We start from the raw sequence: 57,393 nt of genomic DNA on the forward strand, positions 1-57,393 counted from the left end.
CGCAGTGACACCTGAGAGAGTCATTGCGAGCGAGTCGCAGGCGAGCGAAGCAATCTAAGGGCCTAAGCAACTCTCTCGCGAAGCGCCCATGGTCCCATGACGATCAATCTATGTTTTGCAAGGTCTCTTGGTTACAAAAATAAAAAGCGGGCCGGAGGGCCCGCCTAAGGTTATCGTTTGAGGTTGATAAGCTCTTCAAGCATGGCGTCAGTTACGGTGATGGTGCGGGCATCAGCCTGAAAGCCACGCTGAATGGTTATCATCTTTACGAACTGCTCGCCGAGGTCAACGTTTGACTGCTCAAGGCTGTTAGGGGCAATGGAGCCAAGGCCGTTAGTGCCTGGCTTTCCGGTAACCGGGGGCCCTGAGTGGGTAGTTTCTCGGTAGAGGTTTCCTCCGGCCTTATCAAGCATCTCTGGGGCGTTAAAATTAGCCAGCCCTACCATCCAGAGGGGAATAACTCGGCCGTTTGAGTAGTGCCCGGTGAGCACGCCTTCGGTATCAACAGAGATGGACTCAAGGTAGCCTGGGCCGTAGCCGTCCTGGTCGTAAAAAATGGTAGAGTTACTGGTGGCATATTGAGTGGTACGCACAGACTCTGACCGCCAGGCACCATCTTTATAATAATAGCCAAAGTTCAATTCTATTTTTTGAATATCGTTATAAGCGGCGGCTAAGGTCTCATCTGTTTGCGGGGGGTCCTGATCCAGATTAAGACCTAAAAAGTCAGCCGTAACTATAGGATAACCATGAGAACCAATAACATCAAAACCATCGATGGTATCACTTACCGGGTTGCCAGAATCGTTAACAATTTGGACAATATCCCCTGTGTTAGGGTCAACTCTATAAGTATCATAAAAGTTTTTTATATTTCCCTGATTATCAAATTCAACTCTTCCATACATCAATACTCCTTTTTTAACTTGGGTTAGAGTATTTCCAGAGGGAATTTCTCTTTTTACTGTAACTGAGCCTTCGGTGGTAGTCCATTGCATAGGTACGCTATCAAAAGTAAAATCTCTTTGATCTTCGTCAGGGTTACAGGCAACTAAAAATTCATATACATTGTCTCTACTTGTTCTATCATAATAAATCGTTACTTCATGGGGTGTTCCCAAAGAATCGTATATTGTAAGGGTGGTTCTATATGTATAATCAGTACTAGCCAAAGGGGTATCTTTTCTAGCATCCCACTGGTCATAAAGAGTATTTATTTGTTGTAGGCGGAAAAAGTCTTCTCCAGATTCACTTTGGATAGTAGCTAGATTTCCTGCCCCTCCTGTATCAACATTGTCCCAATTAAGGTCTATTTTTTGAGTGGTGCCATCCAGAAAAAAAGAAGCATTTCGTTTAATGTCACTAATATTCGCTCCCCAAGAAAGAAGAGTACCATTTTCATCAGCTGGCAAAGTGGCTCCGGTAGTAGGGGGTTGAAATACTAAATAATGCCAACGCCCATCAGCAAGCTCCGGCAATTTATCTCTTATTTCTGCAGGAAAGTCAGTATTGTTAGGAGGGGTTCCATTTTGAAAATATAAATATATCCTTAAAGAAACATCATTTCCATTAATATCTTTGACAGTTACATCGATAGATTTCCAAGTATTTTCAGGAATAGGAGTATTATTATCGTTGTCTAATTTAATGAGGCCAGCTGGCCCAGGAACGTTTAATCCTTCTTGAAGTCCGTCTTCGTGGGTAACATTTGACCAATTTATTAATATTTTTTCTTTGGTGAGTGGCAACTCAATGGTAGCTTTTGTCGCCGTAGTATCTGCTCCGCTTGCCAATACTTCACCAGTGGTTTCATAAATTATCTGATAACTGTCCCACTTTTGGGTAGTTCCATTCCAGGTAAGCTCTACTTTTATAGGAATATCTTGACCATTTATATCGCGAACCACAAAGTTAGTAGTTATGGTCTCTGGAGGATCCCCTGACGCTACATACACATTCCCTTCTAAAGGGATTTCTATATTTTCCAATTCTTCCCTAGCGTCTAAATTAGTTATTACATCTATTTTGGATGTCTGGACAGGAGGTGAGCTTCTCTGAATCTGGATATCTTGTAAGGCCCCGGTTATATCGCCTGAGACTTCGTCTATCTGCCAGCCCTGCACCCTAAGCCCTGCGGGGTTAACCAGATAGCCCTGTTTTTCCACCAAAAACTGGCCATCTCTGGTGTAAAAGGTATTACCAGCTGATTTTGGATCTTTAAGGATAAAAAAACCATTTCCCGCAATGGCCAAGTCAGTGGGGCTGGCGGTGGACTCAAAAGAACCTTGTTGCATCATGGGATAAAGGGCATTAATAGAAGCTCCGCGGCCCATCTGGCCAGAACCAGAGCTGGTATTAATGCGCTGGGCCATTACGTCTGAAAAGGTTATGCGGGCCCCTTTAAAAGCCGAGGTATTAAGATTAGCTACATTGTCACCCACCACGCTCATGCCGTGGCCTAAACTCCTCAAACCACTGGTACTAGCAAAAAGGGCATCTGTTAAACCCATAACTTACCTCCTGTTTATATTAAAATTTTCGTCCTGTTAGTTACCGAGCATTAATTTTGCTAAACCTGGCGCAAAAAGTCCTCAAGCATCTGGTCCGCCGTAGTAATAATGCGGGCATTGCTTTGAAAGGCCCGCTGTAGAGTTATTAAATGGACCATTTCGTTGGCCACATCAACGTTTGACCCTTCAAGGGCGCCACCAAAAATGGCCCCAGGGCTATCTTTTCCTGGCGGAAAAACTTCTGGCTCTGCTCCGCCAACGGCCTTAAAAAGATTCCCCCCGCTCGCTCAAGTTCATCAGGACTACCAAAAAGGGCAATAGGAATACGAGCCGCGGAAAAGGTCTGGTTATTAGTATAACTTGCCTCAACAATGCCCTTTTCAGAAACCTTCAAGTTTTTAAAAAAGCCTGGAGGATAGCCGTCTATATTCTCGTTAAGCACGGTGAAGGGAGAAGCAAAGGCCGTGCTGGCGTGGTCATCAAGGCGCTGCCAGGTGCCCGTTTGACTGTCAAACTTGATTCCAAAGTCAAGGGCTATATTTTGGCTTTGTGAGCCAAAGTTAACGGTAAATTGGGGAAAACCTTCTTCGGAAAAGTTGTTTAAGGGGGTGCGGGTCCCGTTGGTATCGGTTATTAGTTCCAGGTCTTCAAGGCCTTCTAATTCTCCCATGGCCCCAAAGCGGATTTTTCCTGTAAGCAGGGCCCCGGCATACTGCCCCTGACCGCGAGGGTCAAGTTCAGGGTCCATGGTGATTAAAAATTCAAAAACCCTGGGTTCGGTAGTGGTGTCAACATACAAAGAAAGATTGTGTAAATTACCAAGGCTGTCATAAATTGGTAGTTCAGTTTTAAATTCATAACCGCCTTTATCAATTGGCGGGTCATTGTTAGCATTCCAGTTATCAATAAGATTGTCTTCAATTACTTCGGTAGGTTTGCTGGCGTCAAAATTCATCTGGAGGACGATTTTACTGCTGGCCTGCCCGTCAATGTAGCTTGGGATTTCTATAGGTGTTAGCTCCCCGGTAGTAACAGTTTCAGGGTCAACGCCTTCAGGAATATTCCAGCCAAGCAGATCATAGCCAGTTGGCAAAGAAAGCCTTAAAGCACCAGAGTCCAATTTACGAGGTATAAACTGCCCATCACGGGTAAAAAAAGTGTTCTCACCGTCAGAGACCATAAAAAAGCCTTTACCTGAAATGGCGAGGTCTGAAGGGCTCTCGGTTTGTTTTATTGGGCCTTCGTGATAAAGGACTTCTATATCTTTCACTCTGCTACCAAGGCCTTTTTTGTTATAAGGCGGGGCCTCGGTGTTCACGTTGCCGAACATGTCCTCAAATAACGCCCGGTTAGCTCTGAAGCCTGTGCTTTCTAAATTGGCTAAGTTATCTGCCGTAACGCCTATGCCGTGGCTCATGGTAGAAACACCACTTTTGCCTACGTAAATGCTTCCGAAAAGGCCCATTACTCATCCTCCGCCAAGACTTTTTCAAGGTCAGTGAGAGATATAGTATCCTTGCCGTTAAAAAGAAGTTTGTATTCTCCGTCCTCCAAAAGAGCACCAGTTAAACGACCAATAGTTTTAATTGATAAGTTATCCAGATCTTTGGGATTTTTAGGTTCTAGTACTAAACGATAGGTACCGTCAGCGACTTGATTTCCATTTTTGTCCGTAGCGTCCCAGTCAAGTTCATGTTTTCCGACAGAAAGAGGACCAAGGTCTAGGACTTTGACAAGGTTGCCATTAGCATCATAGATTTTAGCTAAAATATTATCTGTAGCTTCTTTAGCCTCGATTTCTCCTCCTAGAAATTTACCACCTTCAACTCGTAGTAAGTGATTTTTGACTGATGCTTTTTTACCAATCAAACTAGCAATAGTTTGGAGAGTACTTCCCTTAGCTATATCTGCTATTTTTGATAATTTTTCATTTAAGTCGTAAAGTTGGTCAACTTGGTTAAATAGCGCTAATTGAGTAGCCATTTCGTTATTATCCAGAGGTTTTAATGGATCTTGGTATTCTAGTTGTTTGATAAAAAGAACCATAAAGTCGTCACGATCTAGAACTTTTTTGGGAACTCTGGTTTTGGGAGAATTGTCAAGTTCAGTAAAAAGTTTGGGAGCCTGTTCTGTGTTATTTATCATTCTTTTTCTCCTAAACTACTATGTTTATGATGCCGTTATGTCTGTTTTCATAACTTTTATTTTCGTCAGTATGTTCTCTAATTCCCATAGAGTGGGCATAATTTCCTGACTCTTGTTGGTAACTACCTTCAGAATAATCTTGAGCTAAATTTATTTCCGCTCCGCCAAATTGGAGACCAAGATTTTCTAAAGAACTGCTCAATTGATGCAGGTGTTGGTGAAGAGCCTCTGCAGCCTTGGCGTGACCTACGGTAAGGAGAAGTTTAACTTCACCCTTATCTACAGAAACCGTAACGTGAAGTTCTCCTAGCTCAGGTGGATCTAATTTAATACGCGCCTCATGTTTACCCTGTGGGTATGTTTTCAAAACTAGCTCTTTTACGAAGTTTGGTATTTCTTCAGGCTTAAAATTTTGGACCGAATGATGAATTTCTTTATTAATTGTTATATGTTTTGTCGTTTCTATTTCTGTATTAGTTGTTATTTTTGCGTGGGCTATTAAGTTATCTTTTTTTTCGGCAAGATTAGTTAATAATTCTTTATGTTGTTTTGTCTTATGTGTGTTTTCTGTTATTTCAACCCCCTTTTTTACCTTGATATGTTGACCTTCTTTTTCTTTTTTAGTTGTAATTAAGTTATCTGTATTTTTTGTATTATCAATGTTCTCTTTAGAATCTTTTTTTGTTTTACTTGAAAAATTTACTTTCTTAAACAGTACTTCTTTTTGAGGAATATTTCTAGATATCAATATTTGATTCTTGTTGTTTTTCTTTGTGTTTTGATTGATAGCTAAAACTTCCTCTTCTGAAGCGTTATTTTTACGGTTTTGACTTATTTTTTCAAATTGATGATCCTTTCTTGAAAGAGATTTAAAGTTATTTATTATGTTCTCTAGGTTTTTTTTAGTTAACACTATATTTTGTTCTGAAAGGTTCTCTTCCAGTGAATTCAAGTCACTTTTAATTCGGCTCAATATCTTTTCTAGCTTTAAAATATTGCTATCTTTTTTGTTATTCGCTAGGTTCAGTATTTCTTTATTTTCGTTTGAAAAATTTTCTTTCAAAATGTTTATGAGATTCTCTAATTTGTTTTTTAATTCTTTGATTGTATCTCCAAAATTTGTTATTATTTTTTCTCTTTCCTGTATGGAAAAGTTTTCTAAATATTGATTTATTTCTTTTAAAATGTTTCCGATGAGAATTACAATGTTTTCAGGAGATTCTTCCGAATTATCCTTTGTTTTTAAAATCTCTTTTAAATTATCAACCTTTTTTAAAATATTTTTTTCTAAATTTGTCGTCAAAAACATCCCTTGATAGTTTTTATTATCTTCAGGGCTTGCTTGTTGGTTTTGAATTCCTGCTGGCAAATCTAAATTATTTGCTTCCTGGCCTAATAACATCATAAATAGGGCTAGAAAATCTCCAGCCATTATCCCCTGCCCCAGAGATAGATTGCTAACATTTCCATTTGAAACCATTGTTAAGGAGTTTAACTTCATGTTTCACCTCCTGTGATACAACCATGCAATAGGTATGCCAAAAGTAGATGAGTAAAAATTGCTTTGCCGCTGGCTTATTCTCCTTTATTACCGTAAATATTAATCCGAGCGTCTTTTACACGACAAAGTATCGCCGCTGACATAATCGCTAATGCAAAGTAACCTTCGCTGTCACTGCGAGGCCTCGTTAGAGGTCGAAGCAGTCTCAGGGATTGCTTCGCTTCGCTCGCAATGACTCAATTGTCGCCTATTTAGTGACCCCATTAATATCTTCACCTTTTGACACTACGAACCCTAAGTCTCTTGAACAGGGTCTCAGAACAACAAATTTTCCTGGAAAAATTTTCCTACTAGGAAAAATTTTCCTTTCCTTGACACAGGAAGGAGCCATCCTTACCTTCCCAAAACGAAAGGGATAAAAAATTTGAAAAAACAGGAGGTAATAATATGCGATTGGAAAAATTTACCTTTAAATCACAGGACGCCATTCAGGAGGCCCAGAGGCTTGCGGAAACCCGCGGCCATCAAAATATGGAAGTAGAGCATTTACTTAAAGCCCTGGTGGAACAGGAAGGCGGGCTGGTGCCCATGATTCTTGACCGCCTGGGCATAAACAATAAACTTATCGCCTCTGATGTTGACGAAGTGCTAGATAAAATTCCTTCCGTTTCGGGGACGGGATATCAGGTCTATCTCTCGCCTAACCTGAAACAGGTACTTGAGCGCGCTATGCGCATTGCCGCCGAGATGCGCGACGACTATGTTTCTACCGAGCATCTCCTTTTGGCCATCCTTGAAAGCAATACCCCCTCGGCTCAGATTCTTAAAAAGCGGGGTATTACCAAAGAAAACTTAATGGAAGTCATTAATCAGATTCGCAAAGGCCAGCGCGTAACTGACCAGAACCCCGAAGACAAATACCAGGCCCTTGAGAAATTCGGCCGCGATTTAACAGCTCTGGCCAAGGCCGGAAAGCTTGATCCGGTCATCGGTCGTGATGAAGAAATTCGTCGGGTAATCCAGATTCTCTCTCGCCGCACTAAAAACAACCCCGTGCTCGTAGGTGAGCCTGGTGTTGGTAAAACAGCCATTGTAGAAGGCCTGGCCCAGCGAATTGTCTCAGGTGATGTGCCTGAGCCCCTTAAAAACAAACGCATCATCCAGCTTGATGTGGGCGCTCTGTTAGCTGGCGCCAAATACCGTGGTGAGTTTGAAGAAAGGCTTAAGGCCGTCTTAAAAGAAGTCACCGAAAGCGAAGGGGAAATTATCCTTTTTATTGACGAAATTCACACTATCGTAGGCGCCGGAGCGGCTGAAGGGGCCATGGACGCCGCTAACATGTTAAAACCCGCTTTGGCTCGCGGTGAGCTTCACTGCATCGGTGCCACCACCATTGATGAGTACCGCAAATACATTGAAAAAGACCCGGCCCTTGAGCGGCGTTTTCAGCCGGTCTATGTAGAAGAACCTTCTGTAGAAGAGGCCATTGCTATTCTTCGCGGGCTTAAAGAGAAGTTTGAAGTGCACCACGGTGTGCGCATCACTGACAGCGCTATTGTAGCCGCTGTTCAGCTCTCTGCCCGCTATATCACTGATCGTTATCTCCCGGATAAGGCCATTGACCTGATTGACGAAGCAGCGGCTAAGCTTCGTATTGAAATTGAATCAATGCCTACAGAGATTGACGAGATTGAACGCAAGATCAAACAGCTTGAAATTGAACGCATGGCCCTTGAAAGAGAGACTGATCCCCGGGCAGTTGAGCGCCGTGAAAAGATTGAAAAGCAACTTGAGGAGCTTCGTAAGAAGCTCGAAGAAATGAAGGCCCAGTGGCAGAAGGAAAAAGAAATTATTCAGAAAATCAGGGCCATTAAAGAAAAAATAGACCAGCTCCGTATTGAAGCGCAGCAGGCTGAGCGCCAGGGTGACCTTAACAAAGTGGCCGAAATCATTTACGGCCGTATCCCTCAGCTTGAAAAAGAGCTTGAAGAGTGGAACAAGAAGCTTGAGGAGCTTCAAAAAGAGGGCAAAAGCTTCTTAAAAGAAGAGGTTACTGCGGAAGACATTGCCGAAGTAGTGGCCAAGTGGACCGGTATTCCCGTTACGAGACTCCTTGAAAGCGAGCGCGAAAAGCTCCTCAAGATGGAAGAACGCCTGGCCCAGCGTGTGGTTGGTCAGGATCACGCCATTAAGGCCATTGCCAACGCGGTGCGCCGCGCCAGAGCCGGGCTCAAAGATCCGAACCGGCCTATTGGTTCTTTCATGTTCTTAGGGCCAACAGGTGTGGGTAAAACCGAGCTGGCCAAGGCCCTGGCTGAATTTATGTTTGATACCGAGGAGGCCCTTATCCGCTTTGATATGTCTGAATACATGGAAAAACATGCGGTCTCAAAGCTCATCGGTGCGCCTCCTGGTTATGTGGGATATGAAGAAGGCGGCCAGCTTACCGAAGCAGTGCGCAGAAGACCTTATTCGGTCATCCTTTTTGACGAAATAGAAAAAGCGCACCCTGATGTGTTTAATATATTGCTGCAGATTCTTGACGATGGCCGTTTGACTGATAGCAAAGGCCGCACGGTGAACTTCCAGAATACCATCATCATCATGACTTCTAACATCGGTTCTCACTATGTAATGGAGCTTGAGGACCGTAAAGACGCCGAACGGCTGGTAATGGATGCCGTGCGTTCTCACTTTAGGCCTGAATTTCTAAACCGTATTGATGAAATCATCATATTCAATAAGCTCACCAAAGAGCAACTCAAAAAGATTGTGGATATTCAGATTCGCTACTTGCAGCAGCGGCTTGAAGATAAACACATTACTATTGAGCTTACTGATAGAGCCAAGGAGTGGTTGGCTGAAGTGGGCTATGATCCGGTTTACGGCGCACGGCCGCTTAAGCGGGCTATTCAGCGTTATATAGAAGATCCGCTAGCCGTTAAGATACTCGAAGGGACTTTTCAGGAAGGCGATCACATCCTGGTTGATTACGATGAGACCAAAGGCGGCCTTGACTTCAGGAAGCATTTTCGTGAGGAAATACCAGAGGCCCAAGTAGCTTAAACCAACGAAGCCGGGCTTTCCGCCCGGCTTTTCTTATTTGATTTTTAGGCATTAAGAAAGTAGCTCTGGAAATTTGGGCTTAAAGATATCTTCAAGAAACTTTTTGGCAGAAAGGGCTAAATCTTCAGGAATTTCTCCTTCTACTTTGGGCATGAGAAGAACGTGTTCTATTTCGCCCAAGCGCTTTATGTCTTCAAGGCTTTCTCGCGAAATTACATCGTCGCCTGAAAAGTAGAGATTGTATATCAACCCAGCGATGAAAATTCCCTTTTGTTTTAAGGCCTGAATGGAAAGAAGAGTATGGTTTATGGTGCCAAGTCTCGCCGCAGAAACCAGAAAAACCGGGCACATAAGAAGTGAAATAAGATCTAATATGGTTTCTTTCCGGGTAATGGGAACATAAAGCCCCCCTGCCCCTTCCACTAACACCACGTCATAACGCCTATCAAGTTCTTCTGTACATTTTTTTATCTGCAATAAGTCAATTTCTTGGTTTTCAAGACGAGCAGCAAGCTCAGGGGCTGCTGGAAATTTGAACACGTAAGGTGAGGTAAGTTTCAAGAGTTCAGGCGAGTCAAGAGACATACCGGTAAGTTTACGATGTAAGGTCAAATCCTCAGGATAATCAGCTCCGGTCTGGATTGGCTTTTGCGTTATTACCTTTTTGCCAAGTAGCGAAAAACCTTTAGCTAAGACCGCCGTAGCCAGAGTTTTGCCGATGCCCGTGTCTGTTCCAGTAACAAAAAAAATCATAACGTTCTCTCCCAAATCATGATAATCGGTTCAAAAGTTAAAGGATAACCCTCTTCACCGGCAAGTTTTTTATATCTCCTTTCCCAGGAGCGGTAATCTTTGATAGACCAGCTAGACTTTAAGTAGCCAAGGGCTCCTGTTTTTTTTACATGAGCCAAGGCCTCTTTAGGCGAAGCAAAAAACAAAGTTTCCTGCCATTCTTTCTGCAACAAAGGCTTTAGAAAGGGGGGTTTAATAGATTGCCATTCTTGGGCACTAAGTATACCGGGTGGCCTTTTTTCCAGAAAAAATTCTTTCATAGTGGTTGGGCCAAAGGTGCTAAAAGCTAATATCCCTTGAGGTTTAAGGGTTTTAGCTAGTTGAAAAAGAGTCTCTTTTGGCCTGGTAAACCACTGAAAAGTAGCGTTTGAAACGATGAGGTCAAAGCTTCCTGTTTTAAACGGCAAACTCTCTGCATCGGCCCTAAGAACATATAAACAATCCTTGAAGCCATGATTGGCCTCTACCAGGTCAAAGGCAACCATAAAAAAGGGCTGATACCTTTCCAGAAAAAAGCGAGTTAAAAGACCGGTTCCTATACCCACTTCCAGGACGCTTTCAAAATGTTTTTTTATTGAACCGAGCAACGAAACAAGCTCTTTGGCCATACGGGCCTGAACACGGGCCTCCTGGTCATAAGTGGAAAGAGCCTTTTTGAAACGGCTGGCTAGAAGTTTTTTATCAAAAACCACCATGGTCAATCAGGGACAGCAAAAGGAAGACAAAGTTTTTTCCTGGTAAAAAGGAAAATGCCCCCAGGGCTTCTGGCAAAAAGAAAGGCCCATTTGGCTCCAATAGTTTTTCTGGCTCCTGGGAGGGATAATGCGGTCTTTTTCCGTTATGATCACCTGCGCGTTTTTAGTCTTTTCTGAAAAATTTTTATCACTCAAAACCTCAAGTTCTTCTATTAATTCGTTTAGCAGGCGTTGAGGCTTATTTTTCAGGAAAAACTTAAAATCCTCCTCCCGTAAAAACATATTTTTATAAAAAGAATATAGAGCCTTTTCGCCATCTTTTTTGAGGGCTGATAAAGTGGCATCATAAATTTTGGGGGGAATACCCCATCTACGGTGTCGCAAAGCCCCTGTTCCTCCAAGAAAAATAGTCTTTCCGAAGACGGCTTCCTGTTTTGAAAGAGCGCAAAGCACTCCCGCAGACCAGGCCAAAACAGTGGTCTCAGAATGCTCAGGAAGTGCGGGTAGTTTTTCCTCCCGATAGTCGTAAATAAAGGCTACGTCGTATGTCTCATTTTCAAGCAATGGCAAAAATGGAGTTTCATCAAAGCCCCAACCTAAAAAGAAGAGTAAAAGCCCCTCCCCTTGCCTTTTATAAACCTTGAGCTTCATAAAAGCGCACTAGGCTTCAACCCTGGCCGATTTCATGCGGCCAATTACCCGTTCCACTAATTTTTCAACCGGCTGAGTGGTTTCCAGGAGCAAAATTTTATCTTCGGGAATCTCAATAGGAGGTTCAAAAACTTCTTTTTGCTTTACATAGATTTCCCAGCGGCCATCAGAAGGCTCGCCGCCTTTCTTAGCTCGCTCTTCAAAACGGGCCTTTATCACCTCATCAGGAGCCATACACTGGACAAAAAGTATATTCACTTTAAGGTCTTTTACGGCGTCAAAAACGAGTTTCCTTAAATTTTTGGCCCGAAAAGTGGCGTCAAGGATTACATCACGGCCACGGCGGATATCCTGAGCGGCATAGCGAGCCATGGCTTCATAAGTCTTTTGGGTGAATTCTTCGCTGTAAATCCCCTTTCCAAAGGGCTCGTAGTGGTGCTCTTCAGGTTTTATCCCCAGAAGTTTTTTGCGCACAATGTCTGAATTGTAGTAATTAGCTAGAAGCGTTTCTTTAAGGGCACGGGCCAGAGTGCTTTTGCCTGTCCCCGAAAGGCCAAAAATAACGATAAGCCACGGCACCCCTTCAGCGTAAAGATAAGCCAGGTCAAAATAACGCCTGGCGCCCTCTAAGGCCTCTTCACGCACTTTTTCAGGCACTTCAGGAGAGGCCCAGGTAAAACAGCCGATTTTGCCCCGCACGTAAGCCCGATAACACTTATAAAAGTCAAGTAATTTAAGGAGCCCCTTTTCTCCTGAAAGTGAAACATATTCGTCAATAAAGTAACGGGAAAAATCTTCAAGCTCGTGGAAATCAAGGTCCATGGCCAGAAAGGCCAGGTCCTGGGCTACGTCACCACAACGAAAGCGGTCGTTAAACTCTATGCAGTCAAAGATATAGACGTCGCCTTTAGGTTCATCAAAACAGATGTTGGCCGAATACAAGTCTCCGTGGCCATCTCGAATAAAGCCCTGAACAATGCGTTCTTCAAAAAGCCCGGTTTTCTCTTTCATGAAGCGGCGAGACCAGGAAACTATGTGCTGGTAGCGGTAAGAGGCAAGGGCCTTGCCCACAAATTCTTTGGTCTGGCTAAAGTTTTCTTCAACGTTAAAAGAAATGGCCTCCATAGAGCCGTATTTGTTCACTTCTGGCCCGGTCTCGGCCTGCTGGTAGAAAGGTACAAGCTTTTTGACAATTAAATCCAGGTGGTCTTTACGCAAACGGCCCTCTGCTATAAGACGGCCCATCATGCCCTCTTCGGGCATGCGCTTCATCTTAACCGCCCACTCTACGGGCTCACCTTCCTTCTCAAAATAGGCGGTTTCTCCCTCTTCTATTACCGGCACTACTCCCAGGTAGATATCCGGGCAGAGGCGACGGTTTAAGGTTACTTCGCGCTCACAGTAAAACTTACGTTTTTCAAGGGTGGTAAAATCAAGGAAACCGAAATCAACAGGCTTTTTGATCTTGTAAACCAGATCTCCCGCAAGAAAAACGTAGGAAATATGGGTCTGGATAAGTTCTACTTTTTCAGGCCGGTGAGGATAGGCCTGAGAATTGAGCAACTTTTTTATTAAAGGCGGCAGTTCTTTCATAAAAGACTCCTTAGCTTAAAACCACCTAGTGCCAAATAAGGCCTCCTTGGCGGTATCAAGGGTCTCACGCGCCACTTGGCGGGCTTTTTCATTTCCCGAGGCCATTATTTCCTCAAAAAGAGAGGGCTTCTCTTTAAGCTTACGGCGCCTTTCCCAGAGAGGACGCAAGGCCTCTACGATTTTATCAGCCAGTTTTTTCTTGCATTCCACACAGCCCAGGCGCGCCTCTTTACAGCCAGCAATAATCTCCTCTTGTTCCTCGGCGGGAAAGTAAAGTTTTATCAATTGAAAGGCTACGCAGCGGTTTTCTGGGTCTCCCGGGTCACTTTTGCGCGGACGGTTAACGTCTGTCACCATGGTGCTTATTTTCTGACGCACGGTCTTTTCGTCATCTGAAAGGAAAATGGCATTCCCATAGCTTTTGCTCATCTTGCGGCCGTCAAGCCCTGGCACTTTAGGCACATCTGAAAGCAAGGGCTCAGGAAGGGGGAAAACTTCGGTTTCATAAAGGAAATTAAAACGGCGCGCTATCTCACGGGTTAGTTCGAGATGAGGCAATTGATCCACTCCCACCGGCACTTTATGGGCCTTGTATATCAGAATGTCTGCCGCCTGGAGCACCGGGTAGCCCAGAAACCCGTAGGTAGCCAGGTCTTTTTGCTTGAGCTCTTTTATCATGTCTTTGTAAGTGGGATTTCTTTCAAGCCAGGAAACCGGGGTAAACATAGCAAAAAGGAGATAGAGCTCAGCGTGTTCTTTGATGGCACTCTGGATAAATAAAGTCGAACGCGCCGGATCAAGACCAACGGCCAGCCATTCCAGTAATAACTCTCGGGAAAATTCAGGAATACGTTTGGGGTTTTCGTATTCGGTGGTAAGGGCGTGCCAATCCGCTACGAAGTAAAAACACTGGTATTCTTCCTGAAGCTTAAGCCAGTTACTCAATACACCGTGAAGATGGCCTAGATGAAGGGGACCAGTGGGCCTCATTCCGCTTAACACTCTCTTTTGGCTCACAAAAAACCTCCTTTTCATAAAGCTGTTTACTTCATTAAAACAGATTTTTCCTCTTGCCAAGAATTTCTCAAATTCTTCAAGGATTTAGTGAGACTTTTGCAAAATACTTTACTTGAGAGACTGCTTCGCCCTGTCGGGCTCGCAGTGACAAGAAGGAAGGGGCTCGCAGAGCCTAAATGGCAGATGTCCGATGGCCGATAGCGGATGGCTTATGCTAATGCTTTTGAGACTGCTTCGTCGGCACTTCGTGCCTCCTCGCAGTGACAAATATGGAAAAAACTCGCAGTGACAAAGTAAGTAAAGGCTCGCCGTGACACCGGGAACAAGTCATTGCGAGCGAAGCAATCTCTTGCGAGCGAAGCAATCTCTGTCGCGAGGCGAGAGTTTCCCTGTGGCTCACAAGGACTCATTTGTTGTTACTCAGGAAGTATTTTAGTCCCTCGCTCTTATAACCAGCTAGCAAGAAAACTATTGTCAACCAAAACCAGTTATCCTAATACTTAACCATGCCCAGCTGCAAAGCTATACTTTTCGATTTAGACGGTACGCTTTATTACCAGGCCCCTCTTAGGCGGCAAATGTTAAAAGAACTTTTGTTAAATCTCTTGCGACATCCTATCTCTGGTTATCAAGAACTCCGTATTGTTCAAATATTCCGCCAAGAACGGGAAAATCTACGCTATTACACGCCTGAAAAATTCTCTGCACCTCTTGAAGAACTCCAATATATTCTCCCGGCTCAAAAATTAAAAATACCTGAGGAAACGGTTAAAAAAGTAGTCCAGAAATGGATTTATGATAGACCTTTGAAATACCTAAAAGATTACAAAATCTCTGGGTTAGATGAATTTTTAGCTGCGTGTAAGGCTAGAAATATTAAAATAGGAGTGTTTTCAGATTATCCCGCAGAGAAAAAACTAAAGGCCATGAAAATTAATCACTTTATTGATTTAGCACTTTGCGCCACTGACCCAGAAATAAATGCCTTTAAACCATCTCCCAAGGGGCTAGAAGTAGCCATGAAAAAGCTCGGGCTTACCCCTAAAGAACTGCTATACATAGGGGATCACTCAGAAGTAGATGGTCTGTGTGCCCAAAAAGCAGGTGTTACTTTTATTTTGATTTCTCCCAAACCTAAGAAAAACATAAAAATCCCCCAAATCCAGAATTATAAAGATCTTGCTCATTTGGTCTTTGAAGAGAGATAAATAACAAAGTAATCCCTAATTTACTTTAGTTTTAAAAAATATTATTTTGTCTTTTGAATGTTTTAAGTGAGGAGACTTTTATGGCTACGGGGCGGTTAAAAGTCCTTGATCCAGATCGTTGTGTTGGGTGCCAGCTTTGTATGTTTGCCTGTCAGAGGAGGACAGGACAAGCCGGCCTTGCTAAGACGGCTATTCATATAAGATCCCGTGGCGGCCTTTCTCGTGGGCTCACGGTAATTGTCTGCCGGGCCTGTGAAGACCCTCCTTGCCTTTCGGTCTGTCCTACCGGGGCATTGATTAAACGGCGAGGCGGCGGGGTGGTGCTCGCCTCCAAAAAGTGCATTGGCTGTGGTTTCTGTCAAGAAGTTTGCCCACTAAAGGCTATTTTCTGGGACGAGGAAACCCAAAAGCCGGTTATCTGTATGCACTGTGGTTATTGTGCTGAGTATTGTCCTCATCGGGTTATTGTCCTTGAGGAGGCTGCCTGATGCTTAAAAATGATCCTCTAAAAAGAGTTCTTTACATAGATCTTTCTTCAAAAAAATTCTGGATTGAAGAAAGGGAAGACCTTTTTGCCCAAAATATCGGCGGCACCGGCGTAGCCAGCGCCCTTCTTGAGGAAGAATGCCCTAAAGACATTGACCCTCAAGACCCCAAAAATCCTATCATATTTGCGGTAGGACCTTCTACCAGTCTTTTTCCTATTGTCTCAAAAACTGTTTCCATGTTCCTTTCCCCCCATAATAGACTGCTTGGGGAAAGCCACGCTGGGGGTCGTAGTGCCGTAGCGTTAAGACTTGCCGGCTATGGAGCGGTGGTTATTCGCGGCCAGAGTAACTTGCCGGTTTATCTCGTAATTGACTCAAGCGGAGTCAAATTTCGTGATGCCCGCGGCCTCTGGGGGCTTTCAGTCTCAGATACAGGCCGTTTTATTCGTGAGCGAGAAAAGGGAAGCGGGCTTAGAAGTATTCTCCGTATTGGTCGTGCAGGAGAAACAGGAGTTACCTATTCCTGTGTAGTCACCGAAACTTATCGGCATTTTGGTAGGCTAGGGCTCGGAGCTCTCTTTGGTTACAAAAAACTCAAAGCTATCCTTATTGAGGGAGAAAGAAGAATTATTCCTGTAGCTGACAGTAAACTCTACCGAGAAACCTATGACGACATCCTTGCCCGCTTAAGAGAAAACCCTTCCCTCAAAAAATATTACGAACTAGGTACTGCCGTTAATATAATTCCTCTCAATAAACTTGGTGCCTTACCTACCAGAAACTTAAAATACACTCGTTTTGAAAAGGCAAAAGATATCTCGGGAGAAACTTTTGCCGAAAAATTTCTTGGCCGCAGACTGGCCTGTGCCCACTGCCCTATGGCCTGTATCCACATTGCCGCTTTAAGAATACCTTACAAAGATACGCCCTTCTTTTATAAAACTGTTTTTGTTTCGTATGACTACGAACCCATTTACGCCACAGGGAGCATGATAGGGGTTGGTTCTCCTGAGGGAGTTTTGCTGCTTCTTGATGAGATAGAAAACCATGGTTTAGATGTAATAAGCACTGGCGTGGTACTCGCCTGGGCCACCGAGGCCTTTGAAAAAAGCTTGATCACTGAAAAACACACCCTAGGGCTTAAACCGAGTTTTGGCGACGTTGAAACCTATCTTAAAATGCTTGCACACCTAGCCAACCAGAGTAATGAATTTTACGCTGCCCTGGCTCGCGGAGTAGACTACGCCTCTAAAAAATATGGTGGCGACGACTTTGCCCTAGCTTTCGGTGGCAACGAAATGTCAGGCTACCATACGGGTTATGGCATACACGTAACCCATCTCACCGGCTCAAGGCACAGCCACCTTGACTCTGCCGGTTACAGCTACGACCAAAAAACTAAATCCGAAGAGCTTGATATCCATAAGCTCGTAGAAAAGCTCTTTCAGGAAGAAGCCTATCGCCAGATTCTTTCTTCAGCGGTATGTTGTTTCTTTGGTCGCAGTGTATTTGATTTTGAAACCTTAGCCAAAATGTTTTCTCTTTCTGGCTTTAACTACACCGCTGACGACCTTAAAAAACTCGGCCAGGAAATCCTCGCGAGAAAATATCGTTTCAAAAAAGCCAGGAACTTTGCACCGAGCAAGTTAAGGATTCCTAAAAGGATTTTTGAAACCGTTTCGCCACACGGAGAACTTGATGAAAATACTCTAAAGACAGCTGTAAAACTTTATGAAGAATTACTTGAAAAGGGAGGTGGGGTATGAAAATAACACTTTATTACGAAACCGAATGGATAGCCAAAGGTAAAGGGGTTTACGTGACGGCCTCTTCTTTACTGGAACTAAAAGACAAAATAAGAACCTATCTCCTGGCCAAACAAGAGTTGGAAGTGAAAAAAGTAACCCTGGTGTTTGATAGGGCTCGCATTCCTCACTGGATTGTAAGCCATCTTTCGGTAGAAACCACAGAACTTGAACTAGTTTAAAAAGGGGGCGTTAAGCCCCCTTATCTTAAGCCAAGCCCAGTTCTTTTAATTTCTCTTCGGTGGGAATACCTTCTTTCGTCCAGCCACGGATTTCGTAATACTCAGGAAGCATTTCTGGAAGACGATGCACCTTGCCCTTGTTTGGCCCTTCGGGCATAGGTTCTTCTAAAAGGCGTTTTGGTAAAGTATCTTCTTTGGGATCAAGGCCTGCTTTTAAATTGAAGACGCGTTCCAGATTCCAGATGCGCTCACCACACTGCATCATTTCTTCTAAGGTGTAGTCAAAACCTGTAGCCGCGGCCAGAAGGTCTCGGTAATCTTCAGCTCCCAAGGCAAAAGAAGTAAAGAGACAAAGCCCCATGGAATCAATCACCGCGGTTAAATCCTGAAAGATTTTTACCCACTGGGCCTTACCCTCAGTTGCCTGAGGATCAAGCTTTTCCGGGCTACCAAGCACTTCTGGAGCAATGAGGTATGCTCTTACGTGGCAACCTCCACGGTTTGAGGTAGCGTAAGCCAGACCATGGCCCTGCACCCCGCGGGGATCATAAGCGGGTAGCTCCTGCCCTTTAACGGACATGGAAAGCTCTGGAGCTCCATAATGTTCAGCCAGACGCTTAGAACCTTCGGCTAGCTTGTCTCCTAAGCCTTTGCGGTAAGCTAATGCGTGGGTGTAGTAAACAATAGCTTCAGAGCTACCAAATACCGGTTTGGGGCCGGCTGCCAGATCTTCTTTAGGAATATGGCCTTTTTCGAAAAGTTCCATGGCACAGGCAATAGTAGCCCCACAGGATATGGGATCTAAGCCCAGGGTATTACACAAGAAATTGGCCTCAGTAATAGCGATTAAGTCCTTTACACCGCAATCCGCGCCAAAGGCCCAGCCTGTTTCGTACTCAGGGCCTTCACCTTTATTTTTGTTGGGAAGTTCCGTTACCCGGCCACATTTAATCGGGCAGGCATAGCAACCCTTGTTCTTTTTAAGGTAGCCCTTTTCCACCAGGGCTTCACCACAAACTTCGTCGGTTCCTTCAAAGACACCGGTCTGGAAATTTCGTGTTGGATAAAGACCACTTTCGTTGATGATATTATCAAGCACTTTGGTGCCAAGCTTGGGCAACGCTTCACCGGTGACAGGGTTGGTTCTAATTATGTCAAGTTTTTCCCGGAGAAAATTTTTGAAAATTTCGGCTTCGGCGGGTTCCACCCTTTTGGTGCCACGCACTACAATAGCTTTGAGCTTCTTATAACCCATGACCGCCCCTACTCCTGACCGGCCAGCAGCCCGATGTTTGTCGTTCATAATACAGGCAAAACGGACCAGATTTTCTCCAGCCGGGCCAATGCAAGAAACCTTGGCTTTGGTATCACCAAATTCTTCTTGCAGGCGATCGGTGGTTTCATGGGTATCAAGCCCCCAAAGGTGCTCAGCGGATTTAAGTTCTACCTCATCGTCTTTTATGCTGAGATAAACAGGCTTTTCAGCCACTCCTTCAAAGATAATCATGTCGTAGCCAGCGGCTTTAAGCTCAGCGCCAAAAGTTCCACCGGAGTTGGAACAAGCGATAAGCCCCGTAAGGGGAGACTTACAAATCACCATGTAACGGCCACCCGTAGGAGCGGGTGTGCCGGTAAGTGGACCAGTAGCAAAGATGAGCGGGTTTTCAGCAGAAAAGGGCTCAGCCTTGGGATCCATCAGCTTAGAGAGATAATAGCTACCTACACCCCTTCCTCCAATAAATTTGCGTAAAATTTCTTCAGAAAGGTTTTCTTTTCTTATTTCTCCGTTAGATAAGTTAACCCATAAAATACAATTGGTATAAGGTCCAGCCATGAGTGCCTCCTTAATTAATTCTTATTCTCACTACAAGAAAAACAGAAAAACTACTTTAAATCAACTATAAAGTTAGAAGTCATCTAAAGTGAATAAAGGTAATTTAAAGTTATTTTATTAAAGATTTAAGAATTTAATATGTTTGTCTGAAAAATAATCAATTATATTCCTAAAGACTTTTGCAAAATTCAAATAATATAGATAGATCACCACGGTGCCATCGGCGCCTCGCGATAAGGATTGCTTCGCTTCGCTCGGAATGACTCTCTCAGGTGTCACTGCGACCTCCTCTCTTCTTGTCACTGCGAGCCCGTAGGGCGAAGCAGTCTCTCAAATAAAACTTTTTGCAAAAGGTCTATTCTAACTAAACTATTAAGAACAGTATACGAGTAGTGAAAAACGAAATGATATTTATTAGTTTGCTACCAGCTACCAGCCATTAGTCACCAGCCATTAGTCACCAGCCATCAGCCATCAACCATTAGCCATTATCCCTTACGCAGTACTCGTTTATCGCCCACACGAATGGTTACTTTTTGGTGGTCAAGGTATTCAAGAAGCGGAATGGTATATTTGCGGCTGGCACCACCCAGTAATTTTTTAAAGTCTCCCACGGCCATTTCCTGGTTTTCTTTGAGAAACGAAATAACTTTATTTTTTACATCTTCTACAACGTCAGCATGAAATACAAGTCCGTCGCGGAGTTTTACCAGTTTCCCCTCCTGGAGCAGCAAAGAGAATATCTCCTGGGCTACCGGAGCATTTTCTTTAAAACTTACGATAACTTCATCTTTATCTGGAGGAGTGACTCCGGCTTTAAGGAATATATCTTCAAGTTTCCGCTTTATGGCCTCTTGCTCTTCGGCAAGTACGATTTTGTGGCTTGAAAGTCTTATAAACTTTTCTTCCTGGACGACTTTTCCTTTGGCAATAAGCTCTTCAAGCATCTTTTCAAAGGCCCTAGCATCAAGGCCTGAAGGAAGCCGCTGCCTAAGTTCTTCTTTTGTTAATCCAGGCTTTAAAGGAAATTTCTCATGAAATTTCTTCAAGCGATTAAGAATTTCTTTTTTTATTTGATCATAGATCTCGCGAGCCATATAAAGCTTTTTGTTTTCAAAAGAAATCTCTTTAACCTGGCCTTTTTCTATTAGCCGCTCCATAATTTTTGCCAGATCATCACTAAAAAGAGAGACTCTTAGGGCAATTTCTTCTTCAGGGAGCCCCATTTCTTCGGCCTGGCGCAGATGATAGAGAATAACATCTTCTATAGAGGCCTCACGAAGTAGTTTTAACTCCTCAACCTGCCGTCTTTGAGAGCGCTTGCGACGGCCGGCCACCGGGTTAAGCACCACTCCGCCACCGATAGTCACCATAGGCGAATAGCTTCTTAGAACAAAATGATCCCCTCGCCAGCAGACCACCGGTTCTTCAAGGCGAAGCTGGGCGAAAGCCTCTTCGCCTGGTTCTATTTTATCTTTCCCAAAGATAAAGACTCGACCTAAAACTTCACTTGTGCCAATATGCAGGCGCACTCGGGTATTGTGTTTAAAAGGCCTTGGTGCACTTGATAAATAACGAATGGAAACATCAAGTATGAGACTTGGCCGTAAAGTACCAGGTTTTGCTACCACATCTCCTCGTTCAACTTCTTCTTTCTCTATACCTTGAAGATTCAAGGCTGTGCGTTGGCCGGCTAAGGCCTCGTCTCTGTCCTCACCGTGGACCTGAATACGCCTTATGCGGGAGACATGCTCACGAGGATAAATTATGACTTCGTCGCCTATTTTCAGTTTACCCGAAAGGGCCGTACCAGTAACTACCGTGCCAAAGCCCTTAATGGTAAAAACTCTATCCACTGGTAGCCTGAAAGGCCCTTTGGCCGGGCGAGCAGGTACTTTTTTAACTAACCCGTCAAGAAGGGAGATAAGCTCGTCAAGGCCTTCGCCAGTAGTAGCGGAGACCGCCACCATGGGAGCCCCTTCAAGAAAAGTGCCTTTAAGCGCCTCGGCAATGTCTTCTTTCACTAATTCAAGCCAATCTTCTTCTACCAGATCCTTTTTAGTAACTACCACCAGGCCAGCTTTTACTCCTAAAAGTTCACATATTTCCAGGTGTTCTCTGGTTTGGGGCATAACGCCCTCGTCAGCAGCTACCACCAGAGCCACTAAATCAATACCACTGGCTCCAGCCACCATGTTTTTTACAAAACGCTCGTGCCCTGGCACGTCGATGATGCCGAGACGAACGCCACTTGGCAGGGTCAGATGAGCAAAACCAAGTTCTATAGTTATGCCCCGTTCTTTTTCTTCTTTTAGGCGGTCAGTATCTATGCCTGTAAGAGCTTTTACTAAAGTGGTTTTTCCATGATCAATGTGGCCCGCTGTACCTAAAATTACGCGTTTTTCCAATTTTTCCGCCATGGTTCACCTCTATTGAAAAGTGCGTCCAAGAAGCATATTAAGTTTTCGCCAGCATTCCGGGCAAAATTTAGCTGGTTTTACATCTACTTCCATCACGCTGTTAGAATAATGCATAACGCAGGGAGCTTCACAGTGCTCAAGACCTATGGCATGGCCAAGTTCATGCAGAGCTTCTTTTTGAGCCCTTTCATAAAGCAAGCGGTCATTTGGCGGAAGATTGTAAAATTTGTTATCCAAGCGTTTATAAGAAAGCAAAGATGTGCCCTGTTTTAAAATAGAGATACCAAATACGAAGTTCAAATCCCAGGCGTAGAGGTCAACCTCACAGACGCCTAGCTTGAGGCGAGAACGGGTCTCTACGTTTTGTTGAAAAAAATTAACCAGGTCATCGGCCTTAAACTGGCCCCTTGCCGGATCAAAAAACTCTTGCGGAAGAGGGACAGGCTCTTCGAAAAAGACCTCAAGATTTAAATTTTCATAAATTCCTCCGGCAATGGCGTCAACTACGTCCTGGCGCACACTCCCTAAAGGGACTAAAGAAACCGCTTTGAACATTTCCTACCTCCTCTTAAAAACTCACTAAAGAGTTAGCAAATCTTTACCAAAGAACAACCTAAACCCTATAAAAATAAATGGGGTCTTCCACCTTTAAAACTTTATATGGATTAAAACCTGGCAGAGGGAAATTAGCGCTTATGATAATGGTTCCTGGTTTGGCCTCTTTTCGCAATTTGGGAGCTAGATCAAGTAGTAAGTCGGGAAAAAGATAAAAAAAGATGACATCATAAGTTGAAAGGTCAGCTTTAAAAAAATTTTTACGATAGACTTTAACCGGTGCTCCATTTAAACGATTTTTAAGACAAGCCAAAAAATATGCCCAGGGATTTATTTCATAACCCTCGCCAGCAATGCCAAAACGCTGATAAACCGCTCTTAAAAAACGGCCGTCTCCACAACCCAGATCCACCAGACGAAAGTTTGCCTGTCCCTCGAGTTCGTCAAGAATAGCTTTGATTTTGGCCCTGGATGTGGAAACAAAAAGGGCGCCTTTGGTTCGCCTTATCACGGAAATAGTCCCCAGGGCATAACACAGCTTTAAAAAGGCCAGGGGAAGAAGAACGGCTAAAATACCCAGAAGCAAAAATTTCATCTTTTTATGACTTCTACTTCAGCTAGAGGTTCAGATTGAATAAGGATAATAGCCCCTCTTTGGGCTAACTCAAGTAGAGCCAGAAAGATGGTGATGGCTTCTTCACGGTCTGTCGCCTTTTCAAAAAATTCTTTGAGGCGAATCCGGGGATAACTCGTAAGAACTTGCTCAATCTCAGCCATCTTTTCCTGAATCAGGTATCTCGCTCGTGTTACTTCGAGAGGAGTGGGAGGTTTTCGCCCTAGAGCCTCTTTTAACGCTGAAAGTAGTTCAAAAAGGGAAACAGAGACTTCATCATGAGGCGCTACCTCTTGAGATGGGGGAACAAAGATGTCTCTTCCAAGGATAGGCCTTTCCCAGAGTATTTCGGCAGCCTTTTGGTATTTGGCAAGCGCAAGCAACGGTTCTACGATTTCCTGCCGCGGGTCTTCAAGGGCGTTTTCTTCGCTATGTTCTTCTGCCGGCCTTGGTAAAAGCATCTGGCTTTTTATGTAAAGCAAGGTAGCCGCCATGAGTAAATATTCTCCCGCAATGTCTAAATCAAGGGCCTTCATCATCTCCAGATAAGCAAGATACTGTTCAGTGATAAGGGAAATGGGAAGGTCAAATATATCAAGCTTGTTTTTACGAACAAGATGTAAAAGTAAATCTAAGGGACCTTCAAAAACAGGTACTTTGACAATGCATTCTTCAGGCATAAAAAAGCAAAAGGGCCCGTTATGGGCCCAATTAATTTTTTAGAATCTAATCTTTGCTCCCACTAAAAGGCAGCTCTCGTCCCAGCTAGGGTCTCCTGGCTTATCTATGTTTACATCATAAATATCGTAGCGAACCCCAACAGAGGCCATGGGGTTAACCTTATAAAAAGCACCTATGCTCCAGCTGAAAATCCGTTCGGTATCAGCAAAACTTAAAATAGGGGGAGCGTAAAAAAGAGAGGTTTCAATTTCTACAGGGAGTTTAGAGGTAGTGTGTTCCAAGTTAACTACCCCGACAAAAAGAAAGCCTATTCCAAACACATCGTAGCTCAAATTAGGCTTAACTTTTCCAGCCGTAGCCTGAAAACCAAGGCCTAAGTTTATAGCTTTTGGTTGATACAAGTCTTTTACTTTTAAATTGGCACTAATGAGCCAGTTATCGCGATCATGCTTTTCACTATAAAAGAGACTTCCCCCGAGAAATACAGGATTTCCAGAATAGGTGTAAACTTCCTGTTCACCTTGAACGAGAAGGTTTGCATCACTAATAAAAAGGCCTAGCTCAGCAGCTTTAAGAGAAGATACCCATAACACCCCCAAAAGACCTACCAACATAAACAAAATTCTTTTTTTCATCTCTATCCTCCTCTGGTATTTTTTAGAGACCTTGGCAAAATGTCTTATCAAGAGACTGCCTCGCCCATACGGGCTCACAGTGACAAATTGGTAGATGGTCGATGGTAGATGGCTCTAAGTAACTTCTCACTTTTCACTTCTCACTTAACTTGCGAGGCTGCGTTAGCAGCCGAAGCAATCCCAAGCTATATTTTTGAATTTTGCCAAAGTCTCTTTTAAGATAAATAATAATTTACTTCAGGAGAAAAATTTTTCATGAAGAAAATTTCCCAAAAAAAATTTTGCTTTGAACCTATCGGCTGGGTACATACTGAGGCCAAGGAGGTACCACGTTTTTACTCTATCTCCCGTGTAAAAGGTGAACTCCATATTTTGCCCAAATATAAGGTAGGCTTAAAAGATATAAAACCAGGTGATTATCTATGGGTTCTTTTTGCCTTTCATAAAAGCCCACCTTTTGACCCTGAAAAACATATGGTTCAGGAACCCCCTCATCGGCCAGGAGAAAAACGCGGTGTCTTTAGCACCTGTTCGCCGGTAAGGCCTAATCCAATCGGCCTTTCACGAGTCAAAGTTTTAAAAGTGCGTGAAAATATAATTGAAGTTGAAGGTCTTGATATGCTTGATGGCACGCCTATCTTTGACTTAAAACCTTACAAAGAAGATAAACATTAATGCGCTGGCCAAATACTTTAAAAATAGTCATACCCGGAAAGTTAAAGTTTCCGTTCATAAAAGACGGGGTTTGTTTTTACGAAATGCGGCTCAAAAATTATGTAAGTTTTTCTTTAGAAGAACGGAAAGTCGCTAAGGCTAAAGATCCCGAAATTATGAAACAAAACGAAGGAAAGGCCTTACTAAGGGGCCAGGAAAAAGCCTTTATCATTGCCCTTGATGAAAGAGGGAAAGAATTTACCTCTAAGGAATGGGCAGAGTATCTGGAAGATTTACTTCAACGGGAAAAAGAAATTTCTTTTTTAATAGGCGGGGCCTACGGGCTTTCTCAGGAAGTTTTAAACGAGGCCCATCTGAAACTTTCTCTTTCTAGGTTTACCTTAGGCCACGAAATTGCCGTTTTGGTACTTTGTGAACAGCTTTACAGAGCTTTCACTATTATTGCTGGTGAGCCCTATCACAAATGAAACCGCTGGTTTCAGTTATAATCCCCACTTACAACCGGGAAAAATTTTTAAAAGAGGCCATTGAATCAGTTCTAGCTCAAACCTTTCGGAGTTTTGAACTAATTGTGGTAGATGACGCCTCAACAGATAAAACGCCATATCTGGTTTCCCGTTATCCCTTACGCTATGTCCGCAAAGTCAAAAGGCAAGGAGTTTCAGCGGCCAGAAACACCGGAATAAGGCTGGCTCAGGGAGAATTTATAGCCTTTCTTGATAGCGACGACCTCTGGCTTCCGGAAAAACTGGCTGAGCAGATAGCTTTCTTTGAAAGAAGGCCAGAGGCTGTAGCCGTTCAGACTGAAGAAATCTGGATAAGACGTGGGAAAAGGGTAAACCCCCGTAAAAGACACGAGAAGCCTTCAGGCTACTTTTTCGACCGGGCGCTAGAGCTATGCCTCATAAGCCCTTCAGGGGTAATGCTTAAGCGAAAAGTCTTCCGCGAAATAGGTCTTTTTGACGAAAGCTTTCTTGCTTGTGAAGACTACGAATTATGGCTTAGACTTTTGACTCGCTATCCGGTTTTCCTTATAGAAAAGCCCCTGGTAATTAAAAGAGGCGGACACGAAGATCAGCTTTCTGCTACTCCTGGGCTTGATTATTTTCGCCTAAAAGCCCTGGCCAAGATTTACCGAGACCCTCTTTTAACTCCGGCCATGCGGCTCCTGGTTATAAAAGAGGCCAAGCGCAAGGGTAATATTTATCTAAAGGGGGCTTTAAAGCGGGGAAAACTTTACCAGGCCTTTGAAGTAGAACAAATTTTTAAAAAGATGATGAAAAATCCTGGTCTTCCTTCAATTTTGGCTTTAAGTCGTCCTAAAAATTAACCGATAAATAGAAAGACATGCTAGACAAACGTGTTTTTGAACGCTTTGAACTCAAATGCTCCTGCCACTTTGTGGTGGAAGACAGCTATCAAGTGCTCGACGCCCGCATTGAAGACATAAGCCTGGGAGGCTTTCGTATTTCCACCTTTACCAGCTTAAGCCCAGGAATGAGGATAAAGTTTTCTCTTGAAACCGATCCTCCTATTAAAGGGCGCGCCAAAGTGGTATGGGTGCGCAAAGATGGCGAAAAATATTACGCCGGCCTTGAAATAGTAGAACTAAAAGAAAAATTCCGTAAACCTTTTAGAGAAATAATAGAAGAGCTTACCCTCAATAACCTCCCTGGAAGTTATTTCCGCTAACTTATTTTAGCCCCAGGAGATACGTCCTTTTCTGGCACCAGTAAAGTAAGCCCTTTTTCGTCTTTAGCCGCAAGAATCATGCCCTGAGAGACAATTCCCTTAATTTTGGCTGGCTTTAAGTTGGCCAGAAGCATCACTTTTTTGCCAATTAGTTCTTCTGGAGCATAGTATTCAGCCATACCCGCTATAACCGTGCGCTCTTCAGGGCACCTGACTTTTAGTTTCAAAAGCCGATCGGTATTAGGGACCCTTTCTGCCTCAATCACTTCCGCAATGCGCAAGTCAAGCTTCTTAAATTCCTCAAAAGATATTTGTTCTTCCTGTGGCAACTTTTCCTCCTTCTTAGCTTCTTTTTTCTCTTCTGGTTCTTTTTTCGCAGGTTCTTTTTCTTCAAGGCGTGGGAAAAGGGCCTTTCCTCTGGTGGTCTTTGTACCAGGGGTTAAAACACCAAATTTTGAAAGATATTCTTTTTGGAGATAGGCGTTAGGCTCAAGGCCAAGTTTCTGTAAAATTTTTTCAGAAGACTCAGGCATTACCGGCCAAAGGGCCGTAGCCACTACTCTTAACACCTCAAGCAAGTGATAAATAACCGTGGCCGTGCGTTCTTTTTTCCCCTCTTTCACAAGAGCCCACGGCGCCTGATGATCAACGTAGCGGTTAGCCTCTCTGATCAAATCCCAGAGACTGGCAAGCCCCCGGTGAAATTGAAAGGCCTCCATTGAAGAAATATAGGCAGAGACTTTTTCTTCACACAAAGCCCAGAGTTCTTCGTCAGAAGTTTCCCGGCCAAAGGTTTCAGGAATTTCTCCCCCGAAATATTTTTTCACCATGGTAAGGGTTCTAAACACCAGGTTTCCAAGGTCATTAGCCAGGTCAGCGTTGATCCGTGTCCTTAAAGCCTCTTCGCTAAAGTTGGCGTCGAGGCCAAAGGCCATCTCTCTCATCAAAAAGTAGCGCACTTGGTCAACCCCGTATTTGGCTGCCAGCTCTTTGGGGCGTACGATATTGCCCAGCGACTTTGACATCTTGGTCTCGTCAACATTCCAGTAACCGTGAACATGAAGGCTCCTGTAAGGTTCAACACCCAAGGCCTTAAGCATAATAGGCCAGTAAACGGCATGCGGTTTTAATATGTCTTTGGCAATCACATGATGAGCCGGCCAGTACTTTTGCCAGGTAGAATTTTCTGGGAAACCAATACCAGTAAGATAATTAATCAAAGCGTCAAACCAAACGTAAGTTACGAAATCTTTGTCAAAAGGTAACTCTATGCCCCAAGTAAGCCGCGTTTTAGGACGGGAAATACAAAGGTCTTCAAGTTCTTCTTTCAGGAAAGAAAGGATTTCGTTGCGATAACGCTCAGGGGTAATAAAGTCGGGATTTTTTTTGATGTAGTCTATGAGCCAGTCCTGATATTTAGAAAGCTTAAAAAAGTAATTGGCTTCTTTTAAAGGGGTGGGCGGCTTTTTATGATCCGGGCAAAGGCCGTTGGCAAGCTCTTTTTCGGTCAAAAAGCGCTCGCAACCAAAACAGTATAGACCTTCGTATTCGGCAAAGTAAATATCACCCTGGTCGTAAATCTTTTGCAAGACGTACTGGACCACTTTTACGTGATCGGGATCCGTGGTGCGAATAAATCTTGAGTAAGAGATATTCAAAAGTTTCCAGGCATCTTTGAAGAGGGCACTTATTTTATCAACGTATTCTTTTGGGCTAAGCCCCTGTTTTTGAGCGGCCTGGACGATTTTGTCTCCATGTTCGTCGGTTCCGGTTAGAAAAAAGACATCTTCTCCGAGGAGCCTTCTAAGTCTAGCCGCTACATCAGCCACAATGGTGGTATAGGCGTGCCCCAAATGTGGTTCAGCGTTTACATAGTAAATGGGAGTAGTTATGTAAAAGGCCATATCTCAAAACTCCTTTCGAAAATCTTCTACGGAAATTTCTACTTCTTCGCCCTCACTGGTTTCAATGGTTACTGATTCCCTGAAAATGTTATAGCGCACCACTCGGCCCTCAATCTCTTCAAGGGAGACTTTCTTGCCTATCTTGGGAAGGCTTGCTGAAAGTTCTGCATAAACATTGTGTTCAAAAAGAAGACAGCAGAGAAGCCTTCCGCAAATACCAGAAATTTTAACAGGATCAAGGGGAAGGCTCTGTTCTTTGGCAATTTTAATGGAAACCGGGTCAAACTTTTTAAGAAAAGTGGCACAGCATATTTCGCGTCCGCAACAGCCAATGCCTCCCACCATACCGGCCTCGTGGCGCACGCCTATCTGGCGCATTTCAATTCTTGTGCGAAGGGCTCGCACCAGGTCTTTGACTAATTGTCTGAAATCTATGCGACCGTCAGCGGTGTAGTAAAAGATGACTTTACTTCGATCAAAAAGCCTTTCCACCCGGACAAGCTTCATTTCAAGGCCTTGTTCTTCAGCTAATTGTTCACATATGCTCCAGGCCTTCTCCTCAAAAGCTAGATTTTCGCGGTATCTTTCTATTTCTTTTGCGCTGGCAAGCCTTTTCACTTTGGGAAGGACAGATAACATTTCAGGAGAAATAGGAACCCGAACCGGCAAAGAAACTACTCTGGCCACTTCTTTTTGTTCCGGAAACTCTACCAAAACAAAATCTCCAGGCCTTAAATTGAGCCCCTGAGTCACTGCATGAAAACCGGCATAATCATCTCTTAGAACCAACTCAATTATCAGAGGTTCTTTGGATTCTTTTTTTATTTTTTTATGTTGTTTGTCGTTATGCTGCTTTCCACCAAGATTTTTAGGTTTTTTCCTGTTTTTTTTATCTTTACGCTTTTTAGCGTTTTCTTTGGCCATATATTTTCACCTGTTTGGATAACAAATTTTTGGAAATTTTACTTCCTTTTCAGAATAAAACTAGGGAACAAAACATTATTAAAAAGCTATTAAAGAATTACAAGTTTTTTGAGACCTTTGCAAAATGTTTATTTAAAAGACTGCTTCGCCCATACCGGCTCGCAGTGACCGTATAGTAGATGGCAGATAGCAGATAGCTGATGGTAAATAATTCTCACTTCTCACTTACTTATACACGCGAGGATACCAGAAGTGCCGACGAAGTGGCCCAACCGGGTCATTACGAGGAGGCACGAAGTGCCGACGAAGTAATCTCAGGGACTGTTTTGCCTGTCCCGAGCGCCAGCGAAGGGATCTCACTACGGCTCCTCGCAGTGACAGCCGGAGAGAGTCATTGCGAGCGAAGCGAAGCAATCCTTGTCCCGAGCGTTAGCGAAGGGATCTCTGTCGCGAGGCGACTTAGTCGCCGTGGCGATCAATCTATACTTTTTGAATTTTGCAAAGGTTTTCTTTTAATTTTTTGAATAGTTCTTTCAAAAGGAAAGGATGCTTTAAGCCAGGAGCCATTTCCACCCCTGAACTCAAATCAATGGCGTAAGGCGAGACTTCTCTTATGGCTTTTAAAACATTTTCGGGATTAAGACCTCCCGCCAAAATTAACGGAAGACCGAACTCTTTGGCTTTAATCGCCAAGCGCCAGTCAAAAATTTTGCCTGTCCCTCCCGGCTCTCCTTTAACGTAAGTATCAAGAAGAATGGCTGAAACTTTTCCCTGATAGGCAGAAATTTGTTTAAGGTCTTTTTCCTCTCTTACCCTGAAGGCCTTTATCACTTTCGGGAAAAACTTTTCACAAATTGATGGTGATTCGTTTCCGTGGAGTTGTACAAAATCAAGCCCTACAAAATTGGCTATTTCTTTTATTGTTTTGGGCTCTTCATTTACAAAAACGCCCACAGTGTGAACAAAAGGAGGCAAATTTTGGCGTATTTCCCTGGCTTTTAAAGGAGTAATATAGCGAGGGCTTTTGGGATAAAAGATAAAACCTATAGCACTTGCCCCCAGATAAGCAGCAAGTTCAGCGTCCTCACTCCTTGTTATTCCGCAAATTTTTACTCGTATCATGCGGCTACGTTCCTGCTACCCTCAAGACTTCTTCCAGAGAAGTAACTCCCTTGGCCACTTTTCTTAAGCCATTTTCTAAAAGAGAAAGATAACTTCGTTCCTTCGCCCAGTTTTTTAATTCTTCTTCTGAGCTGCGGTTTAATATCAGACGGCGTAAGGCCTCATCTACCGGGTAGATTTCGTAAATGGCTGTCCTTCCTAAAAAGCCAGTGCCAGCACAGTGAGGGCAGCCCACGGCCTTGCGATAACGAATTTTTTCAGGTGGAGTGGGAAGTCTTTTAAGTAAAGTCAAAAACTCTTGAGGAGGTGAAACTTCTTCAGCGCACTTGTCACAAAGGACTCTTACTAAGCGCTGGGCCATTAAACCCACCGCAGAAGCAGCGATTAGATAAGGCTCAACCCCCATATCTGCCAAGCGCACCGCCGCTCCTAAGGCATCTCGGGTATGGAGGGTTGAAAATACAAGGTGGCCGGTAAGGGCAGCCTGAATGGCAATTTCAGCGGTCTCTAGGTCACGGATTTCGCCTACCAGGATAATATCAGGGTCGTGCCGTAAAATAGACCTCAAAGCTTTGGCAAAAGTTAGGCCAATCTGGGGCTTTATCTGGATCTGGGTTACGCCAGCCAGCTGATACTCTACCGGGTCTTCAATGGTGATGATTTTGCGATCAGCTTTATTCAATATAGAAAGGGCCGCGTAAAGAGTAGTAGTTTTACCTGAACCGGTGGGGCCAGTAACTAAAATTATGCCGTTTGGCTGAGAAATTAGCTCAAGAAGCATCTTATAATGGTCTGCCTCAAGACCAAGTTTTTCAAGAGAAAGGAAGCCTTTTTGCCTTGAGAGAAGACGCAATACCACGCTTTCTCCGGTAACCGCAGGCATGGTGGAAACCCTGATATCTAAGTCTTCTCCTCCCACTCTAAAACGAATGCGGCCATCTTGAGGTAACCTGTGTTCCGCAATGTTAAGGCCGGCCATAAGTTTTAGGCGGGAGATGACCGGAGCAGCCAGTTTTTTGGGATGAGTGGCTATCTCGTGAAGAAGCCCGTCAATACGATAACGAATTCTTAGGGCCTTGCGTTCAGTCTCAAAGTGAATGTCTGTGGCCCGCATTTCTACCGCTTCACGTATAACCCGGTTAACTAGTCTTACCACCGGGGCCTCAGAAGCTAGGTCTTTCAAGAGTTCAAGATCTTCCGGTTCTTCTTCCTCTACTTCTTCGGCAGTTTCTGGCGGGGCCTCGTAGAACTTCTGGATTAACTCCAGAATATAGTCTTCTTCAGCGAGAAAGACATGCGGAGGCTGGTTGTACTGGCGTTCAATAAGGTCTGCCAAAAAGATATTGGCAGGGGAAGGAATCAGTAAATAAACCTCCTCTCCTAAAAAGAAAGGAAAACCCTTTACAGCCTTTAAGAAAGCGGCCTCAATTCCTTCAAGGGGGCTTATTTCATCGGCTCTGGTTTCAAGAATAGCTTTATCAAAAGGCTCCATTGCTATTCCCAGCTGGTAATGTCAGCATCTTCTCCTTCACCGCCTGGTTTTCCGTCAGCGCCGTAGGTCCATAAATCGTAGTCTCCATGTTCTCCTGGCGAGCGATAGTGATAAGGACGTCCCCAGGGGTCAAGCGGGACTTTTCGTTTTTTGAGATATGGCCCTTGCCATTTGGCCTTGTCTTCTTCGTTAGCAGGGGGTTCTACCAAAGCTTTAAGGCCTTCTTCTGTAGTCGGGTAATGTCCCATGTCAAGACGATATTGGTCAAGGGCTGATTCCAAAAGAGCAATTTGACTTCGGGCTATCTGTGACTTGGCTTTACCCACTTTACCGATAAGCCTTGGCCCCACCAGGGCGGCAAGGAGCCCTAAAATAACTAAAACCACCAGTAATTCAAGCAAAGTAAAAGCCCTTTTTCTCTTCATGTTCCCTCCTAATATCCCAGTCTTACGTCAAAAATAGCCATCAAAATAGAAATTATCATACCCCCGAGCAAAAGCCCAAAAAAGAGTATCGTACAGGGCTCAAGAACGGTGATAAAGCGCTTTGAAGCCACTTTGACTTCTTCTTCACAAAGGTAGGCCATATCAGAAAAGGCTTGAGCCAGGTCGCCGGTTTCTTCTCCCAGCGACACAAAGTTGATTACAAAGTCAAATGAACCCGGAAAACTCTGAAAAACATGAGAAAGTTTCGCCCCTTCTCTTATTTCTTGAGCTGCTTGCCCAAAAAAATCTCTAAGCACGTAAAATCTAGGAATATTGGCCGTAAGAGCCATAGCCTTGGGCAGAGATACTCCACCTCTCACCATAACCGAAAGCCCATGAAAAATGCGGGCCATATCAGCCAAAAAAAGGAATCTCCCCAGATAAGGAACTTTTAATAGGAACACTTCGGCTCGTTTGCGATTTTCTGGGTTTTTAAGGCTTAAGCGAAAACCAATAAGCCCAAGAAGCATGAGCAACAAAAAAATCCAACCGTAGGCCTTCCAGAAGCTACCGATGGCCAGAAGAATTTGGGTTATAAGAGGTGGAGACACTCCTAGCTGGTCAAAAATAGTGCTAAAGCGAGGTAATATGTAAACCAGTACGGTTTGCACGGCTAAAAGACCAAAAACCACCAGAAAAGAAGGATAAAGCAAGGCTGATTGGAGTTCTTGTTTAAAGGAGTGTTCTTCCTTCAAATACCGGGCGAGATCTTTAAGAATAGGCGCAAGTGCTCCGCTTATCTCGCCGGCTTCAACCAGGCTAACGTAAAAATCCGGAAAAAATTTTGTATCTTTTAAGGCACTTGAAAAGCTTTCGCCCTTTTCAATCTTCTTTTTTATCTCCTGAGTCATATTGAGTAGCAGGGGTTTGCCAGTGGCTTGAAAGACTTTTATCAGGATATTTAAGGCTTTATCAAGGGGAAGGCCTGACTCGAGAAGACGTTCCAGCTGCTCGGTAAAAAGAAGTAATTCCTGATATTTAGCGCGCTCAAAAAGTTTAAATTTCCATCTACGTTGGGCGGGAGTTACTTTCACAGGCAAGAGCCCGTCGGCGCGCAAGCGCTCAAGGGCCTCATTGATATCGGCGGCCTCAAGTTCACCTTGTTTTACCAGGCCTTCGTTTGTAAAAGCTGCGTAGCGGAAACGCATTTTATTTTTCCTTTTTTATTTTCATGACGATAGAAAAAATTTCTTTCCCTGTTCTGGTGTTTTTGGTAACGGTAGATAGAAATTTGGCATCTTCAAAAAGAGGATCATCGGCAATTACCTGGAGTACCTCAAGAGCATTCTCTCCTTCGGCCCAAAGTCTTACTTCGCGGGCTTCCCTGAATTCAAGACGCCGTACCCAGGTATCTTCAGGAAGTATTTCCGTAAGCCTTCTTATAACTTCTATATAATCAACGTTTTCAGCCTGCCATTCTTTTAAAGTTGTTTCTATTGTCTTATAAGCCTCTTTGCGCTTTTCAAATTCTTCTATTTCCGCCAAAGATTTTCTCAAGGAAGAAACTTTCTTATCAGCCGCTTTAATCTGGTTTTCTAGTCCAGCAGCTTTGTAATTTAAGATATTTCCTGCGGCCAGGGTAGCTACCGGTAGTAACCACAAGATCAACATAGACAGAGATATTTTAGGCCTAGGGGTTAGCGGAAAGCCTTCAAAAGTAACCAGGTATTTTTCTGGAAGTAGAGGGAGCAAGCGAGCCCCTTCAGCAAGAATTTTTTCGCCCTCCCCTTCTACGGTAAAAATTTCTCCGTCAAAGTCTTTGAGATAAGCCTTGGCTGTTCCCGGAGAAGCTGGTAAAAATTCTTTCAAACCATTTTCATCTACCACTACTCCTTCAATACAGCTGGCCGTCTCTACGTAATAGGCTCCTTTAACCAGCTTTCGGTTTTTATGGTAAAAATAAGCAAGAAGAGCCATTCCAGCCGGTACAACTCCACATGGTATCAAACCAGAAGGAAGATTTTTTAAGGTTTTTTTGAAAAATTCTTTTTCTTGAAAGACGATATATAGTTCATTCAGTTTACGGCTAATCAGGGCACAGGAAATCTCTCCCGCAGGCCTTTTTTCAAGGAGGACGAAAATTCTTCTGGCCTCAAGGCCGGCAGCTTCTTTTAGGGCTTTTTGGTCAATGGATTTTGGAATTTTAAATAAATGGAAGTATAACAGACGATGAGAAAGGGCTACAAAAGCTCTGGCCGGCCGCCTTCCCGGATGCTTGTTATCTTCAGCCAGGTGAAATTTATCGCCATCAAAATAGGCTCCAACAGCAGCGGGCCTGAACCACTCCTGCAAAAGGGCTATCTTTTCACCTATCACTTTTACTCCCTACCCCTTCTACAACCTCTTAACACTATAAAGGGCTTCAATCTCAAGATTAACGCTCAGGATATAATCACTACGATATCGTCTGGAAATAATAGTTAAACGAGAAATGTGAAGCGCCTTATTAGATTTTGAGAGCTTATCTAAAAAATTTAATAAACCTTTTATATCACCATCTAGTATCAAAAGAAGTTTTACTTTTTGTATCTGATCGGTAAGATTTTCTCGTTTAATAATTCTAAAGCTTCTTAAACTTAGCTCAGGAATTGCATCTATTTCTTTTTCAAGTTCAGAAACTATAATGTAAGGGTCAAGACCAATAAAAATCTTTTTCTCAAGTTTCTGGCCTTTAGAAAGTTCTTTTTTAAAATCTGACTTACTTTGAGAAAGTTTAGCCTGATATTTAACTAGCAGCTCAAGCTTTTCTTGATATAAATCTCTTTTTAGGCGGTAACTTTGCCAGGCAGGCCAGGTAACCATAAAAAATACCACCAAAGTGGCTATAACCGGAAGACCCCACCAGAAAAGGGAACTACGATTAATTTTATTTCCTGAGAATATCCGTCTTATAAAACGCATTTTTATCTCTTGGGTTTGGGAATAATCTTTTTGATCTTCTCCGTCCTTTTGGTCTCATGAGGAAGCCGATGAGGAGGTCTTGGTGGTTGCTTTTTATAAGGCGTTTGGACGTTTCTCTCCGGTCTTTTTACATGGAAAAAGGGCTTTTTACGCTCTGGAGATTCTTTTAAACTCAAAGTAATATCCTCGCAACGCCCGCCAAGTATAACCTCACCAGGGAGCACCTTAAGCACCTGGCAGTTACCCAGGGTTTCTCCCTGACCTACCACCACTCTCCTGGTATTTGTTTCAAGGCCGAGTTCTCTTTTGGCCGCTGGTAACACTTCTATGACGGCTAATCGTTCGTTTTCCTTTATCAAAGTGCCTCTAAGTATAAGATATTTGGTTAAGAAGTCTTTCTTTACATCTTTTGGCTTCTGATTAGTTATATAGGGAACATACTGTCTTGAAGGTGAAAAGATATTTTTTGTTACAATATCGTCAAAATTAGCGGCTACTAAAGAGCTCGTAAGCCCCAAAAAAGTTGCTAAAATAACTAAATTATGAAAAATAAACTTCCTCATGGATTTACCCTTCTAGAGGTATTGGTAGCCTTTATAGTGGCTACTATTTCTGTCACCTGGTTTCTTTATGTTCTTTCACATAACTACAGTAGCACTACTAGACTATTTGAACGCTTAAAGTTATTTGACTCTACCACACTTTTTAGAAAACATCTCCTAGCTGAAATTACCAAAAATTCTTTTTCTTCTGAAGAGATTGAGAACCTCTCAGAAGACAAGGAAAGTTTATCCTCGTATATAATTCCTCCTCAAGATATCGTCTTAAAAATTAAAGTTAAAGAAAAAGCCGCTCGTATAAACTCTTTAGAAACAAATATCGATGAATGGCAGATTATTCTAAAATCTGAAAAAAATAAAACCCATCTCTTCTGGCAATTTTACCAGAGGCAAAGAGAAAACTGATGAGAAAAGGTGTTACGCTTTTGGAATTACTGGTGGTCTTGTTTCTGATAAGCCTTCTCGCCGGGCTTATTTTTCCCCGGGTAGCAGCCTTAATTCCTAAAGAAAACACCTTTTTAGTAGAAGCAGCCAATTTTATTGAAGGGGCGCGGGCCCTGGCTTTAGCCAAGCATCAAACCATAATCCTTGCATTTGACCCTAAAAAGCGCCTCATAACCCTTAAAGCTCTTTCAGGTGAGACTGAAAAGCTCCTCCCTAAAAAGCTCAAGGTTCCAGAAGAAATTGAAATAAAAGAAAGGGGATTAATACCTCTTCCTCAGGGCAAATGGGGTATCATCTTCTGGTCAAACGGGGCCTCTAGCGGTGGCGAAGTAGAAATAATAAATCGCTTGCGCAATAAACGACTTATCTGTCGTCTTGCGCGCAGTCAATTCCTGGTGGAGGTGCGCCCTGAATAATCACGGCTATATCCTGGCTTTAACGCTGGTGCTGGTAATGGCCCTGGCCTTTATGGTTGGTTTCTTATTCTGGCAAGGCAGAGGCTCTCAGGCCCTGATCCAGTCAGCCATAATAGATTCTCAGCTCAAGCTTAAACGCGTTTCTTTGCTCAATATCCTCTGGGAAAAGGGCCTATTAGAAATGAAAGAAAATAACTTCTTCCCGGATAAAATTGAGCTAGAAATAGATTCTTCTCCGCCGGTAAAAGCCACACTTTCGGTAAGCCCAGAAGACTCTCGTCTCAACTTAAACAAGGCCGAAGAAGATGAACTCTATAATTTTTTTGTAAAACATGACATTTCACCAGAAGACGCCCGGGTGATGGTTGATTCTCTTCTTGACTGGCGCGATAAAGATGACTTCCATCGCTTAAATGGGGCGGAAAAAGATTATTATTTACCTTTTGGTTATAGACCCAGAAACGGTCCTTTAAAGGATTTTTCTGAGGTAGCTCTTATAAAGGGCTTTGGGCCTTATAAATTCTGGATAAACCCCGGAATTTACCGCTGGGTAACTATCTATACAGATACTAAAGATGTACCTCAAGCAGAGAGCTTATGGAAACTTGAGGAAAATAAAATTTATCGGCTGGAATTATCTTGGGAGCAAGGTAAAAAGATTTATCGCTATCTGGAAATATTCCGTTATAAAAGGGGAAAGAGAGAAAAACTCTTTGCCTTTGAGTGGTAAGTCAGGTAGGGATTAAAACGCTAGATGGAGGTTATATGTTTACTTCGCAGTATACTAGCCAGAGAATTTACAAATTTATTTTTATAAGCTTCGCATTTTTTTTATTAATACTGGCAGGGTGTCAACCCAAGCAACCACCTGTAACAAGTGTGTCTATGTTCCCCGAAAAGCCTCTGGAAAAAACCAACCCACCCTCCTCTCCGCCTGTAACAGAAAAAAAACAAGATAAAGTAGCACCAGTAGTTGAAGAAAAAAATGTAAAAGCCAAAATTCCTCCGGCTTTTGTTCTCCTTCAGGAGCAAAAACCGAAAAAAACAAAAATTCTAAAAACCCCTACCATAAAAAAAACTGAAGACGGGAAAATTGAACTGGCCCTTGACCTTGAGGGCGCAGATCTCCTGGACTTCCTTGACTTACTTTTTAAAGAAACCCTGAAAGTAAACTATATCGTATCTCCCCAGGCCAGGGCCAAAATCACCGCTCATATTCACGGGTCTTTTTCAAAAACGGAAATCATAAAAATCGTAAGCCAGATACTGGAAATGCAAGGGCTCACCTTAGTGTCCTCTCCTGATTTTTACAGGATAGTTCCGGCCTCAGGGCTGGCAAGCATTTCAGGAAACATTTCCTTTGCGGTATTAAAGCCTAGGTATCTGACAATTAATGAAATAACAAATCTGGTAAAGTCTCTCTTAACACCTAATGCCAGAATACTCACTAGCAAAGAACAAAACACTCTCATCCTGATAGACAATCCGGACAATCTCGCTAAGGTCAGTCGGCTGGTTAGCCTCCTTGACGAAGATGTGCTGGCTGGAATGAATCTTGCCCTTTATCGCCCTAAAGCCCTTGAAGCGGAAACCCTTGGTAATTATTTAAAGGCCATTTTTCAGGCCGGACCGTTAAAGAATTTTCGTTATTCCTCTTTTATAGATTTTATACCCCTTAAGGAAATAAACGCCCTTTTGATTATCAGCAAAGAGAAAGAAACCCTTGATCGAGTATATCAATGGATAAAAGAACTTGACCAGGGAGAAAACGCCAGCCAGGAGGTATTTATCTACCAGGTGGAAAATGGAGACGCCGAAGAAATCGCCCAGATTCTTCAAGATACCTTTGCTAAGACTACTCAAAAAACTTCTACCAGAAAAACCATCATAAAAGCAAAAAAAACAGCCATTTCTCCGGAACTTGCCGGAGAAATACGCATCATACCTGACAAAACCAACAACCTGCTAGTTATAAAAGCTACTCGCCAGGATTATCTCACCATCAAACGCCTGCTAGAAAAAATAGACGTTCTGCCCAGGCAGGTGGTCATTGAAATGCTCATTATGGAAATAACCTTGAATAGGGCCCTGGAACATGGAGTAGAGTGGTTTTTGAAAAATCGTACCACTTACAAAGGTGATACATACGAATTGGGAAGCAAATTTTCTAAATCAACTACACCTTCAAATGTTTTCGAAGATATAAATCAGATAACTTTGTCTGGACTAACGTTATCTATTTATAAAGCAGCTGATTTGGGAGCACTGTTTAATATTCTTCAATCTGTTTCCCAAATAAACATTCTTTCCAATCCGGTAATTCTTGCCACCGACAACAAAGAGGCACGCATTCAAATAGGGCAGGAGGTTCCCATTATCACCCAGCAAATAACCAATACCTCGGCCACAGAACCAAACATAACCTCTACTGTTCAGTATCGGGATACAGGTATCATCTTAGATGTTAAACCGCATATAAATTCAAGTGGTCTCGTAAAACTTGATATCGTTCAGGAAATAAGCTCTGCTCAAAAAAATTATCTTGGGCTTGAAAACACCCCTTTAATCAGCAAACGCAAGATAGAAACTTCTCTGGTAGTCAAAAACAACCAGACAGTTATCCTGGGAGGCCTTATAGACAATCGGCAAGAACTGGCCGAAACAGGTATCCCGATATTGAAAGATCTTCCTTTTCTTGGGCATTTATTTAAATGGCAGAAAAAGACTAGAGACCGTACTGAACTCTTGATTGCCATAACTCCCAGAGTGGTCAGAAATTACCAAGAAGCCGAAACCGTTATGTATCAATTCAAACAAAAGATAGAAGATCTTAAGAAAAGGATGGAGAAAAGGTAGTGGTTGAGTGGTTGAGTTGTTGAGTGGTGAGTGGGTAGGTGAGGGAAAAAAAGGCTTTTACTTTACTTGAACTTTTGATAACCATTTTTCTGGGAACACTTTTGCTGCTCTTGCTTTATCAGGTATTTGGCAAGGTAGCTCAGGATTTTCTTCGTTTCAGAGAAGGCCATCATATATCTCTTTTTATAAAAGTTAGCGAAGGGCTCCGTCGTCAGCTTGAAGCCCTTGACTCAGGGAAGGTAAACATAGGCGGGATGTCTGGGAGCCTATTTTACTGGCGAAATGGATATTTCGCCTTTGTAACCCGTTTTGGCCCAGCCGGAAGGACTATAGCCATTTACAAAAATACCAAAGACGGCCTGATTTACGCAGAGTTACTTTATACCGGTCAAAGACTTTCTCCAAATCTTTTTGATGAAGCCAAAAAGATGCCTTATCCCCCCATTTATTTTATCCCGGGGATAAAAATAGCCCTTTTAAAACTTAAAGAAGACAAAACTTTTAAAGAACTTTCATCCTGGCGAGGAGTTCCCTCCTGTAAAAACCGCCTGGTGATAAAAATCTCTGGCGGTTTTCATCAAAGGCTCATACCCATCTGCCCGGATTAAAATTTAGTCAATTTAAACTCCTACATTTAGTTTAATGGAAAAGAATCTTGCTAATAGAGCGAAGCTATCTCTTCCACAGGTCTAAGGGTTCTTTAAGGTCTATCCTCAAAGCATCTAGATTCCCGCTTAAGCGGGAATCTAGGGATTAAAACCATTTGGATACCAGTGATAGCTGGATTCGGGTGTATCTGGGGACACTTGTGCCGCTAAATTCACCACTTTTGGTAGAAACCTGGGCAGCAAGATCAAGCTGAAACCACTTGAGCCCAAAGGCCAGACCACCTGTCAAAATAAGGCCTTCGTCACTTTCAGCTATGTTTTGCATGGCGCCAGCCCTTACATTTAGCCAGCTAAACGGGTGGAAATTAACACCTCCGCCCACATATTGGGCCTTATAGTCCGGAATAAAAGTATCGTTTTGGGTAAGGTCAGCATCCAGGGCAAAAGTAAAAGCCGAAAAGTCATAAGCAAGTCCCAGACGGAACTGAGGATCAACCTTATAGGTATCACCGGTAGCGGTATCAAATTCGGGAGTATTTAAGTTCTTACCTACCAAACCGATAGAAAGCCCCTTCACAAACCTTGGCTGATAAAGTATTCCTAAATCGACTCCCCAGGAGGTGTCTCTCTTATCGGCATCTTTAAGTTCACTACTTATGTCGCCTGATTCGGTGTCTACTTTTATTTGGCCGTCAAAAGTCACACCGGGCATGAGCTTTACCGCTCCTCCAAGGTAAACATCGCCTAATTGTGTCTTGATGTGATGGGCATAAGCTACTGGAATTTCAAAATAAGCCAGGCCGGTTAGCTTAAGGTAGGTGAGACCATTATCAATGGCATATTCAAGTGAGCTAGCCTGATATTGCTGTAAATCAGATAAAGAAAGTTGGTTTTGCTCTTCGTCATATTTAACATATATAGGTTGAGTAGTACCATTTACCGTTACTTCAGCTTTAACAATAATATCTAGGTGATCAGGATCAATTACCGCGTGAGCGGTACCTTCAGAAAGGCCAAAGACTCCAAAGCCAAAATTACCTATCTGCACTCCAGCCGAAGCAGTAGGCATCAACTGTAAGCCATTTTTGGTACCAATAGCTCTAAGTTCGCTGGTGATAGTTTTGAATTTATCTTGAAGTTCAGGGCTTAACCCAGTTCCTATTACCGCTAGCCCATTATCTTCTATATATTGAATAGCCTCATCAATAGTACTCTCTATTCCCACGTCAGCCAGTTTGTCTATATGGTCCACCAGATTGACTTCTCTAATCCCGACTCCTGCGGAAATAGAGATCTGGGTACCATAACGATGAATACCTAAAAGGGCAGGATTATAATAGGTAGCAAAACTTCCCCTGGCTGAAGCTACTCCGGCACCGCCCATAGAAAGCGGCTCAAAACCAATGGGCTGAAATTCCATACCCCAGGCAAGACACGGCCAGACCAACATTAAAAATACCAGAATTTTTACTTTTTTAAACATTTTTCCCCCCTCTGTAGTGTTTAAAAATCTTTTCGGAAGATTTTAGATAAACTTTAAATTTAAAAATAAATAAAAAAGAGACCTTTGCAAAATATCTTAATCAAGAGACTGCTTCGCCCATAAGGGCTCGCAGTGACACCGGGAGAGAGTCATTGCGAGGCTGCGTCCCGCAGCCGAAGCAATCCCTGTCGCGAAGCGCTAAGTGCTGTGGCGATCAATCTATATTTTCCTGATTTTTTGCAAAGATCTCTAAAAAAATTGGTTTTTTGATATTCAGAAAAATTTTGTTTTTGCAAATAAAAAAAATATTTATGATACCGATAATAGTTTATCTAAGCTCCGTTTTAGACTTTTTTAAAAGATTTTTCATAAAATTTTGGCCAATTAATGGGTTATATTAATCTGAGCGTTTTTTCATACGCCAAAGCGCCATCGAAAGGCGACGTAGTCACCGCGGCGAGGTAGCCATTTTTCTGTCAATGCGAGAAGCCGTAGTGAGATCCCTTCGCTGGCGCTCAGTAAAGGCGAAGCAGTCCCTGAGATTACTTCGTCGGCACTTCGTGCCTCCTCGTAATGACCCGGTTGGGCCACTTCGTCGGCACTTCTGGTATCCTCGCGTGTATAAGTAAGTGAGAAGTGAGAATTATTTACCATTAGCTATCAGCCATCTGCCATCTACTATACGGTCACTGCGAGCGGAGCGAAGCAGTCTCTTAAAAGATGTTTTGCAAAGGTCTCACTGCGAAAGAGCACTCTCAGTGCTTTGGCGGGCAAGACAATTCGTTTACGCGAGAATCTTGGGGAAGTTTTTTGTTGACTTGGTCTTTTCATAAGGGCAAAGTTTGGTAGAAATCTGTTAGGCCTAATAAAGGGAGGGTTTTTATGCTTGATATTCGTCTTATTAGAGAAAAGCCCGAATTCGTAAAAGAACGCCTGGCCTTAAGAGGTGGTGAGTACCCTATAGAAGAGATACTTGAGATTGATAAACGTAGGCGCGAGCTCATTCAAGAAGTGGAAAGCCTGCGTCATGCCCGCAAAGTAGCCTCTGAAGAAATAGGCGCCCTTAAAAGGCAAGGGAAAGATGCCTCAGCTAAAATGCAGGAGGTAAAAGAGCTCGGCGAAAAGCTTAAAGCCCTTGAAGCGGAACTCCGAGAAGTAGAAGCCCGTTTAAAAGCTCTGTTATTAGAGATACCCAATTTACCGCACGAGTCTGTTCCTCCAGGGGAAGACGAAAACGATAACCAAGTCGTCAAACGCTGGGGGGATCTCCCCTCTTTTGACTTTACCCCCAAGCCTCATTGGGAAATCGGAGAAGCCCTTGGTATTTTTGATTTTGCAAGAGCAGCCAAGATTACCGGGAGCCGTTTTGTGGTCTATCGGGGAGCTGGGGCCCGTTTGGAACGAGCCCTGATAAGCTTCATGCTTGACTTACACACCCGCGAACACCATTACCGTGAAGTGTTACCGCCCTTTATCGTCAACGAAGCTTCTATGATCGGCACCGGGCAACTACCCAAATTTAAAGAAGACCTTTTTAAATTAGAAGGCTGGAATTACTACTTGATTCCCACTGCGGAAGTCCCTGTTACTAATCTGCATCGCGATGAGATACTTGCCGAAGAAGACTTACCTCTTTATTACGTAGCCTATACTCCGTGTTTCAGGGCAGAAGCTGGCTCGCACGGCCGTGACGTAAAAGGCATTATCCGTCAGCACCAATTCAATAAAGTCGAATTAGTTAAGTTCGCCCACCCTGAAACTTCTTACGACGAACTGGAAAGCTTAACCCTTGATGCCGAAGAAGTCCTCCAAAAACTTGGCCTTCCTTATAGAGTGGTAATCCTTTGCACAGGGGACCTTGGCTTTGCCGCCGCTAAAACATACGATATAGAAGTTTGGTCTCCTGGCCAGGATAGATTCGTAGAAATTTCTTCCTGCAGTAATTTTGAAGACTATCAGGCTAGAAGGGCCAATATCCGCTTCCGTCCCAAAGAAGGCAAAAAACCTCAGCTTGTCCACACCTTAAACGGCTCAGGGCTTGCTGTTGGCCGCACCCTTATGGCCATCATTGAGAACTATCAGCAAAAAGATGGCTCGGTAGTTGTCCCTGAGGTGTTAAGGCCTTATCTTGGTGGCCAGGAAGTTATTGAACCCGAAAAGTAAGCAATGATAAAAGATTTAGGCCTCTTAGCAGCCGGTGTAGTGTTGCTTTACGCCGGAGGAGAAATAATGGTGCAAAGCGCCACCCGGCTGGCGCTTCTTCTCGGCATTTCCCCTTTAGTTATAGGGCTTACGCTGGTGGCCTTTGGCACTTCAGCCCCAGAGCTTGCCGCTACCCTGGTGGCTAGCTTCAAAGGCTTAGGTGATGTGGCTTTCGGAAATATCATTGGTTCAAACATCGCCAATATTGGACTGGTACTAGGCCTGGTAGCCCTGGTTAGCCCCCTAAAAACTACTTTTCGTTTCGTCACCCAGGAAATGCCTTTTATGCTTTTTGTTAGCGGCCTTCTTTTCGTTCTTGGCCGCGATGGATATTTGGGCCGTCTAGACGGCTTTATATTCTTATCTTTACTGGGACTTTTCCTCTTTTTTCTTTTTAAAAGGGACAAGACAATTGAAAGCCTGGCTGATAATGAACACAAAAATTCAAGATCTAAAATTTTTCTTTATGCCGTTGGCATTTTTGCCGGCATTGGTCTTTTATCTTTCGGGGCCAATGTTTTAGTAGAAGGAGCGGTAAACATTGCCAGGCACCTGGGGATTTCAGAAAGGGTTATTGGACTCACCATGGTAGCGGTAGGCACAAGCCTCCCTGAGTTAGTATCAACACTTGTAGCGGCTTATCGACGGGCTGGAGATATAATCCTAGGGAATATTATCGGCTCAAACATCATGAACATTTTAGCCATTTTAGGCTTAACCCCGGTAATTAAGCCTTTTTCTTTTTCCAAAGAGGGGGTAACCATTGATTTAAGCATTATGATTTTCTTTTCCCTCATGGCCTGGGCCATGCTTGCCCATAAAAAAACGGTTGGTCGTTTAAAGGGGGCAATTCTTTTAGGGGCTTATATCCTTTATGTGCTTTATCTTTATAAATAAGGCTTACAGGGCTTTTCTCCCTTTCTTTTAATCCAGAAAAGTAAAAGCCCTGCTATGACCATGAGCAAGCAAAATTGTTGACCCCTGGTCATCCAACCAAAAAGAAGGGGGACTCCCACATCGGGCTCTCGAAAAAATTCTATAAAAAAGCGGATAACCCCATAGGCTACTAAAAAAGTAGCAAATTTAAAACCACAGGGCCACTCCTTTTTGCGCAAAAACCACATAATCATAAAAAGAAAAAGCCCCTCGCCCAGGGCCTCGTAAAGCTGAGAAGGATGCCGAGGAATAGGCCCACCTTTAGGAAAAACCATAGCCCAGGGGACATCTGTAGGGCGACCGTAAAGCTCTCCGTTTATGAAATTACCAAGCCTCCCTAGACCTAAACCAATGGGAGCCGGCACTACAAAAAGGTCTGCCCAAAACCAGAAATTAAGTTGGTGTTTACGGGCGTAAATCAAGCCAGTGATAAGGACTCCTAAAAGCCCACCGTGAAAAGACATACCTCCATGCCAGATGGCAAATACCTCGAGTGGATGTTTCCAGTAATAGCCCGGAAAATAGAAAAGCACATGCCCTAAACGTGCGCCTATGATAAGCCCCAAGGCCCCCCAGAAAATGATATTATCAAGATGAGGTTCAAGGTCTCTATAGCCCTTTTCACGAAGCTGATAACGCACCAAAAAATAAGCCGCTAAAAAACCAAGGAGATACATCAAGCCGTACCAGCGAGGGGCCAGTGGACCAATCCGAAAAATAACCGGACTAATTTCAGGATAAGGAATCATAGGGCTTATTATAATAGCCCGAAAAAGAGTGGCTAGTAGTAATTATAAAATTTGCTTTTTGACGATACGCTTAACTTCTAATTCCTCAGGAGAGACTTCCAGCAAGGCCGCTACCACTTCTTGGGCCCGCACACCACCCTCTCTGGGCTCAAAAAGGATCAACAATAACCTGTTGCCCTGGGTTTTAAGGTTAAGCACAAAAGGCCTTAACTCTAGTTCTTTTATCTTTTTACCGCGACGCACCCTTAAAGTAACGCTTCGTTTAGCCATAAACGCATCTATTTTCTCTTGGGGCACAGGTTCAGGAAGAATTATTTCGTATAAGACCTCATCAGGGACTTCTAAGGCCTCCTTAGGTGAAGAAAAAGACACATCTAAAACTTTGATTTCTTCTGGTAACTCTTGATTTAAACGAAATTTTATTTCATCTGGCTCAAGTTGTTTAAGCAGTTCAATGGCCGCTATCTCGCCAAGGCTTTCAACACCTACAGGCAAGGCCTTGGCGAAAGATATACGAGGAAGAGGATGGAAACCCTCGCTAAAGGCCACAGGGAGCTTGGCCCTTCTTACCGCTCGGTGAAACTGGTTCATAAGTTCAATCTGGGATAGAAACCGAAGAAATCCTCTTTTCTGATAAATCAGACGGTAAGTAAAACGGCCTTCTTCTTCAATTTTGGGTGGCTCAACAGGAGGAAATTCACAATCTTTGGCCAGGACATTTTTTATAACTTTAAAGTCACAAACCCCACACTTAAGGCACTTTTTATAGCGGCAATCAGGTGAAATTTCCTGGGCCAAAGAATGTTCTCTTTCGGCCAATAGGAATTCTTTGGTAACACCGAGATCAAGGTGGTCCCAAGGAAGAGGCTCATCAAGCGCGCGGGGCCTTAAAAAGTCCTCAAGGTCAAGACCCAGGCTCTCAGCCGCCGAAAGCCACACATCAAAGTTGAACTCATCGCTCCAGCTATCAAGCCTTGCCCCCCTACGATAGGCCTCTAAAATTAGGGCTGAAAGGCGTCTGTCTCCCCTTGAAAATACCCCCTCAAGGAAACTCTGCTCAGGCTTGTGCCATTTGAACTTTAATTTGCGTCCTGAAAGGGCCTTTTTTAGCCAGGTAAGCTTCTCTCTGGTTTCAGCAAGGGTTATCTGGCGCTCCCATTGAAAGGCCGTATGCGGCTTAGGTACAAAGGTAGAGACAGAGACATTTACCTGTGGGCCTATTCTTCCTTTTATTCTGGTAAGTCTTTTTGAAAGACGCACTATGCCTTCAAGGTCTTTTTCTGTTTCCGTAGGAAGACCAATCATAAAATAAAGTTTTAAATGCCGCCAGCCCGCTTCAAAAGCTTTAAGGGCGGTGTCAAAAAGATCTTCTTCGCGTATGTCTTTGTTGATAACCCGCCGCAAACGCTCGGTGCCCGCTTCGGGAGCCAGGGTAAAACCGGTTTTGCGCACCTTTCTAATTTCAGAGATTATGGTCTCGTTTAAGCTTCCCACCCGCAGAGAAGGAAGGGAAATGGCTATTTTTTCTGGTAAAAAGCGTCGGTTAAAACCGACGATAAGCTCGGTGAGGCAGGTATAATCACCGGCTGAAAGGGAAAGAAAAGAAATTTCGTCCCAGCCGGTGGCGGCAAGCCCCTCTTCGGCCATTTCAAGAAGGCGCTTGGGGCTCCTTTCGCGCACCGGGCGGTAAAAACTGCTTGCCTGACAAAACCTACAACCGCGAGTACAACCACGAGAGATCTCAAGGGCCAGGCGATCATGAGCTATTTCCATCCAGGGAACAATGGGCCGCCAGTCATAGGGTACCACGTCTAAGTCTGGCACTACGCGGCGCTTTATCTTTTCGTAATCAGGTTTTAAAGGCTCAAGGGCCTTAAAGCGCCCCTTTTCGTAAACGGGTTTAAAAAAAGAAGGCACGTAAATACCAGGTATCTCCGATAAAGCATTGAGTATTTCTTTCCGAGAAGCGCGGGCTTCACGGGCTGAAGTCATAACATCGACTACCTCAAGAATAGCCTCTTCGCCTTCACCGATAATCAAGGCATCATAAAAATCAGCTACTGGTTCAGGGTTTGAGACTACCGAGCCTCCACCGAGGATAATAGGGTCATTTTCTCGGCGCTCTCGAGCTAAAAGAGGAATCCCCGAAAGTTCAAGGATATTGACCAGGTTAGTAGCACATAATTCATAGGGAAAGCTCATACCAATTAAATCAAAGTCTTTTAGAGGACGCCTGGCCGTGAGAGAAAGATAGGGAATTTTTTCTTTACGCAAAAGTTCTTCAAGGTCTCTGGCCGGAGCATAGGCCCTGTCAACAAAGATGTCCTCTCGCTGGCTCAAAATCAGATAAAGAATAAGGAGCCCTATATGAGACATGCCCACTTCATAAAGGTCAGGAAAGACCAGGCACACCCTTAGGCGCACTTCTTCAAAGGGACGAAAGACAGTATTTATTTCCCGGCCCAGATAACGTGAAGGCTTGCGCACCTTGGCCAGTATCTCTTCAAAACGGCTCGCCCAATTACTCATGGCCATGAGCTTAACACATGGAAGGACTATACGTTAGAGATACCTTTGCAAAATTAGAAATTGTAAGTTGAGATGACCATGGTGACTGCATCGCTTCGCGACAGGGATTGCTTCGGCACGAGATTGCTTCGCTCGCTGATCCCTTCGCTTTGCTCGGGACATACTCGCTCACATGACGAAAAGAGAACGTGACTAAAGATTATTAATTTTTTCTTTTAAAAATTGTTTGACCTTTTCTCCTATCTCTGGATGTTTTAGGGCAAAAGTTATAACTGCTTGCATAAAACCAAATTTATCTCCGGCATCGTAACGGGTGCCTTCAAATTCGTAAGCATAAACCGGGTAGTCGTCTTTTAAAGCTGAAAGGGCGTCGGTTAGCTGGATTTCGCCACCAACTCCGGGCTTGGTCCTGGCTAGGTAATCGTAAATCTCTGGAATCAAAATGTAGCGGCCGATAATAGCTAAGTCAGAATCAATTTCTCCTGGTTCGGGCTTTTCTTTCATCTCTCGCACTCTGATAATCCTATCTCCCACTTTTTCGCCAGCCACTATGCCGTAACGAAAAATTTCCTCTTTGGGAACCCGTTGCACGGCTATAACCGGGCCCTTAAATTCTCCAAAAATTTCTATCATCTGCTTAAGGCAGGGAATCTCTGAATCTACCAGGTCATCTCCCAAAAGCACGGCAAAGGGTTCACGCCCTACCACATGCCGGGTTACATAAATTGCATGCCCGAGACCTAGGGGCTTTTTCTGGCGTACCGAGATAATATCTTCTATTAAGTTGGTTACCCGTCTAACTTCTTCAAGGAGCTTTAGCTTACCTTTGGCCTCAAGGTAAGATTCTAGTTCATAGGAGTAGTCAAAGTGGTTTTCAATGGCCGATTTCCCAGAAGACGTTACTAAGATTACCTGTTTTACCCCGGAGTTAACGGCCTCTTCTACGATATATTGAATGGTAGGACGGTCAACCACGGTTAACATTTCTTTAGGAATGGCCTTAGTGGCCGGCAAAAAGCGCGTGCCAAGCCCTGCTACCGGAAGAACAGCCTTTCTAATAGTAGAATGAGACATAACCTACCTCCTCCCTCTTTAAAACTTTTCCTTGTCAATGCAAGCATACCATATTTGTCACCGCAAGCCCGTATGGGCTAAGCAGTCTCTACCGAAAATGAGAGAGATTTCTTCGGCCTCTAGCGAGGCCTCGCAATGACAGAGTTAAATTAAAACCTCGCAATGACAGGGTTAAATTAAAACCATACAATGACAATATAAAAAGTAACTCGCAAACTTTTTTAATGATAAATAAGATCTAACCAAGGAAAAAGCAAGTTAAATTTCTTTGGCAAGAGATTCTTCCACCTGCTTAAAAGGATAATAAAAGTCTCGCCAGATTTTTTGGCCCCGGTTAAGAATTTCAGAAAAGCGAGGGATATCACTGGTATTTACCACTATCTCTACACTAGCCAGAAAGGCCGGACGAGGGTCAAGAGTACGGGCCTTATCCGTTATCCAGACGACAAAGATCTGTCTCCTTTCAGGCATAGGTAATGAATTCAAAATATCGATATAAGGCCTTATTTTTTCTTCTTCTGCCGCCAAAACTACGAGAGCAGGTGTTTCAAAACGCAACCACTGGGTAAGAAGCGAAGGCTTTTTTAGAAGGCGCACTTCATAGCCAGTTTTTATCAGGTCTTTTAAAAGCTTCCCTTTTTCCTCAGCAATATCCCAGAACACGAGAGCTAGAGATTTATCTATAAGAAGAGCAGGCTCATCAACAGTGTCAACCAGGTCTTCTTTTTCGCTTTGTTTATTTTTTATAGGTTCAAGGGTTCCGCCACACTCCGGGCAAGGTAACGAAAGAAAATCATCTACCCGCGATTCTCCTTTAAGTTTAAAACGCTTACCACAGTTAAGACATTTTACTTCGCTCACCATTTCCTCCGGTTTTCTATTTCAATTTCAAGGGATTCTTCAAGGTCACTGGTTCTTTCCCCGCGCTTGGTCTTTATCAAATCAATACCTCGGCCTACTACATCCCTTCGCGCACAATAAGCCAGTGCCACTTCTTCGGTGATGATTCCTTTATCGTATAAGTAAAGTAGATGCTGATCAAAAGTTTGCATGGAATAAGGAGAGCCTTTAGTCATAATGTCGTAAAAGGTCCTGTTTTCGTCTTCACCTTTGATGATGGTTTCCTTGGCCCGAATATTGTTATAAAGGATGTCAAAGATAGCCACCCGGCCTCCTTCTTTTTTGGGAATAAGTTTTTGGCCCACTATCCAGCGCACAGTATCGGCCAGACGCATACGCACCTGTCTTTCTTCGTCTATATTGAAAAAGCCAAGAATACGGTTGATGGTATTCCCCGCGCCTACGGTGTGCATAGTGGAAAATACCAGGTGACCAGTCTCCGCCGCCGAAAGAGCCACTTCCATGGTGTCACGATCACGAATTTCTCCCACAAGGATTACGTGAGGGGCCTGACGCAAAGCCGCCCTTAAACCATTAGCAAAGGAATCAAAGTCTCTACCAAGCTCCCTCTGGTTAAAGGTAGATAAAGCCGGGGGATGAACGTATTCCACCGGATCTTCAAGGGTAATGATGTGTAGTGGTTCAGAATGGTTTATTTCTTCAAGAATAGCCGCAAGGGTTGTGGTTTTACCCTGGCCTGTGGCACCGGTTACCAGGACAATGCCTGCTTTTTCCTTGGCTATTTTGTAGCAGGCTTTGGGAAGGCCCAAGTCTTTGATACGCGGTGGCCTTGAGGCCAGCTTTCTCATCACAATGGAATAAGCCCCCTGTGAAGAAAAGACATTTACCCTGAAACGAGTACCATCAGGCAGGTGATAGGAAAAATCAGCCGAACCTGTGCGCAACAAATCTTTTAAAAGGCGCCTTTGTTTGCCTATGAGGCCAAAGGCCAGGACTTCGGTTTGAAAAGGAGTAAGTTTTTTTAAAGAAAACGAGGGAAGTTCTACGGGATAAAGTTTGCCGTCAGCGGCCACCTGTAGGGGCCGTCCGGGGGTGAATACCAAATCACTTATCCGTTCTCTGGTTTCGGCAAGGCGAGAAATGAGTTCTACTAATTCCGCCGGTCTTATCATGAGGGCACCTCGGTAAAATCGCTGAGTTCTTTATTATTCACCAAAGGCAGGAAGCGGGCTTTATCCACCGCCTTGTTAAGGGCCTCCTCAGGTGAAATATAACCCTTTTGCAACAACTCCATGATAGAATCATCAAGGCTTCTCATGCCGAACCTCTTTCCGGTCTGGATAACCGAAGGCAGCTGGTAGGTCTTGCCTTCGCGAATCAAGTTTCTAGCCGCTGGCGTGGCTATAAGGATCTCAAAGGCCACCACACGCCCGGGCTTATCTATGCGCTTAAACATGGTTTGTGAAACCACGGCTCGTAAAGCATCGGCCAGAGTTGAGCGAACTTGGGGTTGTTGTTCATGGGGAAAGATTTCAATGATACGGTCAACGGTTTTGGGAGCGTTCAAGGTATGAAGGGTGGCCAGCACCAAATGACCGGTCATAGCGGCTTCAATGGCGAGAGAAATAGTCTCAAGGTCTCGCATTTCACCCACCATGATGATGTCCGGGTCTTCACGTAAGGCAGAGCGCAAGGCCGCGGCAAAGCTTTTGGTATGCACTCCTACCTCTCGCTGGTTTACCAGACAGCCATAGGACTTGTGAACAAATTCTATCGGGTCTTCTATGGTTAAAATGTGGTCCTGACGATTTTTGTTGGCGTAATCAATGATAGCCGCAAGAGTTGTTGATTTACCTGAGCCGGTAGGCCCGGTCACCAGCACAAGCCCTTTAGGCAGCATGGCGAGCTTGGTAAGGATGGGCGGAAGCCCGAGTTCTTCGGCGGTCTTTACCTGAGAGGGAATAAGCCTGAAGACCGCGCCCACGCCGTTTTTTTGCTGGAACATATTTACACGAAAACGGGCCAGGCCTGGTAGCTCAAAACCAAAGTCAATATCGCCAGTTTCTTCAAAGACCTTGATACGATCTTCAGGGGTAATTTCGTAAAGCATGGCCTTTAACTCGTCGTTTTCAAGGACCTTGTATTTCACCCGCTGAAGATCACCGTGAATCCGCATAAGCGGGGGGTTACCCGAGGCCATGTGCAGGTCAGAGGCCCCACTTTCTACCATTAATTTTAAAAAGGCATCAATCTTGGCCATAGCTCCCTCCTTGATCAGATAAATCGGAGAGATGCCGATAAGTCTTAAATGAAAAGATTGCACTTAAAAAAAGGGTTGATATAATCGCGGCCAATGGAAGATATTTTGCGTCTAGAACGGGTATCTAAAGTCTATAAACCGAACATTCGGGCCCTTGATGACATCACTTTCAGCGTGGCCAAGGGAGAGTTTATTTTTATAACCGGGCCAAGCGGTTCAGGGAAAAGCACCCTTCTTAACTTGATTTTCCGGGCCGAAAAACCGACTTCCGGAGAAATCTTTTTTGAAGGAAGGCCCCTTTCAAGTTTCCCCCGTAAAGAAATTCCCTTTTTAAGGCGTAAAATTGGCTTTGTTTTTCAGGATTTCAAACTCCTTGAGAATCACACTGTTTTTGAAAATGTAGCCATCTCCCTTGAAATTCAGGATATTCCCGAAGGAGAAATTAGATACCGGGTGCTCAAAATCTTAAAACGCCTGGGATTAGCCGGCAAAGAAAATCAGCTGGTAAAACAACTCTCAGGAGGAGAAAAGCAAAGAGTAGCCCTGGCCCGGGCGGTCATAAACAGGCCAAGGCTTCTTCTTGCCGATGAACCCACTGGAAACCTTGACGCTCGCCGCACAGAAGAAGTCATGGAAATCTTTGAAGACTTAAACGCCGAAGGTACTACTATCATCTTGGCCACCCACGATCATTCTCTTTTTGTGGACAGTCACCGGCGGGTTTTACTCTTAGATGAGGGGAGGTTACTTAACCCTTGAGGCAGGTTTTTAGCCGAGCACTTAAAGAATTTCGCAGCACCCCTGGCACTTATGTGGCCGCTACTCTGGTTATTGCGCTGGGTTTGACGGTCTTTTCTTTTTTCGGGCTAATTTATTTCAATCTGATACATTTTACCGAACAAATTGCCAGGGAATTGGTGTTAAACGTTTATTTAGAACCTAAGACTGACTCTGTTATCGTCCAGAGATTAATCAACGAGATAGAAAAAAACCCGATGGTGGCTCAAGTTTCTTTTGTTCCCTCTGACAAAGTGTTAGAAGAGTTGAGTCGCCTTTTTGAGGATCAGGAACTGGTAAAAGATATAAAACCTGACTTTCTGCCCCCGGTTCTACTGGTTTCTTTTAAAGACCCTTTTCTGGCCCTAAACAAACTAAAAGACTTTTCGGAATACCTGTCACAAAAAAAGGCAGTATTAAAGGTCCAGTTTGCCCAGAGCTGGCTGGTAAGACTGGCCAATATTAAAAAATTTCTTGAAATTTTTTCTTTATCCGGCCTAATTCTTGTGGGCTTAGCCACGGTCTTTGTTATCAGCCTGGTCGTGCGTCTTTCCCTCGCGCAACGGGAAAAAGAGCTAGAAATTCTCTCTCTAGTAGGGGCAACTCCTGGATTTATTCAAAATCCCTTAATATTTCTGGCTGCCATTCAAGGTCTTTTGGCCTCAGCCATGTCTCTCGCCCTGGTTTATTTTTTAAAGACTTATCTTGACAGGGCCATAAAAGGCTTTTTCCCGGGTTTTACCGGAACTCTTATCTTCTGGGACAAATTACAGCTTTTCAGCTTAGCTTTAGGGGTGGTGTTACTTTGCGTAATAGCTTCTTATGGGGCCTCGCGGCGTTACTTGCGCTATTAGTTGGCCAGGTAACGGCGGTCGTGCCCCCTGAAAAAATAAAAGAAAAATCCGCTATCCTTGAAGAACTCTCCGTGAAAGAGAAAAAGATTCTCAAAGAACTAGAAGAGTTATCCCAAAAAATTAATAAAAAACAAAAAGAAATTGACCTTTTAGAAGACCAAATAGCCGAACGAGACCTTATAATCTTCAATCTTTCCCAAAAAATCAAAGAACGAGAAGCAAAAATTAAAGAACTTGAAAAGTTATTCAGAGAAAGGCTAAAAGTGCTGGCCACCATGGGGAAGGTAGGCTGGCTCAATTTGCTCTTTGCGCCAAGTGATATCTCTTCATTTTTGCGAAAACAGGAATACATAAACCTTGTTCTCTTGCACGATAAAGAATTGGCCAGCCAACTTAAAGAAGAAAAGGCTAAACTCGAACGGGAAAAAAAGATTGTTCTTACAGAAAAAGCTCGCCTGGAAGAGCTAAGGCAGCGATTTCAAGAGGAAAAACAGGTTCTAGAAAGGCTTAAACAGGAAAAGAAGGCCTTACTTGAAGAAGTAAGGCGAAACAAGAGGCTCTATGCCGAAACCCTTAAAATGTTAAAGGCTGCTTATGCCGCCATTGCCCAGATGGCCGAAGAACTCCAAAAGACAAGGCAGGAACTTGAAAGCACCAAAACCCAGATTGAAGAGATAAAAAAAGAAAAATCTCCCGAAGAAAGCCTCATCCCCGAAATAAAAAAGTCCCCGTCTCTTCTGGAAGTTAAGGGCCTTCTTCCCCCACCGGTTCCGGGCACAGTGATCAAAACTTACGGCACCGAAATAGACCCTATAACCGGTGAGAAAAAATTTAACAAAGGTATAACTATTGCTGCTCCAGCAGGCACCCCGGTGAAGACCCCTTACGCTGGAAAAATATTAAAAATTTCCTACATACAGGGCCAGGGTATAGTTATTTTCATTGATCACGGTTATTATTTCTTGTCGGTTATCGGTGGTTTGGGTAATGTAAGTAAGAGTTTAGGTGATATGGTTTCCACGGGTGAAGTTATTGGTGAGGTAGGCGAAGTGCCCTTTGGGAAACCCCATGTTTATTACGAATTACGCTACAAGGGCAAGCCCTTAAACCCTTTGGATTGGCTTGATATAAACCAACTTAAATTTAGGCCGTGAGGTGAACATGAAAAATCGTAAAGTTTTTTCGTCGGCAGTATTGGTAGTGGTTTTAGGTTTTTTCCTTTTGGGGACGTTTTTAGGGCATAATCTCCTCTCTGCTCCTACCAGAAAAGAAAACGATATTTACCAGCAGCTCAAGCTCTTCTCCCAGGTGCTTGACCTGGTGCAAAAAAGTTACGTAAAAGAAGTTGATCCTAAAGAGCTCATTTACGGTGCCATTCAGGGAATGTTAACTAACCTTGACCCGCATTCGTCTTTCCTGAAACCTGAAGATTTCAAAGAACTTGAAATAGAAACCAAGGGATCTTTTACCGGTATAGGTATAGAAATAACCATAAAAGACGGGGTTCTTACGGTGGTGGCTCCCATTGAAGGCACCCCTGCCTGGAAGGCCGGCCTTAAACCTGGAGACAAAATCATAAAAATAAACGGCAAGCCTACCAAGGGAATGAGTCTCCTTGATGCCGTAAAACTTTTAAGAGGGCCTAAAGGCACTAAAGTAACTATCCATATATACCGTGAGGGTTTTAACGAACTCAAAGAAATAACCCTGGTTCGTGACGTAATCCCTATAAAGAGTGTACGCTACTTCACCGTTGAGCCAGGTTACGGCTACATTCGTATTACCAACTTCCAGGAAAAGACACCCAAAGAATTAGTCAAAGCCTTAACGGCCCTTGAAAAAGAAAACAAACCCATGAAAGGGCTTATCATTGATTTAAGAAACAATCCTGGAGGGCTTTTGAGTTCTGCCGTAAAAGTAGCTGACGAGTTTATTGACAAAGGCCTCATAGTTTACACCAAAGGCCGCATCAAGCAGCAAAACATGCGCTTTGAAGCCACTCCAAACAAGAGAAAACACCCCTATCCCATAGTGGTTCTTGTGAACGAAGGCAGTGCTTCGGCTTCAGAAATTGTAGCCGGGGCCCTGCAAGACCATCATCGCGCTATTTTAGTTGGTAACACCACTTTTGGAAAAGGCTCTGTTCAGACTATCATTCCCTTACCTGATGGTTCAGCGGTAAGGCTTACTACGGCCCAGTATTACACTCCCAGCGGCCGTTCCATTCAGGCCAAAGGTATAGAACCGGACATAAAAGTTCCATTTCTTGACCCTGAATGCCTGAAAAAGGCCGAAAAGAAAACCCATGTCTTGAGGGAAAAAGATCTGGCCCATCATCTTGAAAACGGCAATCCCAAGTCAGAAAAAGAAAAGAATCAACCCGAAACCCAAAAAGTTAAAGAAAAAACTCCAAAAGACGTTTACAAGTGGGAAGAGCGTCTTAAGTATGACAACCAGTTTCAAGAGGCTTTAAGAATCCTTAAAAGCTGGCACATTATTACTTCTGTAAAAATCAAGTAAATGCCCCGCCGTAAAAAGCCAAAAAGGCCTGCTCCATCGCGTCTGGGGTGGGCCTTTTTGTTTTTATTACTGCTTGTCTCAATACTTGCAGCCCTTTGGGTTTTAAGGCCCATGGTAGAAAAGCCAAGAGAGCTTCCTCAGGTAGCTGGCTATCCTAAAAAACCGTTACCAGAGCCTAAAGTCTCAAAACCTTTAGCTCCCAGAAAGCCTGTTCCTCAACCCCAAAGGGCACTTACCCCTTCTACCCCAAAAGAAAAACTTCCGGTAGCCTGCATAATCATCGATGATATGGGGCAAAATCCTTCTCTTGAAAGGAAGTTTTTCAAGCTCGGCTTAAGGTTAAATTTTTCTTTTTTACCAGAGGCCCCTTTCACCAAAAGGCTTGCCACTGAAGCCCACGCCCGCGGCTTTGAAGTACTGGTGCACTTACCCCTTGAGGCCCATCAGGTTTATGACCACAGTCACATTCTTCGCTTGAACTTAAACCAGGATGAGTTAAAAAAACAGGTGCGCTTTTTGGTAAAAAAAGTACCTTACGCCATAGGAGTTAATCATCACATGGGCTCGGCTTTTACCGAAGATGAAACACATGTTTACTGGCTGCTTTCAGAAATTAAGGCCATGGGGCTTTTTTATGTTGATAGCCGCACCACTCCTTATACTAAAATTCCCGAAGTA

General features: G+C 43.7%; 53 protein-coding genes (1 of these 53 cut by a window edge). 21 read left to right on the plus strand and 32 right to left on the minus strand.

The features are described from left to right. Positions 1-170 precede the first annotated feature (170 nt). From THEIN_RS11845 to THEIN_RS10715, 5 genes are read right to left on the minus strand one after another with little or no spacing between them, the layout of a single operon-like run. The gene (locus tag THEIN_RS11845; protein ID WP_013908683.1) at positions 171-2,510 is read right to left on the minus strand and encodes a flagellar hook-basal body complex protein; all 2,340 of its coding nucleotides are present in this window, start codon (positions 2,508-2,510) and stop codon (positions 171-173) included. Between the two features lie 59 nt (positions 2,511-2,569). Next, the gene (locus tag THEIN_RS12575) at positions 2,570-2,668 is read right to left on the minus strand and encodes a flagellar basal body rod C-terminal domain-containing protein (protein WP_425358415.1); all 99 of its coding nucleotides are present in this window, start codon (positions 2,666-2,668) and stop codon (positions 2,570-2,572) included. Beyond that, on the minus strand, positions 2,656-3,975 hold the full coding sequence (locus tag THEIN_RS10705; RefSeq protein WP_013908684.1) for a flagellar hook-basal body complex protein: 1,320 nt from the start codon (positions 3,973-3,975) through the stop codon (positions 2,656-2,658). The genes THEIN_RS12575 and THEIN_RS10705 overlap by 13 nt, the downstream gene beginning before the upstream one ends. Beyond that, positions 3,975-4,655: a flagellar hook assembly protein FlgD gene (locus THEIN_RS10710; protein ID WP_013908685.1), complete on the minus strand. Its 681-nt coding sequence runs from the start codon at positions 4,653-4,655 to the stop codon at positions 3,975-3,977. The genes THEIN_RS10705 and THEIN_RS10710 overlap by 1 nt, the downstream gene beginning before the upstream one ends. A 10-nt stretch (positions 4,656-4,665) precedes the next feature. Continuing rightward, positions 4,666-6,156, minus strand: a complete 1,491-nt coding sequence (locus THEIN_RS10715; protein ID WP_013908686.1) for a flagellar hook-length control protein FliK — start codon at positions 6,154-6,156, stop codon at positions 4,666-4,668. 447 nt (positions 6,157-6,603) lie between these two features. On the opposite strand from THEIN_RS10715, the gene clpB reads away from it, so the two are divergent. After that, positions 6,604-9,222: an ATP-dependent chaperone ClpB gene (clpB, locus tag THEIN_RS10720; protein WP_013908687.1), complete on the plus strand. Its 2,619-nt coding sequence runs from the start codon at positions 6,604-6,606 to the stop codon at positions 9,220-9,222. A gap of 51 nt (positions 9,223-9,273) precedes the next feature. Here the strand turns inward: clpB and bioD are convergent, their stop codons facing one another. The 5 genes from bioD to trpS are packed head-to-tail and all read right to left on the minus strand — an operon-like array spanning position 9,274 to position 13,970. Next, positions 9,274-9,975, minus strand: a complete 702-nt coding sequence (gene bioD / locus THEIN_RS10725; RefSeq protein WP_013908688.1) for a dethiobiotin synthase — start codon at positions 9,973-9,975, stop codon at positions 9,274-9,276. Continuing rightward, positions 9,972-10,709 carry a methyltransferase domain-containing protein gene (locus THEIN_RS10730; RefSeq protein ID WP_013908689.1) on the minus strand — a complete coding sequence of 246 codons (738 nt, stop codon included), beginning with the start codon at positions 10,707-10,709 and terminating at the stop codon, positions 9,972-9,974. Before THEIN_RS10730 ends, bioD begins: the two co-directional genes overlap by 4 nt. A gap of 6 nt (positions 10,710-10,715) precedes the next feature. Continuing rightward, positions 10,716-11,360: a DUF452 family protein gene (locus tag THEIN_RS10735; protein WP_013908690.1), complete on the minus strand. Its 645-nt coding sequence runs from the start codon at positions 11,358-11,360 to the stop codon at positions 10,716-10,718. Between the two features lie 9 nt (positions 11,361-11,369). Then, positions 11,370-12,953: a bifunctional aminoglycoside phosphotransferase/ATP-binding protein gene (locus tag THEIN_RS10740; protein WP_013908691.1), complete on the minus strand. Its 1,584-nt coding sequence runs from the start codon at positions 12,951-12,953 to the stop codon at positions 11,370-11,372. A 15-nt stretch (positions 12,954-12,968) separates the two neighbouring features. Next, positions 12,969-13,970 carry a tryptophan--tRNA ligase gene (gene trpS, locus THEIN_RS10745; protein WP_013908692.1) on the minus strand — a complete coding sequence of 334 codons (1,002 nt, stop codon included), beginning with the start codon at positions 13,968-13,970 and terminating at the stop codon, positions 12,969-12,971. Positions 13,971-14,476: 506 nt separating this feature from the next. Here trpS and THEIN_RS10750 point away from each other — a divergent pair. The 4 genes from THEIN_RS10750 to THEIN_RS10765 all read left to right on the plus strand — a co-directional run bounded on the left by THEIN_RS10750 (position 14,477) and on the right by THEIN_RS10765 (position 17,653). After that, the gene (locus THEIN_RS10750; protein ID WP_013908693.1) at positions 14,477-15,178 is read left to right on the plus strand and encodes an HAD family hydrolase; all 702 of its coding nucleotides are present in this window, start codon (positions 14,477-14,479) and stop codon (positions 15,176-15,178) included. Between the two features lie 80 nt (positions 15,179-15,258). Beyond that, the gene (locus tag THEIN_RS10755) at positions 15,259-15,666 is read left to right on the plus strand and encodes a 4Fe-4S binding protein (protein ID WP_013908694.1); all 408 of its coding nucleotides are present in this window, start codon (positions 15,259-15,261) and stop codon (positions 15,664-15,666) included. Continuing rightward, the gene (locus tag THEIN_RS10760; RefSeq protein WP_013908695.1) at positions 15,666-17,432 is read left to right on the plus strand and encodes an aldehyde ferredoxin oxidoreductase C-terminal domain-containing protein; all 1,767 of its coding nucleotides are present in this window, start codon (positions 15,666-15,668) and stop codon (positions 17,430-17,432) included. Before THEIN_RS10755 ends, THEIN_RS10760 begins: the two co-directional genes overlap by 1 nt. Then, positions 17,429-17,653 (plus strand): DUF5395 family protein, encoded by a 225-nt coding sequence (locus tag THEIN_RS10765; RefSeq protein ID WP_013908696.1) that lies wholly within the window; start codon positions 17,429-17,431, stop codon positions 17,651-17,653. Before THEIN_RS10760 ends, THEIN_RS10765 begins: the two co-directional genes overlap by 4 nt. A 25-nt stretch (positions 17,654-17,678) precedes the next feature. Here the strand turns inward: THEIN_RS10765 and THEIN_RS10770 are convergent, their stop codons facing one another. The 6 genes from THEIN_RS10770 to THEIN_RS10795 all read right to left on the minus strand — a co-directional run bounded on the left by THEIN_RS10770 (position 17,679) and on the right by THEIN_RS10795 (position 24,391). After that, entirely contained in the window at positions 17,679-19,487 is a 1,809-nt protein-coding gene (locus tag THEIN_RS10770) for an aldehyde ferredoxin oxidoreductase family protein (protein ID WP_013908697.1), read from the minus strand. A 488-nt stretch (positions 19,488-19,975) separates the two neighbouring features. Continuing rightward, positions 19,976-21,907, minus strand: a complete 1,932-nt coding sequence (selB, locus tag THEIN_RS10775) for a selenocysteine-specific translation elongation factor (protein WP_013908698.1) — start codon at positions 21,905-21,907, stop codon at positions 19,976-19,978. A gap of 9 nt (positions 21,908-21,916) precedes the next feature. Next, a complete protein-coding gene (locus THEIN_RS10780) occupies positions 21,917-22,462 on the minus strand; it encodes an archaemetzincin (protein WP_013908699.1) in 546 nt (181 codons plus the stop codon). Between the two features lie 58 nt (positions 22,463-22,520). Beyond that, the gene (locus tag THEIN_RS10785; RefSeq protein ID WP_013908700.1) at positions 22,521-23,057 is read right to left on the minus strand and encodes a class I SAM-dependent methyltransferase; all 537 of its coding nucleotides are present in this window, start codon (positions 23,055-23,057) and stop codon (positions 22,521-22,523) included. Beyond that, positions 23,054-23,755: a segregation and condensation protein A gene (locus tag THEIN_RS10790; RefSeq protein WP_013908701.1), complete on the minus strand. Its 702-nt coding sequence runs from the start codon at positions 23,753-23,755 to the stop codon at positions 23,054-23,056. Before THEIN_RS10790 ends, THEIN_RS10785 begins: the two co-directional genes overlap by 4 nt. 39 nt (positions 23,756-23,794) lie before the next feature. Further along, positions 23,795-24,391: a hypothetical protein gene (locus tag THEIN_RS10795; RefSeq protein WP_013908702.1), complete on the minus strand. Its 597-nt coding sequence runs from the start codon at positions 24,389-24,391 to the stop codon at positions 23,795-23,797. Positions 24,392-24,646: 255 nt separating this feature from the next. Here THEIN_RS10795 and tsaA point away from each other — a divergent pair, with 255 nt between their 5' ends. The 4 genes from tsaA to THEIN_RS10815 are packed head-to-tail and all read left to right on the plus strand — an operon-like array spanning position 24,647 to position 26,758. Next, entirely contained in the window at positions 24,647-25,066 is a 420-nt protein-coding gene (gene tsaA / locus THEIN_RS10800; protein ID WP_013908703.1) for a tRNA (N6-threonylcarbamoyladenosine(37)-N6)-methyltransferase TrmO, read from the plus strand. Continuing rightward, on the plus strand, positions 25,066-25,533 hold the full coding sequence (locus THEIN_RS10805; RefSeq protein ID WP_013908704.1) for a 23S rRNA (pseudouridine(1915)-N(3))-methyltransferase RlmH: 468 nt from the start codon (positions 25,066-25,068) through the stop codon (positions 25,531-25,533). Before tsaA ends, THEIN_RS10805 begins: the two co-directional genes overlap by 1 nt. Further along, complete coding sequence (locus THEIN_RS10810; protein ID WP_013908705.1) at positions 25,530-26,396, plus strand: glycosyltransferase family 2 protein; 867 nt, start codon at positions 25,530-25,532, stop codon at positions 26,394-26,396. The genes THEIN_RS10805 and THEIN_RS10810 overlap by 4 nt, the downstream gene beginning before the upstream one ends. 17 nt (positions 26,397-26,413) lie before the next feature. Further along, on the plus strand, positions 26,414-26,758 hold the full coding sequence (locus THEIN_RS10815) for a PilZ domain-containing protein (RefSeq protein ID WP_013908706.1): 345 nt from the start codon (positions 26,414-26,416) through the stop codon (positions 26,756-26,758). Here THEIN_RS10815 and metG read toward each other — a convergent pair. From metG to THEIN_RS10860, 9 genes are all read right to left on the minus strand, one after another. Further along, complete coding sequence (gene metG, locus THEIN_RS10820; RefSeq protein ID WP_013908707.1) at positions 26,755-28,662, minus strand: methionine--tRNA ligase; 1,908 nt, start codon at positions 28,660-28,662, stop codon at positions 26,755-26,757. The two genes, THEIN_RS10815 and metG, sit on opposite strands and share 4 nt — an antisense overlap. A 3-nt stretch (positions 28,663-28,665) precedes the next feature. Next, positions 28,666-29,586: a PSP1 domain-containing protein gene (locus THEIN_RS10825; protein ID WP_013908708.1), complete on the minus strand. Its 921-nt coding sequence runs from the start codon at positions 29,584-29,586 to the stop codon at positions 28,666-28,668. A 480-nt stretch (positions 29,587-30,066) separates the two neighbouring features. Beyond that, positions 30,067-30,708: a phosphoribosylanthranilate isomerase gene (locus tag THEIN_RS10830; RefSeq protein ID WP_013908710.1), complete on the minus strand. Its 642-nt coding sequence runs from the start codon at positions 30,706-30,708 to the stop codon at positions 30,067-30,069. A 4-nt stretch (positions 30,709-30,712) separates the two neighbouring features. Next, positions 30,713-32,200 (minus strand): GspE/PulE family protein, encoded by a 1,488-nt coding sequence (locus THEIN_RS10835; protein ID WP_013908711.1) that lies wholly within the window; start codon positions 32,198-32,200, stop codon positions 30,713-30,715. A 2-nt stretch (positions 32,201-32,202) separates the two neighbouring features. Further along, complete coding sequence (gspG, locus tag THEIN_RS10840) at positions 32,203-32,625, minus strand: type II secretion system major pseudopilin GspG (RefSeq protein WP_013908712.1); 423 nt, start codon at positions 32,623-32,625, stop codon at positions 32,203-32,205. Positions 32,626-32,633: 8 nt separating this feature from the next. After that, positions 32,634-33,833: a type II secretion system F family protein gene (locus THEIN_RS10845; RefSeq protein WP_013908713.1), complete on the minus strand. Its 1,200-nt coding sequence runs from the start codon at positions 33,831-33,833 to the stop codon at positions 32,634-32,636. A gap of 1 nt (position 33,834) precedes the next feature. Then, complete coding sequence (locus THEIN_RS10850) at positions 33,835-35,001, minus strand: PilN domain-containing protein (RefSeq protein ID WP_013908714.1); 1,167 nt, start codon at positions 34,999-35,001, stop codon at positions 33,835-33,837. 18 nt (positions 35,002-35,019) lie between these two features. Then, positions 35,020-35,586 carry a hypothetical protein gene (locus THEIN_RS10855; protein WP_013908715.1) on the minus strand — a complete coding sequence of 189 codons (567 nt, stop codon included), beginning with the start codon at positions 35,584-35,586 and terminating at the stop codon, positions 35,020-35,022. A gap of 2 nt (positions 35,587-35,588) precedes the next feature. Further along, positions 35,589-36,149, minus strand: coding sequence for a hypothetical protein (locus THEIN_RS10860; protein WP_041434731.1), 561 nt, complete (start codon positions 36,147-36,149; stop codon positions 35,589-35,591). Here THEIN_RS10860 and THEIN_RS10865 point away from each other — a divergent pair. The 5 genes from THEIN_RS10865 (at position 36,129) to THEIN_RS10885 (ending at position 40,470) form a co-directional block, all read left to right on the plus strand. Continuing rightward, positions 36,129-36,551, plus strand: coding sequence for a PulJ/GspJ family protein (locus tag THEIN_RS10865; protein ID WP_013908717.1), 423 nt, complete (start codon positions 36,129-36,131; stop codon positions 36,549-36,551). The two genes, THEIN_RS10860 and THEIN_RS10865, sit on opposite strands and share 21 nt — an antisense overlap. Further along, positions 36,551-37,006, plus strand: coding sequence for a prepilin-type N-terminal cleavage/methylation domain-containing protein (locus tag THEIN_RS10870; protein ID WP_013908718.1), 456 nt, complete (start codon positions 36,551-36,553; stop codon positions 37,004-37,006). The genes THEIN_RS10865 and THEIN_RS10870 overlap by 1 nt, the downstream gene beginning before the upstream one ends. A 37-nt stretch (positions 37,007-37,043) precedes the next feature. Next, positions 37,044-37,736, plus strand: a complete 693-nt coding sequence (locus THEIN_RS10875) for a type II secretion system minor pseudopilin (RefSeq protein ID WP_013908719.1) — start codon at positions 37,044-37,046, stop codon at positions 37,734-37,736. 155 nt (positions 37,737-37,891) lie between these two features. Then, complete coding sequence (gspD, locus tag THEIN_RS10880) at positions 37,892-39,862, plus strand: type II secretion system secretin GspD (RefSeq protein ID WP_041434733.1); 1,971 nt, start codon at positions 37,892-37,894, stop codon at positions 39,860-39,862. 38 nt (positions 39,863-39,900) lie between these two features. After that, on the plus strand, positions 39,901-40,470 hold the full coding sequence (locus tag THEIN_RS10885) for a prepilin-type N-terminal cleavage/methylation domain-containing protein (RefSeq protein WP_013908721.1): 570 nt from the start codon (positions 39,901-39,903) through the stop codon (positions 40,468-40,470). Positions 40,471-40,615: 145 nt separating this feature from the next. On the opposite strand, the gene THEIN_RS10890 is transcribed toward THEIN_RS10885, so the two are convergent. Then, complete coding sequence (locus THEIN_RS10890; protein WP_013908722.1) at positions 40,616-41,953, minus strand: conjugal transfer protein TraF; 1,338 nt, start codon at positions 41,951-41,953, stop codon at positions 40,616-40,618. Between the two features lie 882 nt (positions 41,954-42,835). Here THEIN_RS10890 and serS point away from each other — a divergent pair. Both serS and THEIN_RS10900 read left to right on the plus strand, forming a co-directional pair. Further along, a complete protein-coding gene (gene serS, locus THEIN_RS10895; protein ID WP_013908723.1) occupies positions 42,836-44,116 on the plus strand; it encodes a serine--tRNA ligase in 1,281 nt (426 codons plus the stop codon). 3 nt (positions 44,117-44,119) lie between these two features. Then, on the plus strand, positions 44,120-45,052 hold the full coding sequence (locus THEIN_RS10900) for a calcium/sodium antiporter (protein WP_013908724.1): 933 nt from the start codon (positions 44,120-44,122) through the stop codon (positions 45,050-45,052). On the opposite strand, the gene lgt is transcribed toward THEIN_RS10900, so the two are convergent. The 6 genes from lgt to THEIN_RS10930 all read right to left on the minus strand — a co-directional run bounded on the left by lgt (position 45,043) and on the right by THEIN_RS10930 (position 52,564). Then, positions 45,043-45,840, minus strand: a complete 798-nt coding sequence (gene lgt, locus THEIN_RS10905) for a prolipoprotein diacylglyceryl transferase (protein ID WP_013908725.1) — start codon at positions 45,838-45,840, stop codon at positions 45,043-45,045. The genes THEIN_RS10900 and lgt overlap by 10 nt on opposite strands. 42 nt (positions 45,841-45,882) lie before the next feature. Beyond that, positions 45,883-48,369 (minus strand): TIGR03960 family B12-binding radical SAM protein, encoded by a 2,487-nt coding sequence (locus tag THEIN_RS10910; protein ID WP_041435457.1) that lies wholly within the window; start codon positions 48,367-48,369, stop codon positions 45,883-45,885. A 192-nt stretch (positions 48,370-48,561) separates the two neighbouring features. Beyond that, entirely contained in the window at positions 48,562-49,443 is an 882-nt protein-coding gene (gene galU / locus THEIN_RS10915; protein WP_013908727.1) for a UTP--glucose-1-phosphate uridylyltransferase GalU, read from the minus strand. A gap of 258 nt (positions 49,444-49,701) precedes the next feature. Then, positions 49,702-50,307 carry a zinc ribbon domain-containing protein gene (locus THEIN_RS10920; protein ID WP_041434736.1) on the minus strand — a complete coding sequence of 202 codons (606 nt, stop codon included), beginning with the start codon at positions 50,305-50,307 and terminating at the stop codon, positions 49,702-49,704. Then, positions 50,301-51,476 carry a type IV pilus twitching motility protein PilT gene (locus THEIN_RS10925; protein ID WP_013908729.1) on the minus strand — a complete coding sequence of 392 codons (1,176 nt, stop codon included), beginning with the start codon at positions 51,474-51,476 and terminating at the stop codon, positions 50,301-50,303. The genes THEIN_RS10920 and THEIN_RS10925 overlap by 7 nt, the downstream gene beginning before the upstream one ends. Beyond that, positions 51,473-52,564, minus strand: coding sequence for a type IV pilus twitching motility protein PilT (locus tag THEIN_RS10930; RefSeq protein ID WP_013908730.1), 1,092 nt, complete (start codon positions 52,562-52,564; stop codon positions 51,473-51,475). Before THEIN_RS10930 ends, THEIN_RS10925 begins: the two co-directional genes overlap by 4 nt. A gap of 93 nt (positions 52,565-52,657) precedes the next feature. Here THEIN_RS10930 and ftsE point away from each other — a divergent pair, with 93 nt between their 5' ends. The 5 genes in view from ftsE to THEIN_RS10955 are tightly spaced (at most 57 nt apart) and all read left to right on the plus strand, a layout consistent with a single transcriptional unit that may run on beyond the window. Continuing rightward, positions 52,658-53,323, plus strand: coding sequence for a cell division ATP-binding protein FtsE (ftsE, locus tag THEIN_RS10935; protein WP_013908731.1), 666 nt, complete (start codon positions 52,658-52,660; stop codon positions 53,321-53,323). Beyond that, positions 53,320-54,195, plus strand: a complete 876-nt coding sequence (locus tag THEIN_RS10940; RefSeq protein WP_013908732.1) for a cell division protein FtsX — start codon at positions 53,320-53,322, stop codon at positions 54,193-54,195. The genes ftsE and THEIN_RS10940 overlap by 4 nt, the downstream gene beginning before the upstream one ends. Further along, positions 54,147-55,349 (plus strand): murein hydrolase activator EnvC family protein, encoded by a 1,203-nt coding sequence (locus THEIN_RS10945; RefSeq protein WP_013908733.1) that lies wholly within the window; start codon positions 54,147-54,149, stop codon positions 55,347-55,349. Before THEIN_RS10940 ends, THEIN_RS10945 begins: the two co-directional genes overlap by 49 nt. A gap of 7 nt (positions 55,350-55,356) precedes the next feature. Then, positions 55,357-56,715: a S41 family peptidase gene (locus THEIN_RS10950; protein ID WP_013908734.1), complete on the plus strand. Its 1,359-nt coding sequence runs from the start codon at positions 55,357-55,359 to the stop codon at positions 56,713-56,715. Between the two features lie 57 nt (positions 56,716-56,772). Further along, positions 56,773-57,393: the 5' portion of a divergent polysaccharide deacetylase family protein gene (locus tag THEIN_RS10955; protein WP_169311179.1), read on the plus strand. It continues 261 nt past the right edge of the window; the window shows 621 of its 882 coding nt (coding positions 1-621); the start codon lies at positions 56,773-56,775; its stop codon lies off the right edge, out of view.

It is taken from the genome of Thermodesulfatator indicus DSM 15286, assembly GCF_000217795.1.
Classification (GTDB): domain Bacteria; phylum Desulfobacterota; class Thermodesulfobacteria; order Thermodesulfobacteriales; family Thermodesulfatatoraceae; genus Thermodesulfatator; species Thermodesulfatator indicus.

Bases quoted from the DNA above. Each gene is read 5' to 3' on its own strand.
- THEIN_RS11845 (WP_013908683.1), bottom strand. From the start codon at position 2,510: ATGGGTTTAACAGATGCCCTTTTTGCTAGTACCAGTGGTTTGAGGAGT.
- THEIN_RS12575 (WP_425358415.1), bottom strand. From the start codon at position 2,668: ATGGTCCATTTAATAACTCTACAGCGGGCCTTTCAAAGCAATGCCCGC.
- THEIN_RS10705 (WP_013908684.1), bottom strand. From the start codon at position 3,975: ATGGGCCTTTTCGGAAGCATTTACGTAGGCAAAAGTGGTGTTTCTACC.
- THEIN_RS10710 (WP_013908685.1), bottom strand. From the start codon at position 4,655: ATGATAAATAACACAGAACAGGCTCCCAAACTTTTTACTGAACTTGAC.
- THEIN_RS10715 (WP_013908686.1), bottom strand. From the start codon at position 6,156: ATGAAGTTAAACTCCTTAACAATGGTTTCAAATGGAAATGTTAGCAAT.
- clpB (WP_013908687.1), top strand. From the start codon at position 6,604: ATGCGATTGGAAAAATTTACCTTTAAATCACAGGACGCCATTCAGGAG.
- bioD (WP_013908688.1), bottom strand. From the start codon at position 9,975: ATGATTTTTTTTGTTACTGGAACAGACACGGGCATCGGCAAAACTCTG.
- THEIN_RS10730 (WP_013908689.1), bottom strand. From the start codon at position 10,709: ATGGTGGTTTTTGATAAAAAACTTCTAGCCAGCCGTTTCAAAAAGGCT.
- THEIN_RS10735 (WP_013908690.1), bottom strand. From the start codon at position 11,360: ATGAAGCTCAAGGTTTATAAAAGGCAAGGGGAGGGGCTTTTACTCTTC.
- THEIN_RS10740 (WP_013908691.1), bottom strand. From the start codon at position 12,953: ATGAAAGAACTGCCGCCTTTAATAAAAAAGTTGCTCAATTCTCAGGCC.
- THEIN_RS10750 (WP_013908693.1), top strand. From the start codon at position 14,477: ATGCCCAGCTGCAAAGCTATACTTTTCGATTTAGACGGTACGCTTTAT.
- THEIN_RS10755 (WP_013908694.1), top strand. From the start codon at position 15,259: ATGGCTACGGGGCGGTTAAAAGTCCTTGATCCAGATCGTTGTGTTGGG.
- THEIN_RS10760 (WP_013908695.1), top strand. From the start codon at position 15,666: ATGCTTAAAAATGATCCTCTAAAAAGAGTTCTTTACATAGATCTTTCT.
- THEIN_RS10765 (WP_013908696.1), top strand. From the start codon at position 17,429: ATGAAAATAACACTTTATTACGAAACCGAATGGATAGCCAAAGGTAAA.
- THEIN_RS10770 (WP_013908697.1), bottom strand. From the start codon at position 19,487: ATGGCTGGACCTTATACCAATTGTATTTTATGGGTTAACTTATCTAAC.
- selB (WP_013908698.1), bottom strand. From the start codon at position 21,907: ATGGCGGAAAAATTGGAAAAACGCGTAATTTTAGGTACAGCGGGCCAC.
- THEIN_RS10780 (WP_013908699.1), bottom strand. From the start codon at position 22,462: ATGTTCAAAGCGGTTTCTTTAGTCCCTTTAGGGAGTGTGCGCCAGGAC.
- THEIN_RS10785 (WP_013908700.1), bottom strand. From the start codon at position 23,057: ATGAAATTTTTGCTTCTGGGTATTTTAGCCGTTCTTCTTCCCCTGGCC.
- THEIN_RS10790 (WP_013908701.1), bottom strand. From the start codon at position 23,755: ATGCCTGAAGAATGCATTGTCAAAGTACCTGTTTTTGAAGGTCCCTTA.
- THEIN_RS10795 (WP_013908702.1), bottom strand. From the start codon at position 24,391: ATGAAAAAAAGAATTTTGTTTATGTTGGTAGGTCTTTTGGGGGTGTTA.
- tsaA (WP_013908703.1), top strand. From the start codon at position 24,647: ATGAAGAAAATTTCCCAAAAAAAATTTTGCTTTGAACCTATCGGCTGG.
- THEIN_RS10805 (WP_013908704.1), top strand. From the start codon at position 25,066: ATGCGCTGGCCAAATACTTTAAAAATAGTCATACCCGGAAAGTTAAAG.
- THEIN_RS10810 (WP_013908705.1), top strand. From the start codon at position 25,530: ATGAAACCGCTGGTTTCAGTTATAATCCCCACTTACAACCGGGAAAAA.
- THEIN_RS10815 (WP_013908706.1), top strand. From the start codon at position 26,414: ATGCTAGACAAACGTGTTTTTGAACGCTTTGAACTCAAATGCTCCTGC.
- metG (WP_013908707.1), bottom strand. From the start codon at position 28,662: ATGGCCTTTTACATAACTACTCCCATTTACTATGTAAACGCTGAACCA.
- THEIN_RS10825 (WP_013908708.1), bottom strand. From the start codon at position 29,586: ATGGCCAAAGAAAACGCTAAAAAGCGTAAAGATAAAAAAAACAGGAAA.
- THEIN_RS10830 (WP_013908710.1), bottom strand. From the start codon at position 30,708: ATGATACGAGTAAAAATTTGCGGAATAACAAGGAGTGAGGACGCTGAA.
- THEIN_RS10835 (WP_013908711.1), bottom strand. From the start codon at position 32,200: ATGGAGCCTTTTGATAAAGCTATTCTTGAAACCAGAGCCGATGAAATA.
- gspG (WP_013908712.1), bottom strand. From the start codon at position 32,625: ATGAAGAGAAAAAGGGCTTTTACTTTGCTTGAATTACTGGTGGTTTTA.
- THEIN_RS10845 (WP_013908713.1), bottom strand. From the start codon at position 33,833: ATGCGTTTCCGCTACGCAGCTTTTACAAACGAAGGCCTGGTAAAACAA.
- THEIN_RS10855 (WP_013908715.1), bottom strand. From the start codon at position 35,586: ATGCGTTTTATAAGACGGATATTCTCAGGAAATAAAATTAATCGTAGT.
- THEIN_RS10865 (WP_013908717.1), top strand. From the start codon at position 36,129: ATGAAAAATAAACTTCCTCATGGATTTACCCTTCTAGAGGTATTGGTA.
- THEIN_RS10860 (WP_041434731.1), bottom strand. From the start codon at position 36,149: ATGAGGAAGTTTATTTTTCATAATTTAGTTATTTTAGCAACTTTTTTG.
- THEIN_RS10870 (WP_013908718.1), top strand. From the start codon at position 36,551: ATGAGAAAAGGTGTTACGCTTTTGGAATTACTGGTGGTCTTGTTTCTG.
- THEIN_RS10875 (WP_013908719.1), top strand. From the start codon at position 37,044: ATGGCCCTGGCCTTTATGGTTGGTTTCTTATTCTGGCAAGGCAGAGGC.
- gspD (WP_041434733.1), top strand. From the start codon at position 37,892: ATGTTCCCCGAAAAGCCTCTGGAAAAAACCAACCCACCCTCCTCTCCG.
- THEIN_RS10890 (WP_013908722.1), bottom strand. From the start codon at position 41,953: ATGTTTAAAAAAGTAAAAATTCTGGTATTTTTAATGTTGGTCTGGCCG.
- serS (WP_013908723.1), top strand. From the start codon at position 42,836: ATGCTTGATATTCGTCTTATTAGAGAAAAGCCCGAATTCGTAAAAGAA.
- THEIN_RS10900 (WP_013908724.1), top strand. From the start codon at position 44,120: ATGATAAAAGATTTAGGCCTCTTAGCAGCCGGTGTAGTGTTGCTTTAC.
- lgt (WP_013908725.1), bottom strand. From the start codon at position 45,840: ATGATTCCTTATCCTGAAATTAGTCCGGTTATTTTTCGGATTGGTCCA.
- THEIN_RS10910 (WP_041435457.1), bottom strand. From the start codon at position 48,369: ATGAGTAATTGGGCGAGCCGTTTTGAAGAGATACTGGCCAAGGTGCGC.
- galU (WP_013908727.1), bottom strand. From the start codon at position 49,443: ATGTCTCATTCTACTATTAGAAAGGCTGTTCTTCCGGTAGCAGGGCTT.
- THEIN_RS10920 (WP_041434736.1), bottom strand. From the start codon at position 50,307: ATGGTGAGCGAAGTAAAATGTCTTAACTGTGGTAAGCGTTTTAAACTT.
- THEIN_RS10925 (WP_013908729.1), bottom strand. From the start codon at position 51,476: ATGATAAGACCGGCGGAATTAGTAGAACTCATTTCTCGCCTTGCCGAA.
- THEIN_RS10930 (WP_013908730.1), bottom strand. From the start codon at position 52,564: ATGGCCAAGATTGATGCCTTTTTAAAATTAATGGTAGAAAGTGGGGCC.
- ftsE (WP_013908731.1), top strand. From the start codon at position 52,658: ATGGAAGATATTTTGCGTCTAGAACGGGTATCTAAAGTCTATAAACCG.
- THEIN_RS10950 (WP_013908734.1), top strand. From the start codon at position 55,357: ATGAAAAATCGTAAAGTTTTTTCGTCGGCAGTATTGGTAGTGGTTTTA.